The organism is Thioclava sp. F34-6, assembly GCF_002213235.1.
GTDB classification, from domain to species: Bacteria; Pseudomonadota; Alphaproteobacteria; order Rhodobacterales; family Rhodobacteraceae; genus Thioclava; species Thioclava nitratireducens.
This window is the reverse complement of sequence record NZ_NBOA01000010.1, coordinates 1-45,900: the sequence shown is the minus strand read 5'-3', so window position 1 is coordinate 45,900 and position 45,900 is coordinate 1. Positions and strand designations below refer to the sequence as shown.

Below are 45,900 nucleotides of genomic sequence, written 5' to 3'. Positions count from 1 at the left end.
GGGCGTGTGTTGTGGCCTTCAATCAAGTTCGAGTAGTAGCAGTTCATCACGCGAACGAGGTCCGCGAGCTCAGCCGCGCTATCCGGATGTAACCCTTGCCCGAGGTGGGCCGCTTCCCTCTGAATGTCGACCGAAAGATCGGCAAGTTCTGCGGGGATGTGTTCCTCGAAGAAGCAAGGTTAGATTCTGCCGGGAGTTTCCAACATTTTGCCGATCTTCTCTTGCTGCTAAGGACCATATAACATTGGGTCTATCCGAGAGAAATTCCAAGGGGCTGCCGATATTGATTGCCGATCATGGAGGACCACCCTAGCGTGTTGCTGCTTCAGCGGTCGGATGGCTGGTTCTCTGGCAAGTCGAAGAGTGCCCAATATTTGAGCGCAGTAGAACCTTTTGAAGCAACATTGGGCGTCACGGAGCCTCTCCACAATCCTGTCCCCAGATTCTGGGGATAACTGCGGTGGCGGGCGGGCGGCTGGAAACTTTGCGACGGTTCCCTGTCGATAGCTGCTACGAGGGCAGTCGCATGTTTCGGGCTGACGCCCGGGAGTGAATACCGCGATTTCCGTCAGCGGCAGCCTTGATCGATTAGGCGCGTCCAGTGAAACCAGTCGCTCGAGCACGATGCAGGGCCTGACGTGGGAGCTCAAGGCCGGTTGCGACAACTCCACTACGTCGGATTCATCTCTGAACGTCTCAGCGGGATGATGGTATCCCGGGTGCGTCCGGAGGTGACGTTGCGTAACAAGCATTTCCGCCAAGCGAGCCGGAGAACCATCTCCTGAATATCTGAAAGCGGAGAAAAAAATGACACTGGACACCAGACAATTCTTCATGGCCCCGAACGAAGTCCAAAATCCATTATCGATCGCGAACGATGGCGCTCGCATTGCGACGACGAATTATTGGCAACTACCGTATGCTGAGCAAGGCATGTGTTATCTGAGCGGCAACGCCGGGAGCTGGCGCCTGCTGTTGCCGGGCGCTAACGCCGAGGCAGTTTCGGAGTTCCGCTCTGTCAAACGCGCACTGATCGAGCGATCTATCTGTATCTCCGGCCACTTTGACATTGTGGCATTGGACGGAAGCCCAAACCCCTACTGCGTCAGCATCAGCAAGGTGATGATTGACCGATCCGTTACCAAGAGAAGCTGTCGCCTATTGATCTATACCGAAGATGGGCTGATCAATAACGTGCCCGTTAAGGTTCGCGTTTGAGAGGCTGAGGGCTATTCATGCCGAATGTTTTCGTCTCGACTATCGTCCTCCCCGCGAAGGATATGGGAGATGCCTTCTCCATAAAAGAGTGTGTTGGCGGCTGCATGCCCAGCCTGCCACCCATCTTTCAAGCAATTTGTTCGTCCTGACTGTCCCGCGGGATCGCTGACGATCTACTCTACGAGGTCACGCATCACCGCGATCAAGTCGGATTTGCCTTCGAACCCGATGCCCGGAAGCTCTGGCATGATGATGTGGCCGTCTTCGACCTTCACGCCGTCGGGGAACCCGCCATAGGGCTGGAATAAGTCTGGGTAGCTCTCATTGCCGCCAAGGCTGAGCCCGGCCGCGATGTTTAGCGACATCTGGTGCCCGCCATGGGGAATGCAGCGCGATGGCGACCAGCCGAGCTGGTCCAGCATATCGAGCGTGCGCAGATATTCCACCAGACCGTAAGACAAGGCGCAGTCGAATTGCAGCCAGTCACGGTCGGGGCGCATCCCGCCATAGCGGATCAGGTTGCGCGCGTCTTGATGCGAGAACAGGTTCTCTCCTGTCGCCATGGCGCCGGGGTAAAACTCGGCCATCGCAGCTTGCAGCTGGTAGTCCAGCGGGTCTCCGATTTCCTCATACCAAAAGAGAGGATACTGCCGCAGCATCTTGGCATAGGAGATCGCGGTTTCCAGATCGAAACGGCCATTGGCATCGACGGCAAGCTGCGCCTCCTCCCCGATTTCCGCTAACACAGCCTCGATCCGGCGCTGGTCCTCGTCGATCGAAGCGCCCCCAATTTTCATCTTCACGACGGTGTAACCGCGATCCAGATAGCCGCGCATTTCGTTGCGCAGAGCGGAATTGTCTTTGCCGGGATAGTAGTAGCCACCCGCGGCATAGACAAAAACACGCGGATTAGCCTCGACGCCCTTGCGTTCGGCCAGCATACGGAAGAGCGGCTTTTCTTCGATCTTCGAGATCGCGTCCCATACGGCCATATCGATGGTCCCAACGGCAACCGAGCGCTCCCCGTGACCGCCGGGTTTTTCGTTCTGCATCATCGCAGCCCAGATTTTGTGAGCATCGAAGTTGTCGCCCGCGTCATTCAATAGCAACGCGGGATCAGCTTCGAGGATGCGGTCGCGGAATCGTTCTCGGATCAATCCTCCCTGACCGTAGCGCCCGTTCGAGTTGAAGCCGTAGCCGACCACTCGGCGACCGTCCTTCACCACATCGGTCACCACAGCCACCAAGCTGGCGGTCATCTTGCTGAAATCGATATATGCATTCCTGATTGGCGAGGAAATCGGCTTGGTGACCTCACAAATGTCCACGATGCGCATTTCCGTGCTCCTTTCCCGTGCGGGTGAGTGGTCCGAAGACTTTACCCAGACATGAATAGGGGAGCCGCAGGAGGCAGTTCCAATGCCGATTGGCGCTGAATTCATGCGCGTTTTGCATGGATTATCAAGTATCCTGACTGACCACCTTCAGCCAGAATGCCTCGCAATGGGCCGACAGCCGGGAGCGCGAGCGGTAGATGACCAATTGCACGGGAACATCGAGCGAGGGGTCACCAGCGCGGACCAAAGTGCCGCGCGCCATCTCCTGTTCAGCGAGGGAAAGGGGGAGGAAGGCAACGCCTTGACCTTCTTTGGCCATCTCGAGATTGGTCGACGCAAGCACAGAATTCATTTTGGTTTCTAAGCCGCGACGCCCGTCCCCGATGCCATGCGCCTCGAGGATTGCATGTAGGCCAGATGCGCTGGAATAAGCTATGAACGGCACTTGCGAAGCTGCGCTCCCGAGCCGCCACAGGGGGCGGCCGCTTTCGTCGGGGGCGCAAAGCGGCACAAGTCGATCGCCGCCGATTGGATGACACCGGAACTGTTTTTCCGGTAGATCTTCAGCACTGTTGGGTTTCTTATGGCAGATGAAGAAGCTCACCTCGCCATTCTGTAAAAGTCGCACGCCTTGGCGATGCGTATCGGAGACCATGTTGAGGGCGCCGATCTGGGAGGGCCCGCCGATCTGCATCAGCCATTTCGGAACGAAGGTGTAGGACAGGGCGTGGGTAGCAGCGAGGTTCAGGGTCCGTTGCGCGAGCCCCGCGGCCTCCAGCGCCTCGAGACGGGCCTCCGAGAGCATCCTGACGATAGCCTCCGCGCGCGGCTGGAATGCTCTTCCGGCCGCAGTCAGTGTGACCTGCCGCGTTGTGCGATGGATGAGTGGCGTCTTAATCGCGGCCTCAAGTTGTTTGATGCGGCGACTGAACGCGGGCTGGGTCAAGTTGCGGTTCTCGGCGGCGCGGGAAAAATTCAATTCGCGCACCAGTTCCAGAAAATCATCGAACAGCGTCGTATCCATTCTCGCGCCTCCATGCTTAATACATGCATATTCGGCATGAGAAAGTTACGCAATTTTACTCAGCTCCGACGCTTCGACCTGGAAGGGGGCTTGCGAGTCGGCGATGCGGATGCGCTCTGCCAACAGGTCGACGAAAGCGCGCACTTTGGCGGTTAGGTGGTGGCGCTCGGGATAGATGGCAGCGATGTTCGCGGTTTGGAAATACTCAGGCAGCACGACGCGAAGGCGACCCTTGCGCACGAGCTCGGCGATGTCCCATTCCGAACGCAGCATGATCCCGTGCCCATTCAGCATCCATTCGCGTGCTATGTCACCATCATTGGTACTCAGCCCGCCGCTTACACGTGCTGAGGGGTTCTTGCCGCCCCGTTCGTCGAAACGCCAGATGTCGTAGATGTCGTGTTCCTGGCGTAGCACGATGCAGCTATGTCGGCGCAGTTCTTCCAAGTTTTCGGGCATCCCGTTCTTTTCAATGTATGCGGGGGAAGCGCACATGAACCGACGGTTTCTTTGTAACAAACGTTGGACCAGATTGCTGGTCGGTGGCGTTCCGAAACGAATGCTCAGATCAAAGCCCTGCTCGATCAGATTCATTGGCGCGTCGGTGACCACCAACTGCACTTCAACATCCGGGTAGGTGTCACAGAACGCGGAAACTGTTGGGGCAATATACTCCCTGCTGAAACCAAATGTCGCGTTGATCCGAAGCAGACCGCTCGGCTGCTCGCTCCCGGAGCGCAAACTATTTTCGAGTTCTTCGATTTCTCCCAGAAGACGTATTGCCTTGTTTAGATATGCTTCTCCTTCGCCGGTGAGGCTGACCCTACGAGTGGTGCGGTTCATCAGCCTGACGCCAAGCCGATCTTCCAAACGTGCCAGACGGCGGCTCACGGCCGAGGCTGTAATGCCAATTTCACGGGCGGTTTCGACGAAGCTTTCGCGCTGCGCCAAGAGGACGAAGAACCCGAGGTCGCTCTCACTCATTGCTTACCCAGATGCACTAATGATGTTCCTATTATGAAATTAACGATTTTGCAGAATTAGTCTAGCGTTTCCCTGTCCGCCTGTGGGGAGTTGGCGGATCCTGCTTGCGGCTTGGAGGACGTGATCAGGTGTAGGGGAAGCGACTGCGGGTCCTAAGCCCGCCGCAAGTTTCCCCAAAATATCAGTTGCGGTTCCCCCGCAGCGCTTCTTGAGGAGGAAATTATGAAAAAGACACTCGCAGTCATTTTTGCCGGGCTACTTTCGGCAACGCCGCTCGCGGCTCAGTCCGTCGACGATTTCCCGAGCAAACCAATGACCTACATCATTCCGTTCAACGCCGGTGGCGAGTCGGACATCTCTGCGCGCTTCCAACAGGCCGAGTGGGAAGCTGTCACCGGACAGCAAGTCGTGATCCAATACCAGCCCGGTGCGGGCGGTGCTCAAGCCTGGTCGCAGCTGAACTCATTGCCCGGCGACGGCTACACGATCATGGGTATCAACATGCCGCACACGGTTCTGCAGCCGCTTGCAGGGTCTGCGGGTTACAAGACCGAGGATCTGACGCCGGTCAACTATTTCCACTATACACCGAACGCGATCTTCGTGACGAAAGATAGCGAGTTCAAGACTCTGGCCGACCTGGTCGACTATGCAAAGGCAAACCCCGGGTTGGTGACCTTTGCTGGATCGGGTTCGAACTCGGCCAACAATCTCGCGGCGGTGCAGTTCAACGAGCTTGCCGATATCAATACGACTTATGTGCCCTTCTCGGGCACCGGTCCGTCAATTACGGCAATTCTTGGTGGGCAGACTACGGCCGGCTTCAATTATGCAACCTCGGGCGTGAGCCAAGGCGACGCAATGAGGATGCTTGCGGTCGCTTCGGACGAGCGCCTGCCGGCGTTCCCCGATGTGCCTACCTTTAAGGAACTCGGCTATGACATTGTGGGTGGCGCCTATCGCGGGGTTGCCGTTCCGGCGTCGACGCCTGAGCCCATCCGCCAGAAGATTTCCGACATCGTAACCGAGATCAATCACCGCCCGGATTTCGTCGAGAAGATGGAAAGCGCCGGCTTTGTGCTGACCGATATCGGTTATGACAAGATGGATGACTTCGTGGCTGCGCGGATCAAAGAATATACCGCTGGCGCCAAAGCGCTCGGCATTATCAAGTAACGGCGCGCGAAGATGGACATCATCGGCTATCTCGTGGACGCATTGACACCGCTCAATCTTGTCCTCGCGCTTGCGGGCGTGGTGCTAGGGACGATAATTGGTGCCCTGCCTGGGCTTTCGGCCACCATGGCGGTCGCGGTGCTTGTCCCCTTCACTTTCACAATGGATCCCGCCGCCGGGCTTATCGCCCTCGGCGCGATCTACACAGGCGCGATTTATGGCGGCGCCTTTGCCGCCATCCTCGTGAACACTCCGGGCACACCCTCTGCAATCGCGACAACTTTCGATGGCTTCCCGATGGCGAAACGAGGCGACGGCGGTCTGGCGATCTCGCTGGCTACTATCTCTTCTGTTGTTGGCGGAATGGTCGGCGCGCTGGCGCTACTCGTGCTTGCGCCTCCCCTCGCCAAGGTCGCGCTGGCATTTGGACCAACGGAATATTTCTGGCTGGCGATGTTTGGCCTGACGCTTATCGCGGCACTTTCGGTGGGCAATACCGTCAAAGGCCTCATCGGCGCTTGTCTCGGGCTCGTTCTATCGATGATCGGGGTGGCAGTGGTGGGTGGCGACGTCCGCTACACGATGGGAATGCAACGATTTCTGGCAGGTATCGACCTGACCTCGGCGATCATCGGGCTCTACTGCGTGCCCGTTATCCTGGATCTTGTGGCCAACGCCGATCCGCATTTGAAGCCCTCTGAAACGGGCGGGCTGCGCTTTCGCGAAGGCACGCGCATTGCACTAAAGCGTAAGTTCAACGTGATCCGCTCTTCCGTCATCGGCACCGTGATTGGTGTTCTGCCGGGAGCCGGCGGGTCGATTGCTGGGCTGGTGTCCTATTCGGAAGCACGCCGCACGTCGGAAAATCCTGAGAGCTTTGGCAAGGGCAACCCGGACGGGGTGATCGCCACGGAATCCGCAAACAATGCGACTGTCGGGGGTGGCTTTATCCCGACGCTCGTTCTGGGCATTCCTGGCACGCCCCCTGATGCGATCATTCTGGGCGCGCTGCTGGTGCAAGGAATCAAGATTGGACCGACCCTGTTCACGACGGACGGCAATATCGTCTACACATTCATCTGGGGCCTTCTGATCGCGACCCTTCTGATGCTGCCAGTCGGTCTACTGATCGGTCGCTATGCATATTCAACCATCGTCAAGGTGCCAAAGGCCGTGCTCGCTCCGACGGTAGCGCTGTTGACCATAATCGGCTCCTTCGCGATCCACTCGAACGTTGATGATGCCCAACTGATGGTTGGTCTTGGAATCCTCTCCTGGATTTTGAACCGATATGGATTCCAGCCCTCTCCCATTGTGCTGGGGCTGGTTCTCGGGTCGATCGCCGAACAGGGTTTCGTTCAGACCTATCTGATCGGTAATGCCTCAGGGCGCATGACGGAAATGTTCTTCATGCGGCCGATCAGCATCGGCATCATCTGTGCGGCGCTATTGACGCTCGGCTACCCATTCTGGGCGGACTGGAAGGCAAAGCGTCGTCGGCAACTCGGGCAAATTGCTGAGCCGATTGCCGATGACGGAACCGAAATTACTCCCGAGCATAAGCAACGAGATTTGCCCGAAGTAATGTTCGCGATCCTCTTCATTGCTCTCGGAATTACCATCTATCTGGGGGCATCCGGCATGTCGGCGCTCGGGTCGGTTTTCCCGAAGACGATCGCGGCCGTGTTGATCGCCTTTTCAGCCTTGCTGATAGTGATGAATTTGCGTCGCCCCGCTGGCGGATCGTTCAAGCTGGCCAATCGGAATACCGGGGCGATGCGTCGGATTTCGCTCGGTGTCGTCCTTCTGGCGTGGGTCTTTCTGATGCCAGTGATCGGCTTTCTCGTCACGAGCATGATTGCCTTTGTCGCGATCATGATCGTCGCGGACTATGACCGCCCCCCCGCGAAAACATGGGCAATCTGGATTCTATCCGGCCTGCTGATTTGCACCGGCTTCTGGTGGCTCATGGCAAATGTCCTGCTGCTCCGCATGCCCGCCGGGCTTTTGATCTAAACTGGAGAAACTTATGAGTAAACGTAATCACAAGATCGCCGCCATCGGCGGCGACGGGATCGGTGTGGAAGTTGTCGACGCCTGTCTCGAGGTTCTGCACGCGCTAGCGGAGAAAGACGGCGACTTCAGCTTTGCCGTCGAGAACTTCGACTGGTCGACCGACCGCTACAAGCGCACCGGGCAATTCATGCCCGCGGATGGCGCCGACCAACTGCGCGCCTTCGATGCCATCCTGTTCGGTGCGGTTGGCGCGCCAGATGTGCCTGACCACTTGACGCTCTGGGGCTTGCGCCTCGCGATTTGCCAGCCGCTCGACCAATACGCCAACGTGCGGCCTACCCGGGTGCTTCCCGGCATCCAGTCCCCCCTGCGCCACGTCAACGATGGTGAGCTCGACTGGGTGATCGTCCGCGAAAACTCGGAAGGCGAATATGCGGGGCAGGGCGGGCGCTCGCACCCCGGCCTGCCACTGGAGGTGGCGACGGATGTCTCGATCTTTACCCGCGCGGGGATCGAGCGGATCATGCGCTTTGCCTTCAAGTTGGCGCAGTCGCGGCCCCGCAAGCTCTTGACCGTGGTGACCAAGTCGAATGCCCAGCGGCACGGCATGGTGCTCTGGGACCAGATCGCCGCCGAAGTGGCGAAAGAATTCCCCGATGTCACCTGGGATAAGATGCTGGTCGACGCAATGACCGTGCGCATGACAATGGACCCAGCGTCGCTGGACACTATCGTCGCCACCAACCTGCACGCCGACATCCTGTCGGACCTCGCAGCGGCGCTTTCGGGCTCCATCGGCGTCGCGCCCACGGCGAACCTCAACCCCGAGCGCGAAACGCCCTCCATGTTCGAACCGATCCACGGCTCGGCTTTCGACATCACCGGCAAGGGCACCGCCAACCCGGTGGCGACCTTCTGGACCGCCGCGATGATGTTGGAAAATCTGGGTGAGAAACCCGCCGCCGACAGGTTGATGTCCGCGGTCGAGACCGTCACCGCGAACCCGGACCTGCACACGCCCGACTTGGGCGGTAAAGCCACCACCCGCATGGTCACCGACGCCGTCATTGAGGCCGTGCGCGGCCGCAACGACTGAGAGGCAGAGACATGGAAAGTAACCATCTGAACATCGCGGTCATCCCCGGCGACGGAATTGGCAAGGAAGTGATCCCCGAGGGGCTGCGCGTGATGGAGGCGGTCGCCAAGCGGCACAGCATCGACATGCGGTTTGACGATTTCGATTTCTCGTCCTGTGACTACTATCGCAAGCACGGCCAGATGATGCCCGACGACTGGAAGGATCAGATTGGAGGCCATGATGCGCTGTTCTTCGGCGCCGTTGGCTGGCCAGATACAGTGCCGGACCATATCTCGCTCTGGGGCTCGCTGATCCAATTCCGCCGCCAGTTCGACCAGTATATCAGCCTGCGCCCCGCGCGGCTGATGCCGGGCGTGCCCAGCCCGTTGGCGGGGCGCAAGCCCGGCGACATCGACATGTGGATCGTGCGCGAGAATACCGAGGGCGAATATTCCTCGATCGGCGGCAAGATGTTCCCGGACACGCCGCGCGAGGTTGTGATGCAGGAAACGGTGATGAGCCGGATCGGCGTGGATCGGGTTCTCAAATACGCTTTCGACCTGGCAGCAAAACGTCCGCGCGCCAAGTTGACCTCGGCCACGAAATCTAACGGAATTTCGATCACGATGCCCTACTGGGACGAACGGGTTGCCGAGATGGCCAAGGCCTATCCTGGTGTGAGCGTCGACAAGTATCACATCGACATCCTGACCGCGCATTTCGTTCTCAACCCCGACAAGTTCGACGTGGTGGTAGCGTCGAACCTGTTCGGCGACATCCTGTCTGATCTCGGCCCGGCCTGCACCGGCACGATCGGCATTGCGCCTTCGGCCAACATCAACCCCGAGCGGGATTTCCCCTCGCTGTTCGAACCGGTGCATGGCTCGGCACCGGATATCGCCGGGCAAGGCATCGCCAACCCGATCGGCCAGATCTGGGCGGGGGCGATGATGCTCGATCACCTCGGTCATGCCGAGGCCGCAGCGGATGTGGTTTCCGCCATCGAGCGTGTCTTGGCCGAGCCTGCCTTGCGCACCCCTGACCTTGGCGGGTCCGCGGACACCGTGACTTGTGGCAAGGCGGTAGCCGATGCAATCGGCTGAACACCTACTTCTGGCGATGCTGGACGCGGCGATTGCCGCCGCCGACCCTGCGACTGTTCTTGCTCGGCATCTGCCCCCGAAACCCGCGGGGCGATGCATCGTGGTCGGGGCCGGTAAATCCGCCGCCTCGATGGCAAAGGCGCTGGAGCAGGCATGGCCCGACGTCGACCTTTCGGGAGTTGTCGTCACACGGTACGGGCATAGAGTGCCGACCGAACGCATTCACGTCCGGGAAGCCTCCCATCCCGTGCCTGACGCCGCCGGAGAATGCGCTGCAAAAGAAATTCTCGCCGCCGCACAAGCTGCGGGGCCTGATGACCTTGTGCTGGCACTGATCTCTGGCGGCGGCTCAGCCCTGATGCCGCTGCCCGTTTTCCCCCTTACGCTGGACGAGAAGATCGAGGTCAATCGTCTGCTGTTGAAATCCGGCCTGACGATTGAGGACATGAACCGTGTCCGCCGCCGCCTTTCGCGGATCAAAGGAGGTGGGCTGGCCACGGCCGCAGCCCCCGCACGGCTGGTGTCGCTAGCAATCTCGGACGTGCCAGGAGATGACCCTGCCGCCATCGCCTCTGGCCCGACGGTTCCCGATCCCTCGGCCACCGAGAACCTGTCGCATCTTGTCACCCGGCTCGACCCCTCACTGCCGCAGGCGGCGCGCGACATCTTGCTCGCGGATCCTGAACCAGCAACCGGTTTCGTCCCCGACTTCCGCATCATCGCGACCCCTCAGATGTCGCTGGAAGCCGCGGCGCAGGTTGCCCGCGACGCAGGCGTTTCACCAATTCTGCTTGGCGACGCTCTGGAAGGCGAAGCGCGCGAAGTCGGCATCATCATGGCGGGAATAGCCAAAGCGGTGCGCACCCATGGCACGCCATTGCGAGCGCCAGCCGTTCTGCTTTCGGGAGGGGAAACCACCGTATCGATTGGCGACACAAAACCTGGGCGCGGTGGCCGAAACACTGAATTTCTGCTGTCGCTTGCTATTGCCCTCAACGGTTCTGAGCAGATTCATGCGCTTGCCGCCGATACCGACGGGATCGATGGCACCGAAGACGCCGCTGGTGCTCTGATCGGACCTGACTTTCTGGTTCGAAGCCAAGCGGTGGGGCTCGATCCGAACGCCTATCTTGGCGCTCATGACAGCTACAGTATTTTCGATCGGCTGGACGCATTGATCCGCACCGGGCCGACTCTGACAAACGTTAATGATTTCAGAGCGGTTCTCGTTCTCTGAAATTGAGATGAAGGACTCCATCATGATCCGCGACAGACGAGCCAAAATCGTTGCCACAGTCGGGCCAGCGAGTGGGTCTCCGTTCATGCTGCGCACCTTGTTCACGAAAGGCGTTGATACGTTTCGATTGAACTTCAGTCACGGTGAGCACGCGATCCACGCCGCGACGGTCGACGCGATCCGGGCGCTGGAACGAGAGGTTGGGGTGCCGATCGGTATCCTCCAGGACTTGCAGGGCCCCAAGATTCGGCTTGGCCGCATAGCTGGAGGCGAGCGGACGCTGTAACGTAGTGAAAAGATCGCTCTGGTGGCTGAGGACACCACGGACGATTTGCCAGCGATACCCTTGCCGCATCCCGAGATATTCGATGCAATCGCGCCCGGACACCGTTTGTTCATCGATGACGGACGGGTCCAGTTAACGGTTGTTGCGAAGACCCCGGGCCGGATCGAGGCCGAGGTTTTGGAAGGCGGAAAAGTCAGCGACCGCAAGGGTGTGAACCTGCCCGACTGTGTTCTGAATCTGCCCGTGCTAACCGAGAAAGACCGCGGCGACCTCGAATACGGCTTATCGCTTGGTGTTGACTGGGTTGCCCTTTCCTTCGTGCAGAAAGCCAGCGACATTGATGCTCTGCGCGCCATCGTCGGTGACAGTGTCGGGATCGTGGCGAAGATCGAGAAACCGTCGGCCTTGGACGAAATCGAAGCCATCGTCCGCAAGTCGGACGCGATTATGATCGCCCGCGGCGATCTCGGGGTGGAGATACCGCCGGAACAGGTGCCTGCTCGACAGAAAGAAATCATTGCGCTGTGTCGCCGCGAATGCCGCCCCGTGATCGTGGCAACGCAGATGCTTGAATCTATGACATCCTCACCCGCACCAACGCGGGCAGAGGCATCCGACGTCGCCACTGCGGTCTACGACGGCGCAGATGCGGTAATGCTCTCAGCGGAAAGTGCCACCGGCGCGTTTCCCGCCGAGGCTATTCAGGTGATGGATCGCGTCATCCGAAGCACAGAGGCGCACGCATTCTACGCCAAATCTATTGCTGCCAGCCGCGAGCCAGCTCCGACCCCCGCGGACATGATCGCCGATACAGCGGCAACACTAGCTTGTTCGCTTCAGTCAAAATGCATCTTGGCTTATTCCGTAAGCGGCGCAACCGGCGTTCGTATTGCCGCCCGTCGCCCCAAATTGCCGCTGATCCTCATGACCCGCGATGAGCGCGTATCGCGCCGGATGGCGCTAGTTTGGGGGATGCGGTCTATGCAGGAACCTTCGATCAGCGACTACAACTCGATGGTCTCCACCGCGAAAGACGAATGCGCACGCTTTTTGTCCCCGGCGATCGGCGATACGATGGTTGTCCTGTCGGGGTCACCTTTTGGCAAGGTCGGCAGCACCAACAACATTCGTGTCGCGAAGTTTCGATAACGGTGCCCCCAGCTTGAGAGCGCAATTCACGGGATTGATCTGACCTGCTCTGCCTATGTTTTTTGGACCGCCGGATGCGGAGTTTCCGGCCTTTGTTTCGATGGCGGGCGGGGCTGGTTGCACCAAAGCACGGACACCTGGACCTTCCGGTCCGGGTGCGCCTTTTTCCCGCAAATGCAGGAAACTCATTCTGTCTGGCGATGGCCCCCGTTGACCGGAGGCGGGCTGAGCGGGATTTTCCGCGGCCCTGACTCTTAAATAGGTTCGTCGACTCGGCTCTGTCGCAAACTTATCGATAGGATTTAAGTGGCTGGTCGCTGGACATAATTATGCTGCCAAACTCGCGAAGGTCTGGAGGGTGCTGGCGCCATTCGCCGGGATCTGACCTTTCCGGATCATGTGCGCGACCTCGATGCCAGCGATGGTGGCTTGAGGACGTCTTGAATGTCAGTAAGCGGTGTCTAAGCGGCACGTTGCCTGCGCCGGCGCGGACTGCGAGGTGATACCAATCTCAAGATGGGAGGGCGTTTCGCAATGGCTGCTCAGACTGAGTTTATCAGATCGATCGGAGTGGAGATCTTCGAACAAATAATTGCGAGACAGACCATATACCGAGCGCCTCAGAGGTATGCCTGATTGGCATCTTTAGGTTCGATAAGTCTCCGTTCGTGCGCCGTTCGCGGAAGTCAAGTTTTTCATGGGCCATGTCCGTTACCTTGCTTTCGCCAAGAAAGGAATTGTCGCACACCGGTTCGGCGTATGTCGCGTGCACCTGTGGACGCGCGCGGTCAACGTTGCGTTGATTATAAGGCAGTCTGGCCGATTGAGCCTGAAGGGCAATATCGCATAAAGCTGCGCTTCGTCCTGCTGGCCGAGCCGAATGGTGCCGGAAAGTCCACCTTGCCGAGGCAGCCCCCTCCTGCCGGAATGGCTCCTGAAAGGTTTTTTCGCCGATCTTCTGTTTTGACCGCTTGTCTTCGGTCAATCTCGGGCTTGGTCCCGAAGATGGTTCTGCAGCTTTCCTTTTGCTGTGACACGCCAAGCTGTCCGAGCGACCGTGGCCTTGCGGAAGCTCGTCGGGGGCCGGGCCCTCGCGAGCTGCCCCGGAGCCTCCTTCGGTGATGTTAAGCGAGGTCGGGAACGAACGCGGCGACCTGCTCTGCCTGCTGGATAGCCTGAAGTGTCTCGTGGCCGGAAAGTACCCCGGGCGCAAGCGCCCGGGCGCGTTCTGCCGTCATCAGGCAGTGCTCACGGCGCTGCCACGGAGAGAGCACAAAAGTGCACTCGTCGTTCCGCGTGCGCCATGTGATCACGCTTTTCCCAGTCAAAGGGTGATTGTGCGAAACGATGCCCACCGCTGCCCCCGAGCGCCGACAGGCAAGGATCATACCCTCCGGAAGCTTGTCATACTGTTTCTTGAGACGCCTGTCGCGGGCGGCTTCAGCGCGGCCTTCGCGGAGAATCTCCCGCGCATTGGGAAAGAGCCGCGCCAACTCCAGCAGACATTCCCCGAACATCGAACGGACTTCCGGAGAAGCGGAAAAGGCCTTTGGCAGATCCGCCCGGATCTCTGCCTGTTCCTCTGGCGCGAGGTCTTCCAGCGCTCGCGCGGGAAACTCCGTCTGCCGCAGAGCCAATGCAGCCCCCTCGAGAGCCGCGAGCACCTGAGAGACGAAGTCGGTGATCATCGAGAGCCATCTCCGTTTTTCAGGGGTCGAGAAATGGAGGCGGCTTGTGGCCGCAAGCCACTCATGTGTCCCTGACCCGACCGAAAGCTTTGCGGTCCAGCCGTAGAAACCGGTGATTTTCAGGCTGACGAGCGACGCGTGCCGATTAAGCGTCTCGACGCTGTACGTCGTGTAGCCGCCTCTGTGCTCCATCTCGAAGGTCTGGATGGTGCCGTCCTCCGAGATCCTTTGCGACCGGGCTTGATGGGCGTGCTGATAGATCAGGACCATTTGGCCTCTCCTTTCTCTTCCGGCCACTGGTCGACCAGCAGGGGCACCGCCAGGACCACCTGTTTCCAAGCCAGAAGGTCGAGGATCTCCGAGGCCGCGACATCGAGGTCATGCCGTATCGCCTCGCATCCCAGAATGGCCATCTCAATCGCGCACCGTACGCGTTCCGCCTCGAGAGAAGGACTGTCGTAGGGGCCGAGCTCCGCACAGGTTCCCCAGTGTCCGGCTTCGCTGAGCGCGTCGACAGCTGGTTCCACGATGCCCTTGAGACGGGCATCGTAGGGCGGAAGTGGTTGCGCGACGCCCAGCCGGAGGTACTCCCTGGTCAGTGTCTGTCCGAGACAACTGCAGAAAGATTTCATTTGCTCCGGCCTCGTGAGACCGAAGGTTGCCATGGTCCTGGCGAACATGTCGGCCTGGCCGATGAGTGCGGAAAGGGTGAGGCCACAGGGGCCGGTGGCCTTGAGGGACATAGGGGGCTCCTGTCTCCGAGAATGTCACCGCGATCGGGCGACGGCGGCGCAGCGCCTTGGGGACGCCTGGAGAGGAGGTGGGTTTTTCTGAACGACGGAAAAGCTGCCGGGCAGATAATTTTTCTCCTTTTCTTTTCAGACCCTTGCCGGAGAACCGGACTTCCTGCGCGGGTCGCCGAGCGGTACTGTCGGCTGACTGCGGTGACACCCTCCGCATCAGTCCCTTCGCCGGCCGTCCGGCTGGCATGGCCAAGTTGATCGCTTCTCGGATAGCGCGGCACCATGGCCATACCGACCTCATTGTCGCGACTGACGGCCTTCCGTTTTCCTCGTGAAATCGTTGCCTTCGCGGTGTGGCCATATCATCGGTTTGCTCTCAGCACGGCGGATCTCGAGGGGCTTCTGGCGGAGCGTGGCATCATGGGTCAATCGTGAAGCGGTTCGTCTTTGGGTGAACCGTTTTGGGGCTCGGTTCGCAGCTTGTATCCGGCGCGACCGGCCCCGACCGCAAGACAAATGGCATATGGATGACGTGGTCTCCCCGATCGACGGAGGGAAACTTTGGCTGTCGCCTGCAATCAATGGCAATGGAGATGTACTCGACATTCTGATCCAGCCTCGCCGCAACGCCAAAGCCGCAAAGCGTTTCTTCGGTCGACTGGTTGCAGCCCATGGCGAACCGCGTGGTGTCATCACGGACAAGCTGTGCAGCTACACCGAGCCAATCAAGGCATTACGCCGGACGCCGCCCTTCGTGCGCACAAGGGGCTCAACAACAGGATCGACGGGTCACACCGGCCGACGCGAAAGCGGGAAAAATGATGGGTCGTTTCAAGTCACCGCCTGATCCTACGATTTCTCGTCGCCCACGACTAAATCAATACGATCTTTCGTCCCCGCCGCTATTGCCATTCGGCTCTCTCATACCGCCATGCCAGAGCCGACCCGTTCAAGCTGTGGCAAGGTTATGCTGCTGATTTATCGTACCTGATTGGGCGATCTCACGCTTATTCCCGTCCACGGCAGATAACTTGGCAATGCCATCGATACCCCAGTGTATTCACTCACCCGTCGGCATCACAGTGCTCCCGCAAACGGATCTTGCGATTTAGGCATGTGCGCCAGTTGCCAAGGGGCGTCCCTAAAGTGAGGTAATAGCGGGTATGCAGCAAGCGGAGGCAGTTTTACTTGAGATGTTTTCTCGCCGCCCATAAAAGCAGCAGGGAAGGCGGGGCTTGAACAATCTGGCACCGCTTTCACCTCCCTGTTGGACTTTGGCCGAGCTTGTCTCGGCCTTTTTTTGTCCAGTGGTGCTCAGAGGAGTGACACGGCCCCACCCGAAAGGGGGTACGGACAGCGGGGCTCAAGGCCGCATGCGTTGAAAGCAGGAGATTTCGTATCTCCGGTGTCTATCATTCCACCATTTCGCCTGGTGCCTCGGGCAGGATTTGAACCTGCGACCAATCCGTTATGAGCGGACAGCTCTAACCGCTGAGCTACCGAGGCGTAGCAGGGAAACGCCGTAAGCTTTTGCGCAATTTATGCTGGCATCTCAAGTGTGCGCGAGTGGAAAAAGGGCGTGGGGACCACATCTTTGGAGCTTAGTCATGCGCTCCGAGGAGGCTTCCGATCGGCGCCCAGAACATGATGTTGACGTGAGACACGAAAAACCCCCGCTGCCTGTGCTGCGGGGGCTCGTTCTCGACAGTGCCAAAAATCTTTCAGAGGCCGCGCGCGACGCGGTCGATGTCTCCGCGGAGCAAACCAATATCTTTAAGCTCACGATCCGACAGGCCGTGCAGTTCTTGGCGCGTAACGCGCGCCTCGTTCCAAGCGAGCAGAGCTGAGAAGATGTTCGCGAAGACTGCGGCCACGCCTCGGCCAGCAACGCTGCGGTTCAATTCCATCGTCGACATGACATGACCCCTTTCCAAAATGCCCGGTTTCAGGGCACTATTTCCATGGCAAAGGAGATATATTGTGCAGTTGCAGAAAAGTAGTCGTCGCGGCGGCAAAGTCGGTATGCGCAGGGTGCAAGTCGAATTTAAAAAATAAATACAAAACAGTCATTTATGGTTTGATCTCTTTCGATCGTCGGGCGGACGAGAGGGAGTGCAGCGGAAATGTGCAGGTGCAGCACGAAGCGGCTTTGAGTCGACCAGCCGACAGCAACGGGGCGGACAACTACGATCCCCCGTATGTGCCGCGGTGCTGCGTGTATCAGGGTCGCTGGCGCAATCGCTTGTGGTCACAGCTTCTGCTGTTCCCAAGGGGCAGCTCCCATGTCATGCGCGCACTACAAAACGCCCCTGTTTCCTAATACGTGCCGAGGCATGACCCGCTACTTATCGGTCGGAGACGGCTTTCACTGAAAAGCACGGGCAAAGATGAGCGGCGTCAGGTCCAGAGACTCCGGTGACCAAGAACCGGGTCTCCCGGGCTGTGATGTCCATTGACCATCTCCATCTCGCACCGCGTCTGACCTGCGCCCTCCAACTTATCAAACCGGCACCCTCTGCGGTATCGGGTGTGCTATTCAATATCACTTCTTGATAAGCAGCTCATCGAGAGGCTTATCAGCCTTCAGGTGCTCCTTGACCCATGCCGGTTGGCGTCCGCGTCCGCTCCAGGTCAGGGCGGCGTTTTCTGGATGCTGGTACTTCGGTGGATGCGGCGTCCTGGCGCTTTTTGCCGTCGCCGCACCGGTGAGGTCCGAGAGCGAATAGCCTTTTTCGCGCGCTACGGCCTCAATGGCTTGTAGCGCCTCGCGCCGCTTTCTGGCTTCGTAGTTCTGGATGGCTTTCGCGACGTTTTTCTGGAGAGTTTTGAGTTCATCCAGATCAAGTTCTTCAAGATTGAATTTGTTCATCTGTTTCCTCTGAACGTCGCATCATCCCTATTGCCTATGGTGTTCTCGCCGGGCAAGCAAGCCGCCGATGCTGGGCTCGCGTTTTCCAAATCACGTTATTGACCCATTTGATCCGCGCGAAACACCTTTCAATATTCAAATTTGTTTTTTCAATGACGTTTTGACCTTAGCTAGCCGCAGCATTCGACCCCCCGACCGTTGTCGTTGAGGCAATCAAGGGACAAGGCGAAGATTCGAAATTGACCGTTTGGGGGGGCGGTGAAATCTGAGGTTTTTTTTGGGAGCCGCAGATCGCGGTCGTCAGTGTTGGCGCCAACTAGAACATCCAAGCGAATAAATATATGGCTGGCTTGTCCATAACTCCGATGGACGTTTAAGGCATGAAAAATGAGGATCGGGCAAGAGACATGATCGACATCCAGCCTCTCATGATCCTGCGCGAAATCGACCGAACGGGAAGCTTGACCGAGGCGGCGGACCGTCTGAGTCTCACGCAGTCAGCGGTCAGCCATGCGATCCGGCGCTTTGAGGAGCGGCACGGAGTAAAGCTCTGGGAACGCGAGGGGCGCAAGCTGCGGCTGACGCCGACGGGGGAGTATCTGCTCGGTCTGGCCGCGCGTGTGTTGCCGCAGCTTGAACATGGCGCCTCGGTGCTGGAGGACTATGCCCGTGGACGGCGGGGGGCGCTCCGGGTCGGGATGGAGTGCCACCCCTGTCAGGATTGGCTGATGCGGATCGTCGATCCGTTCCTCGCTGCATGGCCGGATGTCGATCTCGACGTGACTTCGGCCTTTCAATTCGGGGGGCTCGCCGCCCTATTGGGACACGAGATCGACCTGCTTGTCACGCCCGATCCGGTCGAGCGCCCGGGCCTCGAATATCGACCGGTGTTCAACTACGAGCTGGTTCTGGCCGTCGCCGATGACCACCCGCTTGCCCGCAAGCGGCAGGTCGCGCCCTCCGACATGGTGCGCGAGACGCTCATCACCTATCCGGTGTCGCGCGAAAGACTTGATATCTATAGCAAGTTCCTCGTGCCCGCTCATGCCCTGCCGCGCAGGCATCGCACGGTCGAGACCACCGACCTGATGTTGCGGCTTGTGGCGTCGGGGCGCGCGGTCAGTGCGACACCCGACTGGCTGCTGCGAGGCGCCAAGGGCGTGACTGGCGTGCGCATCGGCTCCGGTATCCCGAAGTCCATCCATCTCGGCTACCGGGCGGGGACATTGCCGAGTTATTTCGAAGGTTTCATGCAGCTGGCGGACTCCGTCGAAATCTGACGACGTGACCTCGGTCGTCGGGCCGGAAATCCGCGCCGCATCGCATGACAGCCTGTCATGGTAATCCGATAAGAAGTCATTTTTATTCATGCGGAGTCTGCGGCAGAAGGAGTCATTGCCAGACGGGCAGGGCCGCACGGCCTTCGCCACCGGATTCAAGAACATTGACAGGAGACCCGGACCGCCATGACCGAGCCCTTCGCATTCCAGATCAAGAGCCAAAGGTTCGACGAAACCTACACGCCCGAGAGCGGCACGCGGCTGACCACGAATTTCGCGAACCTCGCACGCGGAGACCACCGCCAGCAGAACCTCGCGAATGCGCTGCACATGATCGACAACCGGTTCAACGATCTGGCCAGCTGGGACAACCCGCAGACGGATCGCTACGCGGTCGAGCTGGACATCATTTCTGTCGATCTGGACCTCGGCGGCAGCGGAGAAGCCTTCCCGGCGATCGAGGTGCTGCAGACGACCATCCTCGACCGCAGAACCGTCGCCCGCACGCAGGGGCTCGTCGGCAACAATTTCTCGTCCTACCTGCGCGACTACGATTTCAGCGTGGTCCTGCCCGAGCACAACAAGGGGCGGGCCAGCTTCAGCCTGCCCGACGATTTTGGCGAGCTTCATGGCCGCATCTTCAAGGCCTTCCTTGCCTCGGATGCCTACAGGGCGCGGTTCTGCAAACCGCCGGTGATCTGCCTGAGCGTATCGGAAACCAAGAGCTACGAGCGCAGCGCCAACCTCCACCCCGTGCTTGGTGTCGAATATGTCCCAAGCGGCGCGTCGCTGACCGAGCAGTACTTCGCCAAGATGGGTCTGCAGGTGCGCTACTTCATGCCGCCGAACAGCGTTGCGCCGCTGGCCTTCTACCACTGCGGCGACCTGCTGAACGACTACACCAACCTCGAACTGATCGGCACCATCAGCACGATGGAGGCCTTCCAGAAAATCTATCGCCCCGAGATTTACAACGCCAATTCCGTGGCGGGCCAGACCTTCCGGCCCAGCCTCAAGCATCAGGACTTCTCGCCGACCCGCGTGGTCTACGACCGGGAAGAACGCGCACGTCTGGCAGCCGCGCAAGGCAAGTTCGCCGAGGAAACCTTCATCAAGCCGCATCGTGCCCGGCTGGCCGAATGGTCTGCACAGTTCGCTGCCTGATCCATAAACCAAGAAAGACATAACCATGACCAAACTTCTCCCCACCTCCACCGCCGGCAGCTTGCCGAAACCCGCTTGGCTCGCCGAGCCTGAAAAGCTCTGGTCGCCGTGGAAGATGGACGCCGAGGCTCTGGCACAGGCCAAGCAGGATGCGCTGCGCGTGACCCTGGCCGAGCAGCGCGGCGCGGGCATTGATATCGTCAGCGACGGCGAACAGACCCGCCAGCATTTCGTCACCAGCTTCATCGAAGGGCTTGAGGGCGTTGATTTCGAGAAACGTGAGACCGTGCGCATCCGCGACCGCTATGACGCAAGCGTGCCCACTGTGGTCAGCGCCGTGTCCCGCCCTCGCTCGGTTTTCGTCGATGATGCGACATTCCTGCGTGCCCAGACCGATGCCCCGATCAAATGGGCGCTGCCCGGGCCCATGACCATGATCGACACGCTCTATGACGCGCATTACCGCAGCCGGGAAAAGCTGGCCTGGGAATTCGCCAAGCTTCTGAACGAGGAGGCGAAAGAGCTGGAAGCCGCCGGGATCGACATCATCCAGTTCGACGAACCCGCCTTCAACGTCTTCTTCGACGAGGTAAACGACTGGGGCATGGCTGCGCTGGAACGCGCCATGGAGGGGCTGACGTGCCAGACGGCCGTTCACGTCTGCTATGGCTACGGCATCAAGGCAAACACCGACTGGAAGGCGACGCTCGGCTCGGAATGGCGGCAGTATGAGATGATCTTCCCCGCGATCCAGCAGTCCAGCGTCGATCTGGTTTCGCTCGAATGCCACAACTCGCACGTTCCGCTGGACCTGATCGAGATGCTGCGCGGCAAGAAGGTCATGGCGGGCGCCATCGACGTGGCGACCAACACGATCGAGACGCCAGAAGAGGTCGCCGCCACGCTCCGCAAGGCGCTGCAATTCGTGGATGCGGACAAGCTCTATCCCTGCACCAATTGCGGAATGACGCCCCTGTCGCGTCAGGTCGCGCGCGGCAAGCTCGAGGCGCTGAGCGCAGGGGCCGAGATCATCCGCCGCGAATTGGGGGCGACTGCCGCGGCATGACCTCTGCGACGTTGGACATCGACCCCAAGGCGCTGCGCGATTGTTGCGGCCGTTTCGCCACCGGCGTGACGGTCGTCACCACCCGCACGCCCGAGGGCGATCATGGCATGACGATCAGCGCCTTCATGTCGGTCTCGCTCGAGCCGCCGCTGGTATGCATTTCGGTGGGACGCCGGGCGCGGATGCTGCCGAAGCTGCGGGCCTCGGGGCGTTATGCGGTCAATATCCTGACCGAGGACATGCGCGCACATGCCCTGCATTTCGCCGGCCGACCCGATGCGTCGCTAAGCGATCTGTTCGAGGACCGGCACAGCCTTCCGGTCCTGCGCGGTGCGGCGGCGGTGCTGGTGACGGAGGTGACCGAAACGGTCGAGGCCGGGGACCATGTGTTGCTGATCGGCGAGGTCCGGCATCTCGAACACGAGCCTGTCGCCCGTCCGCTGCTGCATCACGCCGGCCAGTTCGGCGGCATCAGCGGTCACGCGGCCTGAGCCGGGCATGCGTGATCATCGGGGCCTGCCATGGTGCGATAGAGGCGACGATGCTCTGATCCAGCTCATGCCGCCCCTTCTTCCTTATACAGATACACGCGACCGGCGACACCAATGCGCCGACCATTGAGGAACGCCTCACCCTTCATTGGCTTCTGCTTCCTCGTCCGTTCACGCCACGCCTGCGTCTTGGCCCTACGCCTCGCTTTCCGCTGTGCGGTATCGGTTGGTATTTTCAAAAAGATACCACAGAAGCGCATGTATCATAAAAACTGCATTTCTTGGGAAGGGCGCGGTTCTCTCCGTTTCGTTGCTTACAGCAGCACGCTCTTGACACATTGCGATTCCGCCTGGAGGGATCAGCACCCGTCACATCTCATCAAAGTTAAGGAAATCTCAGATTTCGGCCCCAATCGATTTCCCGCGAAAATTAAACATACCAGTCTCATTGCCAGACGCGGTTTCTGAAGGTCTTCTGATGTCTATCAGGGCGAAATCAACGGTTCGCGGCAAAGAACGGCAATCGAGGCTGCCCTCCCAGAAGTTCTGCTGACAGGATATGAGATCTTCGTAGACAAGTTCGCGTCGCCCGATCCAACCGGCAACCACGTATTGGCTACTGAAATCGCAACGTTTGCCTCGGTGAACGTGACGGACAAAACAGTGCCGACTTTCCGCCGGAAGCTCTCGACCCGCCCTCCAGGCGGTTTCCGCCGCCGACATCATCGCCGATACGAGCTGGAGCCCGCGAAGGCCATATTGGCGCTGCGCCGAATGCGCGAACGCTTCAAGAACCCAGCGCTCGATGTGGCGGCCTTGGTTCACAAATCTGAAGCAGAGGGCCTTCTGCAACTTGTAACCCTCATAGACGCGTACCAGTCGGTCCTTTAGCTTGGACTACTGCCCCCAGTCGAAGGCGATTTCGACGAGCACGCGGCGGCCGAGGCCGTAATTGTTGACCCGAAAATCCACGATCATGTCCTGACCGCGCGTGTCGAATTCACCCGCGTCCTGAACGCCGGGCAGGCCGATCGAGCGAAGTTGCGGCAATTGCTCCATTACGTGACGGGCCTTGTAGAAGTCTCGCTCATCAAGGTGCGTCCGGATCCTGTCCTTGAGGTACGTCTCAAGGTCTTCAGTGCGGCCTGTATCGATCGTCCTGGCGGCCAGCGCTTCCGGAAGCCCCAAACTGTTTGCCAGCTGGATGAATACATCGCGGAAACCGGTATTGGGCTTGAGCCAGACGGCCCGCGAGCCGAAGGAAGAATAGTCGACCGTCTCGTCGGAGCCTTCGGCGGCGACACCGAGGACTTCAAGGAGGGGATATTCATCCTCATACTGGAATTCAGCTTCGCAATACTCTTCGACGGCCTTGACCAACGTTTCCATGTCGCAGTCCCGCGGCAGTGCGAAATCGGCCTCGTCGAGCAGGATTCCTTTGTGTCTCAGATCGCTTCCCATGATGTTCTCCTTTTTGATGTGGTGACGACTGGCAGTCCTTGGCTTGGCCCCGCCTTTTGGTGGCTTCAGCGCTTGCCGCGCAACCACTCCAGCGGAGGGCACGGTTGTGCGTCGCGTGCCAGGCTCTCGATCGGCGGTAGAGCCAGCCTGTCGCAGGTCGCACCTGCGGCAACCAGATGATCGCGCCAATTCGATACGGTACGCTCGAATGTCTCCCGCCGACGGATGAAGTCGGAAGGGCGTGTGATATCGCGCGTCACCAGGCACATATGAGCTTCGATCCGCTCCCGAGCGGTCGCGCCCAATTTTCGCAGTGCGTCGCGGTACAGGATACCTATCGCGTCTGGAAAATAGACGACCTCCACTGGTCCGCCGGAGCCGATCATTCGAAGCAAGCTCTGTGCTCGGGTCAGGACGACCGTCGGAAGGTAGCGGTCGTAGGCGATCGCGCGGGCGAGGGCCCAGCGTTGCTCGAGTTCGACCGTCTTGGGGATCAGAAGGGCACCCTTGTGCATTGACCTCCAGAGCATCGGATCAATCGATTGGCTGGCGATCGGGTCGCTCGATTGGTCAAACGCCACCCCGCCGAGTACCCCTTCGATGACCGAAAGGGTCTGGTCGTCATAAAGGCGGCGGACGGTCTGAACCGGGAGTCGTGTCATCGGATATGGTCTCCAAGCATGGGATAGGTTCTGCGATGGATCGCTCGTGCGCGCCTGGAGATTTGCGGGCAGTTCGCAGCGGGACAGCTGAGTCATGGACGTCCTCGTCAGTTGCTTCGGAGCCGGTATGGCTCCCGGAGAGGAGATGGTTTCTTTTGGCAGCGCTCGGAAATCCGCCGGGACATTTTTCCGGGGAAGACGAGACGAAACTGTAGGTCTGGAACGGACCCTCCAGTGGTATCGAGTGCCCCACAAAGGCGGACGGTTGTCGGTCAGAATGCCGGTGCAAGGTCACCCTGGTTGCGCGGTGATGTCGTGGTTCTGGCCAAAAGGGGAGGCGTGACCTCTTCGAAGACGGCGGCGTCTGCCTCGTTGATCCTCTGAATGGTCTGGCAGACCGGATCGAAGATGCCCTGCCTGAAAGCAGCCATGACTTGCACATCCGGGGCTCTTCCAGCGTTCTGCTGGCGGCAGATGCTTCCGAAAACGGCGACAATTTCACCAAGTTCGGTCTCTACGAGGTGCAAGAGGTTCAGTTCAGGGTGGCCACAAGATCGACCGCGGGAGGTGGAGTTCCTTCTTGGTTCCAGCGACCGGCCGGCCTGGCGGGTGAGGTCCGCGCTTTTGGATGCCGGGGCCTTCCCTCGACCAAGGTGGCTGAGTGTCTTTCCTCACGCGCCTCACTGTCCAAGCCAGAAAGGACTGCCCGAAAGCTTCCGCTTCGGGCGGTCCGGGTTTCTGAGGGGGCAGCGTCCCGTAGTCACACCTTGGGGTGCGCCATGTAGCGGACCGGCAGCTCTCGTTTTGCCTTCGGCCTACGTAGAATGACCTCTTCTCTACGCTCCTGCGCGACCTCCCAGACAATACGATACCGGAGACGGGCGGTCCGGGTCGCAAGATCGTCAGACGCACGCGCAGCCTGTTCCTCCCGCAGGAGCGCCAGGCTCTCGATCGCGTTGGGAAGTCCGATCGACACCTTTTCGTCGACGACTCTGATGGTCTCGGCCAGCTCTTCGTCCGTCATGAGGTGGCGTGACCCGGCCCGCTGTGCCGGGCGAAACTGGAGTTCCATGATCGCGCTAACCGGAGCCAGGTCAGTGGTCCTGGGTCGACGCTTGGGTCTGATGGTCCCATCTCGGACCTCACGGCGGGCTGCCGGGACTAAGGGCAGCATCACGAGACACCCGCGAGCCGACGTGCATCGGCCTCCATGACTTCACGCTCTTCTTCGCTGGCCGTTTCGGGAAGCAGGGTCAAAGTGAACTCGCGCTCCAGACGGCGTGCGGCATAGAACGATGTGGCGAGAGTCTGAACCGCAGTAAGCGCCACACTACATTTCGCCGACGCCTTGGGATAGACCTGCGCTGTCGTGCACGCGACCAGGAACCAACCGGTCGCGCCGCGCTCCAAGATGCATTCCGTCGATTTGGCCCCGTATGAGTAGCTGCTCGCAGACGGCCCCGCAGGACGGCAGGTGACCCGCGCGCCCTTCCAGGCCGATTTCGGAAGAACCTTCCCGAGCTGCTTCTCTGCATCTTCGGCGAAAGCGCGCAGGGCCTGGGCTTCCGTCAGGGTAAATGCTCGGGCCTTGCCGTTCACCGAGGCAAATTCGGCTTCGATCTTGGCGGTGTTGGTTATGTTAATACGCATAGATATTCCTTTCAGTGTGTTAAGGGGTGTCAGAAGGAGCTGGGGTCATTCCAATCCCCATGGAAATTGTCTGGATCGGAGGGGCGGGGTATTGTCGCGAGACAGGCCGGAGACACGCCCGGGCCGATGCAATCGACCAACATACGCTGCTGAGTTCCGCCGGTTGACAGCCTCTGAAGCGCTGCGCGCGATCGGCCGGGGCTGCGCGCGCCTGTCGTAAGGCGGGCAAGACGTCGGTCGAGAGACTGCCGGATGGCGACGGTGGTGAGCGAATACGTCATTCGGGTACTCCTTGGTGACGAGGAGAATCTGGTGTCGTTTTTCCTGGCGCGGAAACGCCGAAGCAAAAAAAATCGAACTTTTTTAGATTGTCGCAATAAGACAGTAACTTGCGGGTTCTTTGCGTCGAGGCTGGGAGGTGTGCCTAACCGGAGCCCCTGCTGACGCTCGCATCCGCGAGCGGCAATGATGCGCCCCCGTCTCCGCGATGAGCTCGATCTCGATGGAGATTCCCGGTCCGGACGCTGGCCTGCGGACGCGCGCTGCTTGGACGCGCAGAACAGGAATGTGCTCTCTGCGCGGGGCTGTTTCGAGGCGTTCCAGCATGTGCGCCGGTGCGATACTGATCAGGAGCCGCCGCTCATTGGGCTGCCGGAGCTCAACCGACGTCCGGATTCCGAGAAGTCGCTAAAAGGACAGGGCGCTGGCCGAGGCACGGACCGGGGTGGCGCGCAACCGCATGAAGTTTATCCGGAAGGAAGGCATCGATACATGCAATTTTGGCCATGGTGGTTCGTTTGAGAACACAAGGAAATCACACCTCGCGGCCCGCCTTGCCCTTGCCCGATCCGCCTGCGATATCAAGCACAAGCAAATCTAGCGAGGACACCATGACCACCGTAGACAATCTTCCTGCAACGCTTCCAGCCGATCAGATCGTGTCCGGGGCACTGCAACTCTTCGATTTTGGCACCCTCATGATCACTGAGCAAGCGCCGGATGGGAAGATTATGGCTGCGCTCCTTGGCGAAGAAGATGAGGATCTCGCCATCAAACTGCCTATGCGAACGGGCGAGACTGCCAGCGAACTTATCGCCCGCTTCGACGACGATGACGCGGAGTTCTGCACCATGTCAGAGACGCTGCTGGCGACCCGCGACCAATTGCACGCCTCGCTCGCAGCCGAGAAAGCTGAATTCGTCACGTGGGCTCGTTCCACACTCGCCGACGCGATTGTCGTGGCCGAACTTCTCCTTGAAATGGAGCAAGTCACACCACAGACCGCCGAAAACCTTAAATCCTCTGCGGCGATCTCAGCTGCGGCAGTCGACGCGATGGATGGCGCATGAAGAAGCTCAAGACGTGTGGAGCTTAGGCTCCAGGATCTTTGATTTTCAAAGCCAGAAAGTGGCAGTTGCGGCGAGGGCTACGGCGGACAGAAAGATCTTCGGGCACCTGTCGTAGCCGGTCGCAAAGCGGCGCCAGTCCTTGAGCTTACCGAACATGATCTCGATACGGTTGCGCCGCTCGTCGTATTTGATGGGCTTGCCTCGGGACTTCCGACCCGGGATGCAGGGCTTGATGCCCTTGTCCTGCAAGGCTTCACGATACCAGTCGGCATCGTAGCCCCGATCGGCCAGCGGCCATTCGGCCTCGGGCAGGCTGCTCAGCAGGGGCGCCGCATCGGTGTCGTCGCTGACCTGGCCGACTGTCATGAAGAACTTGATCGGGCGGCCGTTCGCGTCCGTGACGGCATGCAACTTGGTGTTCATGCCACCCATTCTCAGGAAAACGATCCCCCGGCTCGTTTTCTGATCTTCGAACTCCGCCCAATCAGCCTGCCACGCCCCCCTTTTTCAACCGCAGGCTCGAAGCCGTGCGGTGCGCCTTGAGATAAGTGGCGTCGATCATCACTGTCTTCCGGTCGGCGGCCTCGGAAGCAAGCCCCACCATCATCCGGGCGAAAACACCCTGTTCGTGGCCTCTATCGGACCGGTGGCGTTCAGCCACTCACCTCCAGCGCTTCCATCGATTGCGGAGAGTCTTCGGTGGACCATACTCTGGCGGCGCATCGGACCAACGCAAGCCATTACGATTGATGAAGATTATCCCGCTCAAGACCCGCCGATCATTGGCCCGCAGTTTGCCATGGCTCTTTGGAAGTGAGGAAGATTAGAAAACAGTCCAGTGGACTGTTTTCCTGACGAACAGCCGCAGCCGCGCATCTTTTCGTCGCTCAGCCAGAAAAGACTGCTCATCATGCCCCCATCAGTTCGGGAGCGTGAATCTCGCCTGCAAACCTTCGGTGCGGCGCAGGCTCGACGCGATGTTCCATCTCGTGGATGAAATCCTGCTGCCGAGCGCGGCCGGAAAGGGCAAAAGTGGACGACGTTTACGCCGCCCGCAGCCGGATCATACTGCCACTACCGTGGCTGACTATTGCTCCGCCGTTCTCACCTTTGCCCCCGAAGCGAAAGAACCTATGCAGACCATCCGCAGATGAGCACGCCTTCGTGCCTCACCAAGGCAAGAAGACGAGTCAGTAGGACCCGGTAATGCGGGAGCGCGTCTATCCAGCTTTCGGGCTCCCTGTCGCAGAAGTGGGTCGGTATCTCATCGATGAATTTTCGTCTCGACTTCGGACGCCGGGCGTCGATCGGCTTGAGCGGTTGTCCGTTAGCCTTCATCTCGGCCTCGATCTTCCCGAGCACGGCTGCAACCATCGGGCTCGTGACATAGAAGTCGTCATAGGGTTCGACGGTCACGTGCGGCTCGGCAGACAGGAGGTCAAGCAACCTGTGGTGATTGCGGAACGCGAGCAACGCGTCCTCATTTTGATTGTAAAATCCGTAGTCCAGACCCATGGAATTCTCCTTTTCATAGGTGAGATGTGTGTCGGTGCGGCTGCGCGAATGGCGGTGCCGGATATGGAAAGTACCGTCCGCAGCGCGAACAGCTCTCTGACGGGGCGTTTCCCGGGCGGTCGCCAATACAATTGCGAAGATTTTTTCTACTGCCAGCTTCATTGCTTCCTGGCGGTCCCTCAACGGAACAGGCCTCTGGTCCGATGCGTCAAGAGGTATGCACATTGCCGGGTATTTCAGTAGCAGATGCGCCCGCCATTTGCCTTGGAGGCGGTGGAGAAGCAGCGCGTCGAGATTACTCCGCCGCCCCCAAGTCCGCATTTTGCGCTCTTCGGTCGGGAGGCCAGGGTCGACAGGCACTTCGGGCCCAACCACCTCCGTCATCCGCATGATGTTCGCAAGGAGCGCGCGCCCGGCTTGCAGGTCCTCATCTGAGAAGTCGTCGCGCATCAGAACGGTGTCGTGTCTATTTTTCATGATTAAGCCTTTCTTTCAGGGCCGAATTGCGTCTTCGGGCCCGACTAGGAGATGGGTTTGGAAGTCCAGCCGCGGAAATCATTAGTGGCCTTAGGACAGCATTGGCGGCCGGTAGCGACTTGCCGGGGGGCTAGCGAGGCAGGTGTCGATGACGTTTCCGTTGTTCATGAGGGACTCCTTGGTGGATATGCGGTGCCAGCGATGGCCATGTTCAGAAGTTGGGTTGATCATGCGATCTGCGGAAACCCGATCGAGCGCAAAGTTATCTGAGGGTTGGATCGGGCGGCGCCTTGGGCAGACTGAAGGGCAGGGTCGGACAGACCGCGTTCGGGTTGGGCGTGCCGTCGACCTCGGCGTCGATTGGTTTGGCGCCAGAGCTGCTCGACCCTCGGTAGCTTCAGGCCCCCGCAGCAGACTGACGCGGCATGAAGGTGGTCGAGCCAACGCCGCACGGTCTTCTCGAAAGGGTCATTGCGGCGGACAAGATCCCTCGGGCAATGAATATCACGCGTCAGGAGACACATTCTCGCCTTGGCCGGCCGGGTCGTGTCATCCTCGAGTAGGGTCCCGCCGCCTTGGTGCAGGATGCCGATGGCATCAGGAAAGTAGACCACCTCGATCGGCCCCAGGCCGCGGCAGGCTCGTTCCATACTTTTGGCTCGGGGAAGGATAACCGTTGGAAGGATGCTGTCCGATGCTACAGCCCGTGCGAGTGCCGAGGCAGTCTCAGCCGTGATACGAGGCGTCAGGGCACGGAGCGCCTTGTGCAGGGAACTCCAGTCTGCTGGGTCGATAAGCACGCTGGCGAAAGGGTCACTTGCCTGATCATATGGGGCTCCGCCGATGAGGCCTTCGATGACCTGAAGCGTTTGGTCTTGATAGAGTCGTGGGACAGTCGTGATGGGCAGCAAGGTCATCCTACGTCTCCCCATGATACTGACAGAGACTGTTCATCGCGCGGCGAAGTTGCTTTCCGAAGCGAACTTTGCCTGAAGGGCAGGGGGCAGGGCAGGGGCTGTGTCATGGGGTGATCCTCGGTGACGTTGAGGAGGGGCGTTCCTCCCGCTGAAGAGGAGGTGAGATCGATCCCAGAATGCCGGAAACCGATTGCTGCATGACGTTGCGTTAGGCGAATTTTGGGCGCGCTCGCTGCTGGGTCCGCCGCGGGTTTCGAAGTGCTGGTTGCTACGAAACGGACGGTCTGTCGTCTGTAAGAAGAGACCTGCCCGATAGCCAAAGACTGGAACTCAAAGAGCGAATGCAACGGGCCCCATGAACGCCAGTGAGCGCGATACTTTCGATGAATTTTCCCGACCGAATGCGTGCAGCATTCGTGCCTGAAGCCATCGAAGGCGATGTGCTGGAGGTCTAAGATGGTTGCGGGGAGCACTCGGGCCGCGTGCCAAAGGTTGCTTCTCTTGGGACCGTGGGAGCGAACCGCGCATCTGAGCTAATGCGGGTTCGCGAGTCGCATCCGGGTCACGACAGGGCGTGCGTTGCTATGAATTCCAACGCGCCGAGGGATGACGAACATCTAATCAGGGATGTTCGGAGCGGCACACGAGCTTAGTCGACAAGGAGCCTCGTCATGCACAGCCTTCCACGTTTCCACCGAAGCCCAGTCCCTGAAATGTTCGCGGGCGGCTTATGCCTGGTGCGACCAAAAAGACTACCCCCCAAAAACCGTTCGGCATTTCTGGGGATTTCTGAGATTTCTTCTAAGTTCTGTCATTTCTCGTAGAAGTAATCCTCGCGAAATCAATCACCTAAGGAAAATCCGCAGGGTCAGATCCGGGGTGGCACTGATCCGAAACGGGGCAGGGCCCGGACGTTTCGGGGGCCGCCACCTCGCGAACGGGTTTGCCAAACCGTGAAACGGGTTGGTCACACCCCGAGGTCAACTGCTCCCGCGATTTCCGCGCGCTTCGGAAAAGGCACATCTGCTCATCGATCGTTAACACGAAAGAGGAGCAGATATGCCGGCTGACAACGGTAAGATTCAGATCGCGCAGGTGCTTGTCGAGCATCTCAGAGCGGCGAGGTTCAGTCTCGCGTCTCTCAAGCTGATCCTCGCGATGCTTCATCACCAGGACGTACAAGAACTCTGGATCCGTGAGGCGATTGAGACGCCGAGCCTTGCGAGGACATGGATCGACGGGACCCGGCTCCGCGCGATCGTAGGACCGCGCCGCGAAAACGGCGCGACGTCGCTGCATCGGCTCGTTGCAGAAGCGAAGACAACGGACTTGTTCGATGACATCCGCCTTATCGAACGCAACAGGATTCTGGCATGGCAGTTCTCCGGCCTCGTTCAACGGTTCATGGCTGATCGTTTATCTGACTACTACACGCTCCTCGATTTGGCCGAGATCGCAGACTGTGGGAGCCTTGAGGATCTCAACTACCTCATCGTGCTCCGACATGTCTTCAAAGGTAAGGCACCGAAATTCCAGGGCCCTTCGTCGATGAACTGGAGCCGCCTACGCGGCAAACACATGGCGTCTTTGACGCGGATTGCGAAGATGACCGGGGTGACGCTCGTAGTCATCGAGAGCCGGGACAGACAAGACTATGGCTTGCATCACGTCGAATGCAGGGTCTGTCACGCTCAGACGACGTGGTGGATTTCGGCGATCCGAAAATATCCTGCGGGCGCGAAAGTGACGCTGATTGACGCCTCTGGCAGCCGGAAGATCGACCCAACAACATTCGACTTCAGCCACTTGCCGGGGGTCGTCCCAAGTCCTCCGCCCCGTAGTCAGTAATTCGCCAAGTGGAAGGTACTGCCGTGGGCCTCAGGTCCCCAGAAGGGACGACACGCCGGCGCGGCGCGCGCCGATGCGGTGCTGTCGGGCCACCGCATCGGCACGCTTTCCGTGCCGGCTTTATAGGAGTTTCCCCTTGTCTTTGTTTTCGACTGAACCCGTTTTCCCGGGCGATATTGTGTCGTTCAGGTTCCCCTACTCGGAAGGGATGGCGCCGTATGCGCGACCCTGCCTCGTTCTCGATGCGACGGAAAACGACGTCTTGCTCGCATACGGTACCACGTCTCGCTCGCGTGCGAACGTCGGCTTTGAATTGCGTGTGACTGCCGAGTTCGCTGAATGTGGCCTCGATAAAGCGAGTCGGTTTGTGCTGTCGCGTCGCGTGCGGGTGGCCCGATCGGACCAACGTATTGTGCCGAATGCCTCCGGAACCCCGGTCCTCGGGCGTCTCACTGAAGCTCTGCGACGTCGTCAAGACGACCTCTTCGCCCGGATTGAAGCCAGCTGGCCGACCGCGGAACGCAGGATCGAAGCGGAGCGCCGTGGATTGCACCCGCGGAAAGGCGATCGCCGTCGCCGGGGAGGGGAGCCGTACCAGGTCTGAGCGTTTGCGCGCGCCGACCCCGGCGCAGGCTTTAGATCCGGTTGGTTCCGCGGGCATCGCGCATGGCGCCCGCGGATCCCTCCCGGATCAGAAGCCGGGTGCGATGCCTCAAGATAGGAAGGTAATTCTATGCACAATCGTGACAAACTCGATGCGATCGAAGGGTTCGGTCAACGCAATCTGACCAGTCTGCAGCCACTGCTTGCGCACGCACATGAAGCGATCTGGGTCGAGCGGCTGAAGACTTGGCTGACGGCATGCGCCCTCTCCCCGGACAATGCGCTTCGTGCGGCCGCTCTCGAATATGCCGTCGTCGATCTCGTGACCCTGGAGCTATCCCGTCAGTCTTACACTCTTGCAGATGATGGTCTCCAGCTGACGGACCGGGGCGGCACGCTCGTGGTCCGCCGGACGCTCGCGGAGTTGCTTCTCGTTCTCAGCACCTGCGATGCACGATCGGCGCGTCAACTCGCGGCGCTCGCGTGCGCAAGCCGCAAGGAACGGCTGGAGCATATACGATCCAGAATCATCGAAAGCGTATGAAAGGAAGCCGGCCGCCGGAGTCACGGCGGTCGGCATGACTGAACCGGATGAACGCCAACTGGAAGATGGCGCTCAACTTCTCGACCAAGCAGGCCGGTGCACGCTCTTTCCCACACAAACTATAGTTTGTGTGGGAAACGATCAGGCTCGGACTTAGACGAGGAGACCTCCTCTGAGTGTCCGCTGCTGTGCGAACAAAACGGGCGGCACCGTCAAGTGTAAGAAAAGGATAATGAAATATGACTGGACTCTCTCGCTCACCGGCCTTGCGCGCTGCGATGGAGCGTACGACGGCAGCGGCGAAGCAACTCGAACACGACACCACCCAGATCGCATGCTGGATCGAAATCAAACACCCCGGCTCACTCACCGCTCTCGAAGTGCAGCGGCACTATTCTTGCGATGACAATGCGATAGCCCATGTTGTTCCGCTCGTTTCCGATGTGGAAATGCGCCGTATGATCCGGCGCGATGCAGAGACGGCGTTTCGCGCGCTCGGCTACGCGCTCGAGCCCGAAGGGCGGGATGTTTTCTCGATCTTCGCTCGGGTGCAAAACCAATCAAACCACGCACTCCTTCACGCATTTGCTGAAATTGAAAGAACCCTGCTCAAGGCGACTGAGCCGTGAGCCAGTCGCGAAGGAACGCAGAGTGGTGATGAATGAAGGCCGTGACCCGATGACAGTTACGGCCATGTTGGTTTGAGATGGCCAATTCTGGCCATGGGGGCGACGCGGAGGAACTGGTGCCGACGCACCGTCAATTGCGGCCTGTCGGTCAGACGAGTTGTTTTGAAGACGTCCCGACACTACCATCGTTGCAGCAACGGAGGCCCAACATGACGCAGGGCGTACAAGACTACCCGGTGCCCAAAGTCTGGCTCGGAGAGCGCGAACACGGCGGGAAAAAGAGATGAGCTTTCTGACCGAGTGCATGCGTGACGATCGGATAGATTTGGGTCTGATTGCGGCCAAGCTGGGTACGTCCGAAGAAGATATCGCGGAGGCCACTGGCCTCGATCGGGATGCGCATGAGCGTCCTGCTCGCGTTGGCTGCGCAAGTGCGCAACGTCGCCTGCGCAAAATGCTTGAGATCTTGGACCGTGTCATCCCACGCGTCGGCACTCCAAGCGCTGCCTACGCTTGGTATCGCGCCGAGCCGCTGCCGGGCTTTTCGGGATCGACGCCGATGCAGCTTGTTTTGCAAGGCCGGGCGGCCGAGGTGATCAACTACATCGATGCTGTTGACGCTGGCGTCTACAGCTGAGCGAGCTTCTTCAGGAGGTCGCCACTCTCATCTGCGGTTATCTCGGTCCGCGCGCGCGGCGAAAATGGTCACTTCCTCCGGGCAGGGTTCCCCCCATGATATCGGTGAAGCGATCTAACCATGCGCGCTTTTCGTCTGAGTTAAGCTCGCTCGTCTGCATCTAGCCAGCGAGCACGGCGGCGATCTTCTCTGGGCCGAATTTTGCATCATCGTCTTCGCCACTTTGACACCTCCGATGATCCGCCCAGTACCAATCCCAACTCACATTTCGCGGGGCAGACTGGTTTAGACAATCGCAAACAGGCTCGCGGCTATGCCGGACACTCGATTCGTTGAAGCGATCCAGATTTGTGCGCTGGCGAGCTATTCTGGGTGCGGCCTTGTCACGCAGCCCGATAGATTTGCGCTGCTGCAGCCTTGTGGGCTCCCCCATCCCCCATTGTCTATGAGAGCGAGTATCCGAACGCGCCTTGCCGTCGCCGCTCTGAGACCACGGCTGTGTTGCTGGACGAGGCGTGAGGTCCGAGAAAAGCTTGTCGGAAGATGTGATCCGAAGCTCGGCCCCTAATCTTCAGGAAATCTGTCGCCCGATTTCAGATGAAAGGCGCTCTTTCACTATCTCCAGTTCGGCTCCAGCCCGGCCCCCTCGACTTGAGGGGCCGTGCAGGGGCCCAAACTCAGGAGATATGAAAATGACTCAACATACTTTCCGTGACCTTCTGGATTGGGCAATCGCGAAAGGGGAGGGGGCGGACACGATCCGGGCGATTCAATATGTCCCGGCGCGGCTCGGCATGCTCGATCATGACATCGTCACCTTGCCTGCCGACATGCACTTCTTTGAGACCACCGTCGCCGGGCACGGGTATGCACTGATCAGCCGCGCGCAAAACATGAAACAAAACGGGCGCCGGGCGGATTCCCGAATCCGCGCTGCGTTGCGGCGGTTCCTGCAGGCATTGGCAGTCTTGCCAGCTCCGACGCCGGCGCACCGGCAACGCTATTCGCAGTTGATGGCACTGATTGAAGCCGAAGAAGGAGTGCCCGGCTCTGGCGCGCTGTGGAATACGGGGCGCCATCGTAGCCTCGTGACCCTTCGGGCGCGGGCACGATGCGCCCCGGAAGAGCTAAGCCAGAGCGAAATAGACCGGATCGGGCAAGAGGGTTCCGCGAAGGTCCGTAAAAGCCTGTGTAAGTCAGTCGCATTCCTGAATTCTCTCACGAAGGACGTGGAAACGTTGCCTGCCATTCAGGCGTACCTACCTGCGACGGAGTTGCGTTTGCCACCCGGATCGGCCCGAGCGCGACGGATCGACTGGGATGCGTTGCCGGAAGAGTTCAAGATTTCCTTCGAGACACTTGCAGATGCCTGTCTCGCGGATAGCGAAAATAGAGCTGACGCGATGCTCGCCCGGATTGAGGCTGGGGAAGACCCTGAGAAGGTTGCGGCGGAAGCTGATCTTCTGGCGCAGCAGGGCGGTCGGGATTCGGGAAAGCCGACCGCGGCGCGCACCGGGTACCGTGAAGCGGTCGCTTGGTTGGTCCGCGCTTGGGAAGACAGTGGCGGCGATGCCGCGGATCTTCAAGACGTGCGCGAGCTCTTCGAGCTACAGACGATCAGGGCGGCGATCACGCAGCAGCTCGAACGATCCGATAGCGGGTTTGATCTCAAAGCCGGACTGGAATCGACGACGTTAAAAACGCGGCTGACGCGGCTCATCACCCTGGCGCGCCGCGGGTTTCAGGACGCGGGCTCCGCGGCGGTGATCACGCTTCTCAAGACCAAGCATTACGACGCGCCGCGGGCAAAACGGAAAGCGTCCAAAAGTAGCGCGGTCATGATGGAGGTCGACCGGATTGCGGGAACGTTGCAGCAGCGGCCGGAACTCGCGTCGGTTTGGGCCAATGCGCCAACGCGCATCGCGGGCTCTGCGGAGCGCGCGCTCGGCGATGCAACCCGCATGAAGAAACAGTCCCGGGAAATAACGGCACTGCGTCTCCTTGCAGGTGCCGTGGCGTATGCGATTCAGATGTCGCGGCCGCTCCGAACACGTTGCCTGCGACACACTCGGATAGCGTCCAAGGGCGAGGCCCACGCAAATCTGCTCCGTTCCTCGCCGAACCAGACGATGCTCACGTTTCGGTTCGCTCCCTGGGAGACCAAGAATGACGCCTGGATCAACGTGGATGTTGTCGGAAGTGATGCGGAAATCGTCCGCGCCTGGCTTGAGACTTGGCGCCCGAGATTGATCGAACTGCAGGGTTTGGATCCGGATAATGTCTATCTTTTCCCCGGCAATGCCCTGCCGCCGCAAGACGAAGGCGATCCAATCGCATTGCCACGCGGAAGCTACTCTACCAGCGCCTTTCTCGATTTATGGCGTGACGCTTCGAACGTGCTGGGCTGGCACGAGACACCCCATCGAATGCGACACGTCGTGGCTCTTCTCAGCCTCGCCATTCGGCCGGGGGATCACGCCTTCACCTCTTCTGTTCTCGGGATTCTCGAGAGTACGGCACGTAAGTATTACGGACGCGACGACGGGCAAGCCGCAGCACGCGAGGCGCGCGCGGCGATCCTCGCCGAGCATCCGGACATCTTCAAGACACTCACAAGGAGACTGCGCGATGCGCGATGATATAGCCCGTGCGCGGTTGGCGTGCGTTCCTGCTTCAGTGCGCGATCGGATGATGGCCGCCCGGGAAGATTTGCCGAGTGGCGCGATTACTGCGGTTGCGCGGTTTTTCGATTCACTGGCCGCCACTCAGGATGATCCGACGTTCCCGTCGCGAGCCAGTTTTGAGGCGGCCTGCCGCAATGAATCCGCCTTGGCTTTGCTGTTGCGGGTGCTCGAGCGCTACGCCCCCGACATGAGCCTTGCCGAGGGACGAGGGCTTCGCAAGGATTACTACCGTGCCCGATCCCCGGGAGCTGCCTCGACCAGTTCTCTGGTCCCGCGGCTCCCCGCCGAGCCGCGTGGCTGGCCCGCGCACTGGGCTATGCTGCTGCCAGCTTTGCACGAGGCACCGATCGCCGAGAGCACGCTGCGCCGGCATGTGGCCTCGATTAACCGCTGCGCAGAACTCCTGCCCAGCATGACCTGCCCTCCGCGGATAGGTTGGTTGCTTGGATGGGAGATGGCGCGAAAGTTTCGCGCGGAGTCGCTGCGGCCTGCGACGATCGCGAACTATCTCGGCGGTTTGGTGGGCCTCGCAGTCCATGGCGGGCTTGATGCGGACGCGATCGCCGGATTGCGATCCGTTCAGATGGGGCTCCTTCGGGAAGCGAGGCGGATTCCGAAACTCAAGCAGTCGCGTATCGAGGCGCTATATCAAAACGGGGGCTATGCGGAAGTCGTTCGGGCAATCCTTCGGTGTCTCGATCAGGCCGACGCCATTGCTGACTGGAGGTCGGAAGCGGAAACCGCCCGCGCGACAGCGGCCATCCTCGCGGTGACGCTGAACGTTCCGCCTCGCAGCGGGGACATCACGTCGTGGCGTCTCGGCGAAGCTCTAATGCGCGAGCCTTGGGGGGCTTGGCGCTTACGGTGGCAGCAGGAAAAGACCGGTGTCTGGCTGGATGCCGGCACGCTCTGGCCGGAGATCGGTTGGGTTCTCGATCAGCATCTTCTGGCAGGTCGACCGCTACGTCACGCCTATCGGCGCTATACTGAACTCCTGGGGAAGAATTGGCTTTCGCATGAGCGGGAAGGCTTTGACCGAAGCTGGGCGAGCGAGAAGATCAAAGCCGCGATCGGTGTCCCGCTTCACGACCTCCGGACATTGTCCGCTGACTATATGCGGCTGCACGATCCTGTGGCAGCGCCGGCAGTCGTTGCCGCGTTGCTGGGTCATTCCAGCACAGAAGCCGGGGCTGAATACGCGGCGCTCACCCAGCAGACAGCTGCACAAAGGGAATGGATGGAGATCCGCGCGATACATGCTCAGAGCGACAAACGATCAGGGTAAGCATCGGGGCGAGTGACGCGCCGCAATTTCTGTCGAGATCGTTTTGAGGCGGCGGGCTCGGGAACAATCTCTATCGCATGGATCATGCACATGACTTTGCTCTCGACGTGGCCGCCGCCGCCTCGCATTTTGCGCTCACCGAGGCGACGGTGCGCAGCTATCTTCGTGACGGTCGCCTGGCCGGTGTCCGGCTGAAAGGGGATTGGAAAACCTCTTGGGATCAGCTCTGGGCGGTCGAGCGCGGGCCGACCCCAACCGCTCTCAATCGGCGGGCCTACCAGGTGCCGCTTCTTTCCAAGTCTGGTCTCGCCCGCCACCTCGATACCAGCGTCCGAACCGTCGAAGGCTGGCTCCTACAGGGCATGCCGACCCGGAACGTCTACTCCAACGTGCGCATCGCGCCGATTGATGCGGAAAACTGGCTCATTCAAGCTTTGGGTTTGTCCGAGAAAGAAGGGGCCGTATTGCGCGGTCTGCTGCGTTAATCGGCGATTGTGAATGTGCCCGGCACCCGATGACCTGAGAGGCCGACATCAGGTCGCCTCTCTCCGCTTTGCGTAGCATTGGTGAGGCCGATACAACTCTTTGCGCCGAAGTCGGAAGTCGAGCCGGCGGTTGGTTCCACGCGAAGCTGGAGCCCAAATGTTCTCTGGATGGCTCGGTAAGATATCGGTCAGCACTCGACGCATGATTTGGCGGCTGCGTAAGATCCTCGGAGACATGCGGAGATGGCGGTATGGACCGCCATCGTCATCAAGCTCGGTGAGTTGTATCAGGGCTGGTAAGCGGCAACGATCAGTTTGTTGCCGACTATGGTAAATGGCAGCTCGCGAGAGCCGGTTACGATCTCACACAGAATAGTCGCGCCATGAAGAAACGCGTTTCGGGGATTGTCGTAGGGGAACGCATCGGGAGAGCCGAGGCAGTTCTGCTCTCCGGCGGGCACGTCTCGGAAGGTAATCGTGGAGACCCAGCCGTTGCCAAGCGGCTCAACGTAAAAATCGTCGATCCGGTCCGCAGTGAAGTGGCGCGGGAAATTCGTCGCCGGCTGCTTGTCTGGGACCCGGCCCGTCGCCTCGAGTGCCTGCATGACGATTTCGAGCAGATTGGGGCGAGCGGTTTGGGAATTCGACAGGCGCTGCTGAGAGTTGATGGTCATAATTTTCTCCGTAGATGAGGTGGTTCAAGAGCGGGAAGCCGTCGCTCGAAAAGAACATCGGATCGGTCCCGTCACAGGAGAAATGCCTCAGTCGATTTTTTTGGTTGATGATCGTTGCGCCGCTCGCTTTGGTCAGTTTCGGCGACGCTCCGTGCAGTCGACAATTGTACGGCTATTTGGCGCCTTCGAAATTGCCGGGAGGCGACATACTTTTTCCCTCTTATCCACGAGAAAAAGCAGGAGGCGCGCGAAACTTGCATTCGTTAGCTTCGCGGACCTTCCGGCCGTTCGCCGCATGTGCTTGATTTCCGCGGCGCCTCTGAAGTCACGAGGGAGGAAGGGCGGGGAGCTGACCTTCGCTGCCCCCGGGACGAACGGCAGGGGTGCGCAGTGGAGCTGACTTTGCAAAGTCGCGGGTTTTGGCGGCGGGTAGAGAGGCATATGCTGAATGCACAGCTGGATAAGCCGCCTTTCGCCGCAGGTGCAGCCGCCATACATCATCGAACGGAAGGGGTGCGGGATAAGGACGAGACCGCTCTCGCGGCACGGTACCGGCGTCGGGACCAACCGTTACTTGCCGCCTAGCCACCGCCGGAAACGTTGCCAAAGGCCTTGTGGCGCATCCGCATTCGCCTGTGCTGCGGAAACTTCCGGCACATCGTAGTAGCGGCTTTTGGCGCGACGGTCGTGTGCTCGCCCTGCGGCAATCTGTTCATCGCTCATATCACCCGTCCACCGGATATCGCTTTGCTTGATCCAGTAGTGCGACCGACAGGGAAAGCTCCAGTTCCCGATGGACGGCGAGAGCGAGACCGACACGCCGTCATAGCCCATCTTCCAGTCGGTCGGGCTTAAAGGCGTGACCACTTCGCGGCCGCAGCCACAGGCGCATTTGTGAACGGCCGTTGCGTAGTCCATGGCGAGGTAAAGAACGCCCTCCTCGGTGCGCTCTGGAATCGCATCTACAAATTTGTGGGTAATTTTCTTAATCGCCATCGCGCTTGTCCATGTTGTCTATTGTGTTGCCGTCAATCGTGTAGTTGCTGGAATGCTCGCCCTCAAAATCGGCATAAAACCCTACCAGCTTTTTCCACCGGATCACCGCGAGCGTCGCGTTCAGTGCGTTTAGATCAGCCACCTGGATGTTCGTGGCGTAGGCGTCATCTACGTCCGCTTCGCCCATCCCCACGCGGCGACGTAGTGGCTCGCGCTGTTCAGCGGTACTCAGCGTCACTCGCAGCACGCCCACCAGAGCATCGTCGCCCATCTCGATGCCCATACCAACATCGATGAAGGGGGTGCCCTGTTCTTCGAGACGTTCGACCGCCGGGCGTTTGGCCGCGCCGGAATCAACGCACACGAAGACGAAATCCATCTCGTCCAGAAGGTCCGCGTTGGATTCGTCGAGATAGACCGGGTGCGGGACTATCCCTTTGCGCATGAGCGCATAAAGCGCTGCGAAGTAATCGACCTTTTTGTTTCGCTCGCGCAGTGTTTCGATGCTGGGCGCACCGGGGCTGCGGAAGGCGTTGTGCTGAAGAAAATCATCGCCATCGATGAGATGCAGCTCGCGGATCGGTGTCTTGGCGAGCAGATCGAGCACGTAAGAGCCCGTCCCGCCGAGGCCGACAATGGCAACCTTATTCATCGCCAGCTTGTCCGAGAGGCCGCCGATCCCAGCCCGTGTCGAAGCCGTGTCATGGTAGTTGAACACTGGATCGGGCTCATCGGAGTTTGCCACCACGTAAGTGCGCGCATCAGCTGACGGATCGATCTTCCGCGCAGGCGATGCGATCATCTCCACATAGGTGGTCATCTTGTGTTCGTAGTCGCGGTAGCCCTCTTTCGGTTTTGCCGAAAACATATGGTCTACCGTGATGTCCTTGCCGAGGGTCTGACGCCTGCTGGAATGCCTGATGCCTTCGAACGTTTTGCCGTTCTGATCGCAAGGATGTTCGCCTACGAAGTACGCCTTGTGGTCGCTCGGGGTCATCGTCGCATCCCCGTTCATCTGCAGAACAGAAACGAGCGTACCAAGCTTCACCTCGCGATTGGCGTTCACGTAGGGCACGTTGGAGATCACGAGGTGGCCACCTTTCACAGCCACCTCGTATCCGCCTTCTTCGAGGGCCTTGAGATCGGCGTTACGACTTATCAGTTGCCGTGACATTGAAGATCATGCCCTCCTTCAGCTTCACAGTATCGCCGTCATCCAGCGTGCCCTCGGGCTTGTTGCCCTGGCCGCGCCGGTAAGTGATCGTGAAGCAGATCAACGCGCCCGTGGGCGGGTTTTCGTAAGCAAGGGCGACCAGATCGTCCTCGCCAAGCTCTGTCGCCGTCACCGTCTTCTCGCGGCCGTTCACGACAATCGTGTACTCTTTTGCGGGTTTGCCCGTTTCGTCCTTCGCCATGGCCGTGTCCTTTCTGTTTAGCCTTTGGGCGGGAACGGATCGCCACCGTGGCTGTCGCTGTTGGCGATCCGTCCGTCGCGGTTGTGGATACGCAGTTCGCTTTGCTGGTTGCGGCTGATTTCACGTCCGCGATCGACGGCGTCCTGCTTGGTTTCATGGTGGCTGCTGGCGCGGGATGCGCCGCCACGCTTCACATCCCATCCGCCTGCCGGGTTCGGCACGACGTGATGGGTCTTCGGTCCCTTACTCATGGTTTTCATACCTCCTGGTCGTTAGGAGCGCAGTCACAAAAAGTGCGCCTACTCCGAACATCTTATGTTTGTTGAAAGTCAGAAGTCAAGCACGTAAAGTGTGCCTTTACCGAACAGGAAGATCGACGGGGAGTCCGCCATATGACCAACAGCTTGGGAGAGAAGATTCGCCGCTTACGGAAGGAGCAAAAGCTCACGCTCGACAAACTTGCCGAGCTCACCGGCTCCAGCAAAAGCTACATATGGGAGCTGGAGAACAAGAACCCGCCGCGTCCCTCGGCGGAGAAATTGGCTAAGATCGCGGGAGCGCTTGGCGTCACGATTGAGTACCTGCTCGATGAAAAGCAGGCGATCACAGAGGAAGACGCTGTCGATGCGCAGTTCTATCGCGAGTACAAACACATGGACGCCGACACGAAAGAAAAAATCCGTGAGATGGTGAAACTATGGGGGAAACCCGGATGACCAAGCCGAAGTCGCCACAACGATGGGCATACGATCTGACCATCATCCTGAACACCTTGGGTGGCGACGATCGCTTCCCGGTGAATGTTGAAGCGCTCGCCTGTGATTTTTCCAGGCAGCGCTTTCCTGACGATCCTATAAGCCTTGTGCAGGGCGCCCCGCTGAAAGGGTTCGAGGGCGCCTTGATGAAAGCTCCGCCTGGCGAGAAAGGCTGGGGCATCTTTTTCAATTCGGACACAGCATCGCCGGGGCGGATCAACTTTACCCTCGCCCACGAGTTCGGGCACTACCTCTTGCACAGGCAGGATCATCCCGACGGTATCCAGTGCAGTAGCGAGGACATGGAGCGCTGGGACAGCAAGTACCGGCAGATCGAGAAAGAGGCGAACGAGTTTGCCGCAAATCTCCTGATGCCGCTGGATGACTTCCGCGCGCAGATTGCTCCGAAATCTCAGCCTGACCTAGAGACTTTGGGGGCATGCGCGGACCGCTACGGCGTGTCCCTGATCGCGGCGACGCTGCGCTGGCTGCAGTACACCGAGCGCCGTGCAGTTCTTGTGAAGTCTATCGACGGCTTCATTCATTGGGCGCGGTCGAGTGATCGCGCCTTGCGCACAGGTGCCTATTTCAAAACGTCTGGGCGGCCACCAATCGAGATACCGACGACCGCGATACCGTCAACGGAAACCGAACTGGTTCGGCGAAAAGCAACGCGGGATCATGAGTCGGGAATCTGGTTCAAAGAGCCCTGCACCGAGCATGCTCTGGTCTCCGAAGTCCACGACTTTGCGCTCTCCCTTATCCATCTTGGGGATGAATCATCACGCTTCGAGCTTTCCGAAGAGACCGAGGAAGACACATACGATCGCATGGTGAGCCGCACGCCGGGCTCCTCTTGGCTGGGCTAAAAGTGCGTCACAAGGCGATCTATAAAAGCAGATCATTGTCGTATTATGATGCGTGGAAATAGATCGAGACTTGAAAGTTCGCGCTCCAAATGATACATTTAAGCATATCAGGTGCTTTGCTTGATATGCAGGATTATATCAAAATGAGCTATGAGACCGAGAAACTGGCGGCGACACTGAAGGCTGCGCGTGAGAAGAAGGGGCTTAGCCAGCGTGCGCTAAGCGCGCGTGCAGGCGTGCCGCAATCGCATATCTCCAAGATCGAGAGCGGCGCGGTGAATCTTACCGTCTCAAGCCTGACCGCCATCGCCAACGCCCTTGATCTGGAACTGGCGCTCGTGCCGCGCAAGGCTGCGCCCGCCGTACGGACGATCACCCGTAGCGTAAACGACGCGCCGAAGGCCACGCCGGAAGCGCGCAAAGAGATTGCCCGGCTCGCCAAGCAGCTTGAGCACATCCAATCGCTCAAGATCGATAGCCCGGCCTTCGAAAACCTGCGGCGGCAGTTTCGGGAGATGCGGCAGTTCGAGAACTTGATCCGGAACACCGACACATTGCGCAGCATCCGTGAAGCTCTCAAAGCCGTGGATGACGCGGATGGCGTAGCAGCACTGCGAGACGCGTCAAAGCAGATGAACAGTTTGCGCAACCTGCTTGCTCATGGCGTATCCAACGAGGAGCAGACTCGATCGCCGCGCCCTGCCTATCGCCTTGATGGAGATAACGATGAGTAGTGTCTCCGTCCTGAACGTAAATCTGTATGGCGAGCCCATCGGCACGCTCACTAATCTCGGTGGCGATCGCACCATCTTTGCCTTCACGGACGAGTATATTGCTGACCCTGACAGGCCGACCCTCGGCCTCGCTTTCAAGGATGAGTACGGAGACCTCTATACGGATTTTCGGCCCTATCAGAAGCGGGTCATGCCCTTCTTCTCAAACCTTCTCCCCGAGGGCCATCTGCGCAAATACCTAGCCGAACAGGCGGGCGTAAACCCCGAACGTGAATTCTACCTGCTTTGGGCACTTGGCCATGATTTGCCCGGCGCGATCACAATCACCCCTGCCGAAGGTGAGGCATGGCCGCCGGACGCTGCCGATGGTAGCGATGATCAAAGTGATGATCAGCGAGAGAACGCTTTGCGGTTTTCGCTGGCAGGTGTTCAGCTAAAGTTTTCCGCAGTAATGGAAGCAAGTGGAGGGCTGACCATACCCGCCTCCGGTGTTGGGGGCTCCTGGATCGTAAAGCTACCCTCGCGTGAATTCGCAGGCGTCCCTGAAAATGAATTCTCGATGATGACGCTGGCAAGCCTTATCGGGATGAACGTCCCCGCCATCGATCTGGTCCACATCGATGCGATCAAGAATCTGCCCGACGGTATCGATAAGATCGGCGACCATGCCTTTGTGATCGAGCGCTTCGACCGTCTGTCCGACGGGTCGCGCGTGCATATCGAGGATTTTGCGCAGGTCTATGGGCTCTATCCCGAAGACAAATACGGCAATGGCACATTCCGCAACATCGCCCAAGTAATCGCCGCCGAAGGTAACGATGCCGACATCATCGAATATGTAAGGCGCCTGACTTTCAACATGCTGATCGGCAATGCCGACATGCACATGAAGAACTGGTCTTTGATCTATCCGGACAGGCGGTATGTCTCGCTCGCGCCAGCCTATGATTTTGTGGCAACTGTGCCCTACATTCCGGGTGATGCGACGAACATGAAGATCAGTCGTGCCAAAGTGTTCTCGGCATTCTCGGTGGATGAGCTAGAGCACCTTGCCGTCAAAGCTGCTATTCCAAAGAAGATGGCGATCGATGCTGCCAAAGAGACGGTCCAGCTTTTTCGGGAGCATTGGGAAGTTGAAGCGGCGAGCCTGCCGATGAGCGATGAAGTCAGGTCAGCCGTTGAGGCTCACATGAAGACGGTGCCAATCTTGGCAGAGCTGTCATAGGACAGGTGGTCCTGACCACCAGAAAAAGCTGGGCGACAACTGCGCCTTAGCTTTTAGCATGTTCGCAAATGCGCTTGTTCAGACAGAGCAAGGCTGAGTTTGCATAGATCGCGATCTGCGCTTCGCCGCTCCAACTACTGACCGCAGCATCAAGCAGGGCTGCCAGCGCCTGCTGAATGAAGGCTGTCGCGAAAAATGGACCAAATGCTTCGCACTCGCAGAAAAGCAGTCAATGCGCCTCATACCAATGTTGTGTTTTGGCTGACGCCAGTCATCCGCTGGGTTAGGCACGAATGTCGGCTGTGGGCCGGGAGTGTTATGGTTGTCTGCCAAGGGTGTTCACGCGGCCTGACGCGTCGCCTCATGATCTCTTGGAGCCTATTGCGGACGCGCTTCTCCCTCGCGAAGCTTCTCGACATCATGGTCAAGCTCGACCGAGATGTGGAGATAGGCTTCAGCAAATCCTCCGAGAAGGGCGGGTCGCGCTACTTCGTTCGAAACGTAAGCGGCGGCTGCATCCCACCTCAGGTTCAGCTTGACGGCTTGAAGTTCCACGGGAGAAGTTCGTCGATGCGGC

41 protein-coding genes, 1 tRNA gene and 5 pseudogenes are annotated in these 45,900 nt (G+C 59.4%); 24 read left to right on the top strand and 23 right to left on the bottom strand.

Annotation, left to right across the window (positions count from 1 at the left end):
• A pseudogene (locus B6V72_RS19420) lies at window positions 1–158 on the bottom strand (Fic family protein); the annotation flags it as partial.
• Between the two features lie 649 nt (window positions 159–807).
• On the opposite strand from B6V72_RS19420, the gene B6V72_RS17790 reads away from it, so the two are divergent.
• Complete coding sequence (locus B6V72_RS17790) at window positions 808–1,218, top strand: hypothetical protein (RefSeq protein WP_088736225.1); 411 nt, start codon at window positions 808–810, stop codon at window positions 1,216–1,218.
• A gap of 173 nt (window positions 1,219–1,391) precedes the next feature.
• Here B6V72_RS17790 and B6V72_RS17785 read toward each other — a convergent pair whose 3' ends face one another.
• The 3 genes from B6V72_RS17785 to B6V72_RS17775 form a co-directional block, all read right to left on the bottom strand.
• Window positions 1,392–2,555: a mandelate racemase/muconate lactonizing enzyme family protein gene (locus tag B6V72_RS17785; protein WP_088736224.1), complete on the bottom strand. Its 1,164-nt coding sequence runs from the start codon at window positions 2,553–2,555 to the stop codon at window positions 1,392–1,394.
• Window positions 2,556–2,679: 124 nt separating this feature from the next.
• Window positions 2,680–3,579: a LysR family transcriptional regulator gene (locus B6V72_RS17780; protein WP_088736223.1), complete on the bottom strand. Its 900-nt coding sequence runs from the start codon at window positions 3,577–3,579 to the stop codon at window positions 2,680–2,682.
• 45 nt (window positions 3,580–3,624) lie between these two features.
• Window positions 3,625–4,563 carry a LysR family transcriptional regulator gene (locus tag B6V72_RS17775; RefSeq protein WP_088736222.1) on the bottom strand — a complete coding sequence of 313 codons (939 nt, stop codon included), beginning with the start codon at window positions 4,561–4,563 and terminating at the stop codon, window positions 3,625–3,627.
• A gap of 222 nt (window positions 4,564–4,785) precedes the next feature.
• On the opposite strand from B6V72_RS17775, the gene B6V72_RS17770 reads away from it, so the two are divergent.
• From B6V72_RS17770 to pyk, 6 genes and pseudogenes are all read left to right on the top strand, one after another.
• Entirely contained in the window at window positions 4,786–5,739 is a 954-nt protein-coding gene (locus tag B6V72_RS17770) for a tripartite tricarboxylate transporter substrate binding protein (protein WP_078602572.1), read from the top strand.
• 12 nt (window positions 5,740–5,751) lie between these two features.
• Window positions 5,752–7,755, top strand: a complete 2,004-nt coding sequence (locus B6V72_RS17765) for a tripartite tricarboxylate transporter permease (protein ID WP_088736221.1) — start codon at window positions 5,752–5,754, stop codon at window positions 7,753–7,755.
• Window positions 7,756–7,768: 13 nt separating this feature from the next.
• A complete protein-coding gene (locus B6V72_RS17760) occupies window positions 7,769–8,851 on the top strand; it encodes a tartrate dehydrogenase (RefSeq protein ID WP_088736220.1) in 1,083 nt (360 codons plus the stop codon).
• 11 nt (window positions 8,852–8,862) lie between these two features.
• Complete coding sequence (locus tag B6V72_RS17755) at window positions 8,863–9,936, top strand: tartrate dehydrogenase (RefSeq protein ID WP_088736219.1); 1,074 nt, start codon at window positions 8,863–8,865, stop codon at window positions 9,934–9,936.
• The gene (locus tag B6V72_RS17750; RefSeq protein ID WP_088736218.1) at window positions 9,923–11,173 is read left to right on the top strand and encodes a glycerate kinase; all 1,251 of its coding nucleotides are present in this window, start codon (window positions 9,923–9,925) and stop codon (window positions 11,171–11,173) included. The genes B6V72_RS17755 and B6V72_RS17750 overlap by 14 nt, the downstream gene beginning before the upstream one ends.
• A pseudogene (pyk, locus tag B6V72_RS17745) lies at window positions 11,145–12,608 on the top strand (pyruvate kinase). Before B6V72_RS17750 ends, pyk begins: the two are co-directional and overlap by 29 nt.
• 327 nt (window positions 12,609–12,935) lie before the next feature.
• On the opposite strand, the pseudogene B6V72_RS19030 reads toward pyk, so the two are convergent.
• The 3 genes and pseudogenes from B6V72_RS19030 to B6V72_RS17735 form a co-directional block, all read right to left on the bottom strand.
• A pseudogene (locus B6V72_RS19030) lies at window positions 12,936–13,037 on the bottom strand (IS6 family transposase); the annotation flags it as partial.
• Window positions 13,038–13,732: 695 nt separating this feature from the next.
• Window positions 13,733–14,566, bottom strand: coding sequence for a hypothetical protein (locus B6V72_RS17740; protein ID WP_088736217.1), 834 nt, complete (start codon window positions 14,564–14,566; stop codon window positions 13,733–13,735).
• Window positions 14,557–15,039, bottom strand: coding sequence for a hypothetical protein (locus tag B6V72_RS17735; RefSeq protein ID WP_088736216.1), 483 nt, complete (start codon window positions 15,037–15,039; stop codon window positions 14,557–14,559). Before B6V72_RS17735 ends, B6V72_RS17740 begins: the two co-directional genes overlap by 10 nt.
• A 282-nt stretch (window positions 15,040–15,321) precedes the next feature.
• Between B6V72_RS17735 and B6V72_RS17730 the strand changes: the two are divergent.
• A pseudogene (locus tag B6V72_RS17730) lies at window positions 15,322–16,023 on the top strand (IS6 family transposase); the annotation flags it as partial.
• Between the two features lie 446 nt (window positions 16,024–16,469).
• Here the strand turns inward: B6V72_RS17730 and B6V72_RS17725 are convergent.
• The 3 genes from B6V72_RS17725 to B6V72_RS17715 form a co-directional block, all read right to left on the bottom strand.
• Window positions 16,470–16,545: transfer RNA gene (locus B6V72_RS17725), tRNA-Ile, on the bottom strand.
• Between the two features lie 215 nt (window positions 16,546–16,760).
• Entirely contained in the window at window positions 16,761–16,955 is a 195-nt protein-coding gene (locus tag B6V72_RS17720; protein ID WP_088736215.1) for a DUF1127 domain-containing protein, read from the bottom strand.
• 626 nt (window positions 16,956–17,581) lie between these two features.
• Window positions 17,582–17,908, bottom strand: a complete 327-nt coding sequence (locus tag B6V72_RS17715) for an H-NS histone family protein (protein WP_088736214.1) — start codon at window positions 17,906–17,908, stop codon at window positions 17,582–17,584.
• Window positions 17,909–18,315: 407 nt separating this feature from the next.
• Here B6V72_RS17715 and B6V72_RS17710 point away from each other — a divergent pair, with 407 nt between their 5' ends.
• The 4 genes from B6V72_RS17710 (at window position 18,316) to B6V72_RS17695 (ending at window position 21,909) form a co-directional block, all read left to right on the top strand.
• Window positions 18,316–19,188, top strand: a complete 873-nt coding sequence (locus tag B6V72_RS17710) for a LysR family transcriptional regulator (protein WP_088736213.1) — start codon at window positions 18,316–18,318, stop codon at window positions 19,186–19,188.
• A gap of 186 nt (window positions 19,189–19,374) precedes the next feature.
• Window positions 19,375–20,352 (top strand): DUF1852 domain-containing protein, encoded by a 978-nt coding sequence (locus B6V72_RS17705; RefSeq protein WP_088736212.1) that lies wholly within the window; start codon window positions 19,375–19,377, stop codon window positions 20,350–20,352.
• Between the two features lie 25 nt (window positions 20,353–20,377).
• Window positions 20,378–21,418, top strand: a complete 1,041-nt coding sequence (locus B6V72_RS17700) for a methionine synthase (protein ID WP_088736211.1) — start codon at window positions 20,378–20,380, stop codon at window positions 21,416–21,418.
• A complete protein-coding gene (locus B6V72_RS17695) occupies window positions 21,415–21,909 on the top strand; it encodes a flavin reductase family protein (RefSeq protein WP_088736210.1) in 495 nt (164 codons plus the stop codon). Before B6V72_RS17700 ends, B6V72_RS17695 begins: the two co-directional genes overlap by 4 nt.
• Window positions 21,910–22,305: 396 nt before the next feature.
• Here the strand turns inward: B6V72_RS17695 and B6V72_RS17690 are convergent, their stop codons facing one another.
• The 5 genes from B6V72_RS17690 to B6V72_RS17670 form a co-directional block, all read right to left on the bottom strand.
• Window positions 22,306–22,761 carry a hypothetical protein gene (locus B6V72_RS17690; RefSeq protein ID WP_088736209.1) on the bottom strand — a complete coding sequence of 152 codons (456 nt, stop codon included), beginning with the start codon at window positions 22,759–22,761 and terminating at the stop codon, window positions 22,306–22,308.
• Between the two features lie 45 nt (window positions 22,762–22,806).
• The gene (locus B6V72_RS17685) at window positions 22,807–23,370 is read right to left on the bottom strand and encodes a hypothetical protein (protein WP_088736208.1); all 564 of its coding nucleotides are present in this window, start codon (window positions 23,368–23,370) and stop codon (window positions 22,807–22,809) included.
• A 65-nt stretch (window positions 23,371–23,435) separates the two neighbouring features.
• Window positions 23,436–24,032 (bottom strand): hypothetical protein, encoded by a 597-nt coding sequence (locus B6V72_RS17680; protein WP_088736207.1) that lies wholly within the window; start codon window positions 24,030–24,032, stop codon window positions 23,436–23,438.
• A gap of 760 nt (window positions 24,033–24,792) precedes the next feature.
• A complete protein-coding gene (locus B6V72_RS17675; protein WP_146194491.1) occupies window positions 24,793–25,104 on the bottom strand; it encodes a hypothetical protein in 312 nt (103 codons plus the stop codon).
• 101 nt (window positions 25,105–25,205) lie between these two features.
• Window positions 25,206–25,682 carry a hypothetical protein gene (locus B6V72_RS17670; protein WP_088736205.1) on the bottom strand — a complete coding sequence of 159 codons (477 nt, stop codon included), beginning with the start codon at window positions 25,680–25,682 and terminating at the stop codon, window positions 25,206–25,208.
• A gap of 890 nt (window positions 25,683–26,572) precedes the next feature.
• Between B6V72_RS17670 and B6V72_RS17665 the strand changes: the two genes are divergently transcribed.
• Window positions 26,573–27,031, top strand: a complete 459-nt coding sequence (locus tag B6V72_RS17665; protein ID WP_088736204.1) for a hypothetical protein — start codon at window positions 26,573–26,575, stop codon at window positions 27,029–27,031.
• Between the two features lie 45 nt (window positions 27,032–27,076).
• Here the strand turns inward: B6V72_RS17665 and B6V72_RS17660 are convergent.
• Window positions 27,077–27,940 (bottom strand): annotated as a pseudogene (locus tag B6V72_RS17660) (IS5 family transposase).
• Between the two features lie 222 nt (window positions 27,941–28,162).
• Entirely contained in the window at window positions 28,163–29,023 is an 861-nt protein-coding gene (locus B6V72_RS17655) for a hypothetical protein (protein ID WP_088736203.1), read from the bottom strand.
• Window positions 29,024–30,999: 1,976 nt separating this feature from the next.
• Here B6V72_RS17655 and B6V72_RS17645 point away from each other — a divergent pair.
• The 7 genes from B6V72_RS17645 (at window position 31,000) to B6V72_RS17615 (ending at window position 38,655) form a co-directional block, all read left to right on the top strand.
• Window positions 31,000–31,788: a hypothetical protein gene (locus B6V72_RS17645; RefSeq protein WP_088736201.1), complete on the top strand. Its 789-nt coding sequence runs from the start codon at window positions 31,000–31,002 to the stop codon at window positions 31,786–31,788.
• A 733-nt stretch (window positions 31,789–32,521) separates the two neighbouring features.
• Complete coding sequence (locus tag B6V72_RS17640) at window positions 32,522–32,935, top strand: hypothetical protein (protein WP_088736200.1); 414 nt, start codon at window positions 32,522–32,524, stop codon at window positions 32,933–32,935.
• A 239-nt stretch (window positions 32,936–33,174) separates the two neighbouring features.
• Entirely contained in the window at window positions 33,175–33,564 is a 390-nt protein-coding gene (locus B6V72_RS17635) for a hypothetical protein (protein ID WP_146194492.1), read from the top strand.
• Window positions 33,565–33,847: 283 nt separating this feature from the next.
• The gene (locus tag B6V72_RS17630; protein ID WP_240497755.1) at window positions 33,848–34,201 is read left to right on the top strand and encodes an antitoxin Xre/MbcA/ParS toxin-binding domain-containing protein; all 354 of its coding nucleotides are present in this window, start codon (window positions 33,848–33,850) and stop codon (window positions 34,199–34,201) included.
• A gap of 692 nt (window positions 34,202–34,893) precedes the next feature.
• Complete coding sequence (locus tag B6V72_RS17625; protein ID WP_088736198.1) at window positions 34,894–36,840, top strand: hypothetical protein; 1,947 nt, start codon at window positions 34,894–34,896, stop codon at window positions 36,838–36,840.
• On the top strand, window positions 36,830–38,170 hold the full coding sequence (locus tag B6V72_RS17620) for a hypothetical protein (RefSeq protein ID WP_088736197.1): 1,341 nt from the start codon (window positions 36,830–36,832) through the stop codon (window positions 38,168–38,170). The genes B6V72_RS17625 and B6V72_RS17620 overlap by 11 nt, the downstream gene beginning before the upstream one ends.
• Before the next feature lie 77 nt (window positions 38,171–38,247).
• The gene (locus tag B6V72_RS17615) at window positions 38,248–38,655 is read left to right on the top strand and encodes a DNA-binding protein (protein ID WP_088736196.1); all 408 of its coding nucleotides are present in this window, start codon (window positions 38,248–38,250) and stop codon (window positions 38,653–38,655) included.
• A 287-nt stretch (window positions 38,656–38,942) separates the two neighbouring features.
• Here B6V72_RS17615 and B6V72_RS17610 read toward each other — a convergent pair whose 3' ends face one another.
• The 5 genes from B6V72_RS17610 to B6V72_RS17590 form a co-directional block, all read right to left on the bottom strand.
• Entirely contained in the window at window positions 38,943–39,329 is a 387-nt protein-coding gene (locus B6V72_RS17610; protein ID WP_088736195.1) for a hypothetical protein, read from the bottom strand.
• Between the two features lie 570 nt (window positions 39,330–39,899).
• The gene (locus B6V72_RS17605; RefSeq protein ID WP_088736194.1) at window positions 39,900–40,325 is read right to left on the bottom strand and encodes a DUF6527 family protein; all 426 of its coding nucleotides are present in this window, start codon (window positions 40,323–40,325) and stop codon (window positions 39,900–39,902) included.
• Complete coding sequence (locus B6V72_RS17600) at window positions 40,315–41,499, bottom strand: ThiF family adenylyltransferase (protein WP_088736193.1); 1,185 nt, start codon at window positions 41,497–41,499, stop codon at window positions 40,315–40,317. Before B6V72_RS17600 ends, B6V72_RS17605 begins: the two co-directional genes overlap by 11 nt.
• Window positions 41,474–41,740, bottom strand: coding sequence for a multiubiquitin domain-containing protein (locus B6V72_RS17595; protein ID WP_088736192.1), 267 nt, complete (start codon window positions 41,738–41,740; stop codon window positions 41,474–41,476). Before B6V72_RS17595 ends, B6V72_RS17600 begins: the two co-directional genes overlap by 26 nt.
• A gap of 17 nt (window positions 41,741–41,757) precedes the next feature.
• Entirely contained in the window at window positions 41,758–41,991 is a 234-nt protein-coding gene (locus tag B6V72_RS17590) for a DUF2188 domain-containing protein (RefSeq protein WP_088736227.1), read from the bottom strand.
• 141 nt (window positions 41,992–42,132) lie between these two features.
• On the opposite strand from B6V72_RS17590, the gene B6V72_RS17585 reads away from it, so the two are divergent.
• The 4 genes from B6V72_RS17585 to B6V72_RS17570 all read left to right on the top strand — a co-directional run bounded on the left by B6V72_RS17585 (window position 42,133) and on the right by B6V72_RS17570 (window position 45,323).
• The gene (locus B6V72_RS17585) at window positions 42,133–42,456 is read left to right on the top strand and encodes a helix-turn-helix transcriptional regulator (protein ID WP_088736191.1); all 324 of its coding nucleotides are present in this window, start codon (window positions 42,133–42,135) and stop codon (window positions 42,454–42,456) included.
• Entirely contained in the window at window positions 42,453–43,364 is a 912-nt protein-coding gene (locus B6V72_RS17580; RefSeq protein ID WP_088736190.1) for an ImmA/IrrE family metallo-endopeptidase, read from the top strand. The genes B6V72_RS17585 and B6V72_RS17580 overlap by 4 nt, the downstream gene beginning before the upstream one ends.
• Before the next feature lie 143 nt (window positions 43,365–43,507).
• On the top strand, window positions 43,508–44,098 hold the full coding sequence (locus B6V72_RS17575; RefSeq protein WP_088736226.1) for a helix-turn-helix domain-containing protein: 591 nt from the start codon (window positions 43,508–43,510) through the stop codon (window positions 44,096–44,098).
• Window positions 44,091–45,323, top strand: coding sequence for a HipA domain-containing protein (locus B6V72_RS17570; RefSeq protein WP_088736189.1), 1,233 nt, complete (start codon window positions 44,091–44,093; stop codon window positions 45,321–45,323). The genes B6V72_RS17575 and B6V72_RS17570 overlap by 8 nt, the downstream gene beginning before the upstream one ends.
• Before the next feature lie 378 nt (window positions 45,324–45,701).
• Here the strand turns inward: B6V72_RS17570 and B6V72_RS19315 are convergent.
• Window positions 45,702–45,900 (bottom strand): hypothetical protein (locus tag B6V72_RS19315; protein ID WP_206185813.1); only part of this gene is annotated, 199 nt, incomplete at its 5' end.

Coding starts and splice junctions, on each gene's coding strand:
- B6V72_RS17790 (WP_088736225.1), top strand. CDS start 808: ATGACACTGGACACCAGACAATTCTTCATGGCCCCGAACGAAGTCCAA.
- B6V72_RS17785 (WP_088736224.1), bottom strand. CDS start 2,555: ATGCGCATCGTGGACATTTGTGAGGTCACCAAGCCGATTTCCTCGCCA.
- B6V72_RS17780 (WP_088736223.1), bottom strand. CDS start 3,579: ATGGATACGACGCTGTTCGATGATTTTCTGGAACTGGTGCGCGAATTG.
- B6V72_RS17775 (WP_088736222.1), bottom strand. CDS start 4,563: ATGAGTGAGAGCGACCTCGGGTTCTTCGTCCTCTTGGCGCAGCGCGAA.
- B6V72_RS17770 (WP_078602572.1), top strand. CDS start 4,786: ATGAAAAAGACACTCGCAGTCATTTTTGCCGGGCTACTTTCGGCAACG.
- B6V72_RS17765 (WP_088736221.1), top strand. CDS start 5,752: ATGGACATCATCGGCTATCTCGTGGACGCATTGACACCGCTCAATCTT.
- B6V72_RS17760 (WP_088736220.1), top strand. CDS start 7,769: ATGAGTAAACGTAATCACAAGATCGCCGCCATCGGCGGCGACGGGATC.
- B6V72_RS17755 (WP_088736219.1), top strand. CDS start 8,863: ATGGAAAGTAACCATCTGAACATCGCGGTCATCCCCGGCGACGGAATT.
- B6V72_RS17750 (WP_088736218.1), top strand. CDS start 9,923: ATGCAATCGGCTGAACACCTACTTCTGGCGATGCTGGACGCGGCGATT.
- B6V72_RS17740 (WP_088736217.1), bottom strand. CDS start 14,566: ATGGTCCTGATCTATCAGCACGCCCATCAAGCCCGGTCGCAAAGGATC.
- B6V72_RS17735 (WP_088736216.1), bottom strand. CDS start 15,039: ATGTCCCTCAAGGCCACCGGCCCCTGTGGCCTCACCCTTTCCGCACTC.
- B6V72_RS17720 (WP_088736215.1), bottom strand. CDS start 16,955: ATGTCGACGATGGAATTGAACCGCAGCGTTGCTGGCCGAGGCGTGGCC.
- B6V72_RS17715 (WP_088736214.1), bottom strand. CDS start 17,908: ATGAACAAATTCAATCTTGAAGAACTTGATCTGGATGAACTCAAAACT.
- B6V72_RS17710 (WP_088736213.1), top strand. CDS start 18,316: ATGATCGACATCCAGCCTCTCATGATCCTGCGCGAAATCGACCGAACG.
- B6V72_RS17705 (WP_088736212.1), top strand. CDS start 19,375: ATGACCGAGCCCTTCGCATTCCAGATCAAGAGCCAAAGGTTCGACGAA.
- B6V72_RS17700 (WP_088736211.1), top strand. CDS start 20,378: ATGACCAAACTTCTCCCCACCTCCACCGCCGGCAGCTTGCCGAAACCC.
- B6V72_RS17695 (WP_088736210.1), top strand. CDS start 21,415: ATGACCTCTGCGACGTTGGACATCGACCCCAAGGCGCTGCGCGATTGT.
- B6V72_RS17685 (WP_088736208.1), bottom strand. CDS start 23,370: ATGGGAAGCGATCTGAGACACAAAGGAATCCTGCTCGACGAGGCCGAT.
- B6V72_RS17680 (WP_088736207.1), bottom strand. CDS start 24,032: ATGACACGACTCCCGGTTCAGACCGTCCGCCGCCTTTATGACGACCAG.
- B6V72_RS17675 (WP_146194491.1), bottom strand. CDS start 25,104: ATGGAACTCCAGTTTCGCCCGGCACAGCGGGCCGGGTCACGCCACCTC.
- B6V72_RS17670 (WP_088736205.1), bottom strand. CDS start 25,682: ATGCGTATTAACATAACCAACACCGCCAAGATCGAAGCCGAATTTGCC.
- B6V72_RS17665 (WP_088736204.1), top strand. CDS start 26,573: ATGACCACCGTAGACAATCTTCCTGCAACGCTTCCAGCCGATCAGATC.
- B6V72_RS17655 (WP_088736203.1), bottom strand. CDS start 29,023: ATGAAAAATAGACACGACACCGTTCTGATGCGCGACGACTTCTCAGAT.
- B6V72_RS17645 (WP_088736201.1), top strand. CDS start 31,000: ATGCCGGCTGACAACGGTAAGATTCAGATCGCGCAGGTGCTTGTCGAG.
- B6V72_RS17640 (WP_088736200.1), top strand. CDS start 32,522: ATGCACAATCGTGACAAACTCGATGCGATCGAAGGGTTCGGTCAACGC.
- B6V72_RS17635 (WP_146194492.1), top strand. CDS start 33,175: ATGACTGGACTCTCTCGCTCACCGGCCTTGCGCGCTGCGATGGAGCGT.
- B6V72_RS17630 (WP_240497755.1), top strand. CDS start 33,848: ATGAGCTTTCTGACCGAGTGCATGCGTGACGATCGGATAGATTTGGGT.
- B6V72_RS17625 (WP_088736198.1), top strand. CDS start 34,894: ATGACTCAACATACTTTCCGTGACCTTCTGGATTGGGCAATCGCGAAA.
- B6V72_RS17620 (WP_088736197.1), top strand. CDS start 36,830: ATGCGCGATGATATAGCCCGTGCGCGGTTGGCGTGCGTTCCTGCTTCA.
- B6V72_RS17615 (WP_088736196.1), top strand. CDS start 38,248: ATGGATCATGCACATGACTTTGCTCTCGACGTGGCCGCCGCCGCCTCG.
- B6V72_RS17610 (WP_088736195.1), bottom strand. CDS start 39,329: ATGACCATCAACTCTCAGCAGCGCCTGTCGAATTCCCAAACCGCTCGC.
- B6V72_RS17605 (WP_088736194.1), bottom strand. CDS start 40,325: ATGGCGATTAAGAAAATTACCCACAAATTTGTAGATGCGATTCCAGAG.
- B6V72_RS17600 (WP_088736193.1), bottom strand. CDS start 41,499: ATGTCACGGCAACTGATAAGTCGTAACGCCGATCTCAAGGCCCTCGAA.
- B6V72_RS17595 (WP_088736192.1), bottom strand. CDS start 41,740: ATGGCGAAGGACGAAACGGGCAAACCCGCAAAAGAGTACACGATTGTC.
- B6V72_RS17590 (WP_088736227.1), bottom strand. CDS start 41,991: ATGAGTAAGGGACCGAAGACCCATCACGTCGTGCCGAACCCGGCAGGC.
- B6V72_RS17585 (WP_088736191.1), top strand. CDS start 42,133: ATGACCAACAGCTTGGGAGAGAAGATTCGCCGCTTACGGAAGGAGCAA.
- B6V72_RS17580 (WP_088736190.1), top strand. CDS start 42,453: ATGACCAAGCCGAAGTCGCCACAACGATGGGCATACGATCTGACCATC.
- B6V72_RS17575 (WP_088736226.1), top strand. CDS start 43,508: ATGAGCTATGAGACCGAGAAACTGGCGGCGACACTGAAGGCTGCGCGT.
- B6V72_RS17570 (WP_088736189.1), top strand. CDS start 44,091: ATGAGTAGTGTCTCCGTCCTGAACGTAAATCTGTATGGCGAGCCCATC.